The 53,528-nt window shown below is 56.5% G+C and carries 67 protein-coding genes and 2 tRNA genes (1 of these 69 running past the window's edge); 34 read left to right on the forward strand and 35 right to left on the reverse strand.

Annotation, left to right across the window (positions count from 1 at the left end; genetic code table 11):
• Window positions 1-681 precede the first annotated feature (681 nt).
• On the forward strand, window positions 682-855 hold the full coding sequence (locus NCN06_RS07760; RefSeq protein WP_226397814.1) for a hypothetical protein: 174 nt from the start codon (window positions 682-684) through the stop codon (window positions 853-855).
• 243 nt (window positions 856-1,098) lie between these two features.
• Here NCN06_RS07760 and NCN06_RS07765 read toward each other — a convergent pair whose 3' ends face one another.
• Entirely contained in the window at window positions 1,099-1,347 is a 249-nt protein-coding gene (locus NCN06_RS07765; protein WP_226397813.1) for a DUF1651 domain-containing protein, read from the reverse strand.
• A 57-nt stretch (window positions 1,348-1,404) separates the two neighbouring features.
• Window positions 1,405-1,620 (reverse strand): hypothetical protein, encoded by a 216-nt coding sequence (locus NCN06_RS07770; RefSeq protein WP_226397812.1) that lies wholly within the window; start codon window positions 1,618-1,620, stop codon window positions 1,405-1,407.
• Between the two features lie 671 nt (window positions 1,621-2,291).
• Between NCN06_RS07770 and NCN06_RS07775 the strand changes: the two genes are divergently transcribed.
• The 4 genes from NCN06_RS07775 to NCN06_RS07790 all read left to right on the forward strand — a co-directional run bounded on the left by NCN06_RS07775 (window position 2,292) and on the right by NCN06_RS07790 (window position 4,026).
• On the forward strand, window positions 2,292-2,720 hold the full coding sequence (locus NCN06_RS07775; protein WP_250398824.1) for a hypothetical protein: 429 nt from the start codon (window positions 2,292-2,294) through the stop codon (window positions 2,718-2,720).
• A 251-nt stretch (window positions 2,721-2,971) separates the two neighbouring features.
• Entirely contained in the window at window positions 2,972-3,268 is a 297-nt protein-coding gene (locus NCN06_RS07780; protein ID WP_250398825.1) for a Dabb family protein, read from the forward strand.
• A 272-nt stretch (window positions 3,269-3,540) separates the two neighbouring features.
• Window positions 3,541-3,774 (forward strand): hypothetical protein, encoded by a 234-nt coding sequence (locus NCN06_RS07785; protein ID WP_250398826.1) that lies wholly within the window; start codon window positions 3,541-3,543, stop codon window positions 3,772-3,774.
• Window positions 3,775-4,026 carry a hypothetical protein gene (locus NCN06_RS07790; RefSeq protein WP_250398827.1) on the forward strand — a complete coding sequence of 84 codons (252 nt, stop codon included), beginning with the start codon at window positions 3,775-3,777 and terminating at the stop codon, window positions 4,024-4,026.
• Window positions 4,027-5,466: 1,440 nt separating this feature from the next.
• Here NCN06_RS07790 and NCN06_RS07795 read toward each other — a convergent pair.
• Together NCN06_RS07795 and NCN06_RS07800 are read right to left on the reverse strand one after the other, a co-directional pair.
• Window positions 5,467-6,162: a potassium channel family protein gene (locus tag NCN06_RS07795; protein WP_370629801.1), complete on the reverse strand. Its 696-nt coding sequence runs from the start codon at window positions 6,160-6,162 to the stop codon at window positions 5,467-5,469.
• 82 nt (window positions 6,163-6,244) lie between these two features.
• A complete protein-coding gene (locus NCN06_RS07800; RefSeq protein ID WP_250398828.1) occupies window positions 6,245-6,901 on the reverse strand; it encodes an SOS response-associated peptidase in 657 nt (218 codons plus the stop codon).
• 84 nt (window positions 6,902-6,985) lie between these two features.
• On the opposite strand from NCN06_RS07800, the gene ftsH reads away from it, so the two are divergent.
• The 9 genes from ftsH to NCN06_RS07845 all read left to right on the forward strand — a co-directional run bounded on the left by ftsH (window position 6,986) and on the right by NCN06_RS07845 (window position 12,569).
• Window positions 6,986-8,860 carry an ATP-dependent zinc metalloprotease FtsH gene (gene ftsH / locus NCN06_RS07805; protein ID WP_250398829.1) on the forward strand — a complete coding sequence of 625 codons (1,875 nt, stop codon included), beginning with the start codon at window positions 6,986-6,988 and terminating at the stop codon, window positions 8,858-8,860.
• Window positions 8,861-8,905: 45 nt separating this feature from the next.
• The gene (gene argF, locus NCN06_RS07810; protein WP_226397806.1) at window positions 8,906-9,862 is read left to right on the forward strand and encodes an ornithine carbamoyltransferase; all 957 of its coding nucleotides are present in this window, start codon (window positions 8,906-8,908) and stop codon (window positions 9,860-9,862) included.
• A 2-nt stretch (window positions 9,863-9,864) separates the two neighbouring features.
• The gene (locus NCN06_RS07815; protein ID WP_250398830.1) at window positions 9,865-10,176 is read left to right on the forward strand and encodes a hypothetical protein; all 312 of its coding nucleotides are present in this window, start codon (window positions 9,865-9,867) and stop codon (window positions 10,174-10,176) included.
• 11 nt (window positions 10,177-10,187) lie between these two features.
• Window positions 10,188-10,412, forward strand: coding sequence for a hypothetical protein (locus NCN06_RS07820; protein WP_226397804.1), 225 nt, complete (start codon window positions 10,188-10,190; stop codon window positions 10,410-10,412).
• A 66-nt stretch (window positions 10,413-10,478) separates the two neighbouring features.
• Window positions 10,479-11,102: a transcriptional repressor LexA gene (gene lexA, locus NCN06_RS07825; protein ID WP_226397803.1), complete on the forward strand. Its 624-nt coding sequence runs from the start codon at window positions 10,479-10,481 to the stop codon at window positions 11,100-11,102.
• 59 nt (window positions 11,103-11,161) lie between these two features.
• Window positions 11,162-11,234, forward strand: a tRNA-Ala gene (locus NCN06_RS07830).
• A gap of 296 nt (window positions 11,235-11,530) precedes the next feature.
• Window positions 11,531-11,773, forward strand: a complete 243-nt coding sequence (locus tag NCN06_RS07835) for a hypothetical protein (RefSeq protein ID WP_226397802.1) — start codon at window positions 11,531-11,533, stop codon at window positions 11,771-11,773.
• A 172-nt stretch (window positions 11,774-11,945) separates the two neighbouring features.
• Window positions 11,946-12,104 carry a DUF1651 domain-containing protein gene (locus NCN06_RS07840; protein ID WP_250398855.1) on the forward strand — a complete coding sequence of 53 codons (159 nt, stop codon included), beginning with the start codon at window positions 11,946-11,948 and terminating at the stop codon, window positions 12,102-12,104.
• A gap of 6 nt (window positions 12,105-12,110) precedes the next feature.
• Window positions 12,111-12,569, forward strand: a complete 459-nt coding sequence (locus NCN06_RS07845) for an FUSC family protein (protein ID WP_226397800.1) — start codon at window positions 12,111-12,113, stop codon at window positions 12,567-12,569.
• An 838-nt stretch (window positions 12,570-13,407) separates the two neighbouring features.
• Here the strand turns inward: NCN06_RS07845 and NCN06_RS07850 are convergent.
• Window positions 13,408-13,776, reverse strand: a complete 369-nt coding sequence (locus NCN06_RS07850) for a DUF1622 domain-containing protein (protein WP_115093588.1) — start codon at window positions 13,774-13,776, stop codon at window positions 13,408-13,410.
• Window positions 13,777-14,015: 239 nt separating this feature from the next.
• Between NCN06_RS07850 and NCN06_RS07855 the strand changes: the two genes are divergently transcribed.
• The 3 genes from NCN06_RS07855 (at window position 14,016) to NCN06_RS07865 (ending at window position 15,255) form a co-directional block, all read left to right on the forward strand.
• Entirely contained in the window at window positions 14,016-14,192 is a 177-nt protein-coding gene (locus tag NCN06_RS07855) for a hypothetical protein (RefSeq protein ID WP_226397799.1), read from the forward strand.
• Window positions 14,193-14,239: 47 nt separating this feature from the next.
• Window positions 14,240-14,647 carry a hypothetical protein gene (locus tag NCN06_RS07860; protein ID WP_226397798.1) on the forward strand — a complete coding sequence of 136 codons (408 nt, stop codon included), beginning with the start codon at window positions 14,240-14,242 and terminating at the stop codon, window positions 14,645-14,647.
• A 263-nt stretch (window positions 14,648-14,910) separates the two neighbouring features.
• The gene (locus NCN06_RS07865) at window positions 14,911-15,255 is read left to right on the forward strand and encodes a hypothetical protein (RefSeq protein WP_250398831.1); all 345 of its coding nucleotides are present in this window, start codon (window positions 14,911-14,913) and stop codon (window positions 15,253-15,255) included.
• A gap of 205 nt (window positions 15,256-15,460) precedes the next feature.
• Here the strand turns inward: NCN06_RS07865 and NCN06_RS07870 are convergent, their stop codons facing one another.
• On the reverse strand, window positions 15,461-15,736 hold the full coding sequence (locus NCN06_RS07870) for a hypothetical protein (protein WP_226397796.1): 276 nt from the start codon (window positions 15,734-15,736) through the stop codon (window positions 15,461-15,463).
• Between the two features lie 311 nt (window positions 15,737-16,047).
• Between NCN06_RS07870 and NCN06_RS07875 the strand changes: the two genes are divergently transcribed.
• Window positions 16,048-17,178: an acyltransferase family protein gene (locus NCN06_RS07875; RefSeq protein WP_226397795.1), complete on the forward strand. Its 1,131-nt coding sequence runs from the start codon at window positions 16,048-16,050 to the stop codon at window positions 17,176-17,178.
• A gap of 110 nt (window positions 17,179-17,288) precedes the next feature.
• Here NCN06_RS07875 and NCN06_RS07880 read toward each other — a convergent pair whose 3' ends face one another.
• From NCN06_RS07880 to gloB, 6 genes are all read right to left on the reverse strand, one after another.
• Complete coding sequence (locus NCN06_RS07880) at window positions 17,289-18,167, reverse strand: LOG family protein (protein ID WP_226397794.1); 879 nt, start codon at window positions 18,165-18,167, stop codon at window positions 17,289-17,291.
• Between the two features lie 31 nt (window positions 18,168-18,198).
• On the reverse strand, window positions 18,199-19,587 hold the full coding sequence (locus tag NCN06_RS07885) for a PhoH family protein (RefSeq protein WP_226397793.1): 1,389 nt from the start codon (window positions 19,585-19,587) through the stop codon (window positions 18,199-18,201).
• Window positions 19,588-19,961: 374 nt separating this feature from the next.
• Window positions 19,962-20,216 carry a hypothetical protein gene (locus NCN06_RS07890; RefSeq protein WP_226422888.1) on the reverse strand — a complete coding sequence of 85 codons (255 nt, stop codon included), beginning with the start codon at window positions 20,214-20,216 and terminating at the stop codon, window positions 19,962-19,964.
• Between the two features lie 315 nt (window positions 20,217-20,531).
• A complete protein-coding gene (locus tag NCN06_RS07895) occupies window positions 20,532-20,759 on the reverse strand; it encodes a DUF3136 domain-containing protein (protein WP_115023604.1) in 228 nt (75 codons plus the stop codon).
• A 45-nt stretch (window positions 20,760-20,804) separates the two neighbouring features.
• Complete coding sequence (locus NCN06_RS07900; protein WP_226397792.1) at window positions 20,805-21,197, reverse strand: RidA family protein; 393 nt, start codon at window positions 21,195-21,197, stop codon at window positions 20,805-20,807.
• Between the two features lie 28 nt (window positions 21,198-21,225).
• Entirely contained in the window at window positions 21,226-22,011 is a 786-nt protein-coding gene (gloB, locus tag NCN06_RS07905) for a hydroxyacylglutathione hydrolase (RefSeq protein ID WP_250398832.1), read from the reverse strand.
• A 40-nt stretch (window positions 22,012-22,051) separates the two neighbouring features.
• On the opposite strand from gloB, the gene hisG reads away from it, so the two are divergent.
• From hisG to NCN06_RS07920, 3 genes are read left to right on the forward strand one after another with little or no spacing between them, the layout of a single operon-like run.
• Complete coding sequence (gene hisG / locus NCN06_RS07910; protein ID WP_226397790.1) at window positions 22,052-22,705, forward strand: ATP phosphoribosyltransferase; 654 nt, start codon at window positions 22,052-22,054, stop codon at window positions 22,703-22,705.
• Entirely contained in the window at window positions 22,705-24,483 is a 1,779-nt protein-coding gene (locus tag NCN06_RS07915; RefSeq protein WP_250398833.1) for an ABC transporter ATP-binding protein, read from the forward strand. The genes hisG and NCN06_RS07915 overlap by 1 nt, the downstream gene beginning before the upstream one ends.
• Window positions 24,483-24,986 carry a GNAT family N-acetyltransferase gene (locus tag NCN06_RS07920; protein ID WP_226397917.1) on the forward strand — a complete coding sequence of 168 codons (504 nt, stop codon included), beginning with the start codon at window positions 24,483-24,485 and terminating at the stop codon, window positions 24,984-24,986. The genes NCN06_RS07915 and NCN06_RS07920 overlap by 1 nt, the downstream gene beginning before the upstream one ends.
• A 19-nt stretch (window positions 24,987-25,005) precedes the next feature.
• Here NCN06_RS07920 and NCN06_RS07925 read toward each other — a convergent pair whose 3' ends face one another.
• Genes NCN06_RS07925 through NCN06_RS07935 form a run of 3 tightly spaced genes read right to left on the reverse strand, consistent with a single transcriptional unit; the run spans window position 25,006 to window position 27,453 of the window.
• Window positions 25,006-25,695 carry a TIGR04283 family arsenosugar biosynthesis glycosyltransferase gene (locus NCN06_RS07925; RefSeq protein WP_226397788.1) on the reverse strand — a complete coding sequence of 230 codons (690 nt, stop codon included), beginning with the start codon at window positions 25,693-25,695 and terminating at the stop codon, window positions 25,006-25,008.
• Window positions 25,683-26,324: a TIGR04282 family arsenosugar biosynthesis glycosyltransferase gene (locus NCN06_RS07930; RefSeq protein ID WP_226397787.1), complete on the reverse strand. Its 642-nt coding sequence runs from the start codon at window positions 26,322-26,324 to the stop codon at window positions 25,683-25,685. The genes NCN06_RS07925 and NCN06_RS07930 overlap by 13 nt, the downstream gene beginning before the upstream one ends.
• A 1-nt stretch (window position 26,325) precedes the next feature.
• Window positions 26,326-27,453, reverse strand: coding sequence for a trypsin-like peptidase domain-containing protein (locus NCN06_RS07935; protein ID WP_226397916.1), 1,128 nt, complete (start codon window positions 27,451-27,453; stop codon window positions 26,326-26,328).
• Window positions 27,454-27,540: 87 nt separating this feature from the next.
• Here NCN06_RS07935 and dnaA point away from each other — a divergent pair, with 87 nt between their 5' ends.
• Complete coding sequence (gene dnaA / locus NCN06_RS07940; protein WP_250398834.1) at window positions 27,541-28,935, forward strand: chromosomal replication initiator protein DnaA; 1,395 nt, start codon at window positions 27,541-27,543, stop codon at window positions 28,933-28,935.
• Here dnaA and NCN06_RS07945 read toward each other — a convergent pair whose 3' ends face one another.
• Genes NCN06_RS07945 through NCN06_RS07955 form a run of 3 tightly spaced genes read right to left on the reverse strand, consistent with a single transcriptional unit; the run spans window position 28,936 to window position 31,080 of the window.
• Window positions 28,936-29,604, reverse strand: a complete 669-nt coding sequence (locus tag NCN06_RS07945; RefSeq protein WP_226397785.1) for a ParB-like protein — start codon at window positions 29,602-29,604, stop codon at window positions 28,936-28,938.
• Window positions 29,605-29,627: 23 nt separating this feature from the next.
• Window positions 29,628-30,860, reverse strand: coding sequence for a glutathione S-transferase family protein (locus NCN06_RS07950; protein WP_250398835.1), 1,233 nt, complete (start codon window positions 30,858-30,860; stop codon window positions 29,628-29,630).
• A complete protein-coding gene (locus tag NCN06_RS07955) occupies window positions 30,835-31,080 on the reverse strand; it encodes a hypothetical protein (protein WP_250398836.1) in 246 nt (81 codons plus the stop codon). Before NCN06_RS07955 ends, NCN06_RS07950 begins: the two co-directional genes overlap by 26 nt.
• A gap of 145 nt (window positions 31,081-31,225) precedes the next feature.
• Here NCN06_RS07955 and gorA point away from each other — a divergent pair, with 145 nt between their 5' ends.
• The gene (gene gorA / locus NCN06_RS07960) at window positions 31,226-32,584 is read left to right on the forward strand and encodes a glutathione-disulfide reductase (RefSeq protein ID WP_250398837.1); all 1,359 of its coding nucleotides are present in this window, start codon (window positions 31,226-31,228) and stop codon (window positions 32,582-32,584) included.
• Between the two features lie 29 nt (window positions 32,585-32,613).
• Here gorA and NCN06_RS07965 read toward each other — a convergent pair whose 3' ends face one another.
• From NCN06_RS07965 to NCN06_RS08000, 8 genes are all read right to left on the reverse strand, one after another.
• Entirely contained in the window at window positions 32,614-34,119 is a 1,506-nt protein-coding gene (locus NCN06_RS07965; protein ID WP_250398838.1) for a GMC oxidoreductase, read from the reverse strand.
• Window positions 34,120-34,418: 299 nt separating this feature from the next.
• The gene (locus NCN06_RS07970) at window positions 34,419-36,380 is read right to left on the reverse strand and encodes a thiamine pyrophosphate-binding protein (protein WP_250398839.1); all 1,962 of its coding nucleotides are present in this window, start codon (window positions 36,378-36,380) and stop codon (window positions 34,419-34,421) included.
• 153 nt (window positions 36,381-36,533) lie between these two features.
• Window positions 36,534-37,130: a cytochrome c oxidase subunit 3 gene (locus NCN06_RS07975; protein WP_250398840.1), complete on the reverse strand. Its 597-nt coding sequence runs from the start codon at window positions 37,128-37,130 to the stop codon at window positions 36,534-36,536.
• A gap of 4 nt (window positions 37,131-37,134) precedes the next feature.
• On the reverse strand, window positions 37,135-38,823 hold the full coding sequence (locus tag NCN06_RS07980) for a cytochrome c oxidase subunit I (protein WP_226397915.1): 1,689 nt from the start codon (window positions 38,821-38,823) through the stop codon (window positions 37,135-37,137).
• 8 nt (window positions 38,824-38,831) lie between these two features.
• On the reverse strand, window positions 38,832-39,767 hold the full coding sequence (locus NCN06_RS07985) for a cytochrome c oxidase subunit II (RefSeq protein ID WP_250398841.1): 936 nt from the start codon (window positions 39,765-39,767) through the stop codon (window positions 38,832-38,834).
• Entirely contained in the window at window positions 39,764-40,384 is a 621-nt protein-coding gene (locus tag NCN06_RS07990) for a DUF2231 domain-containing protein (RefSeq protein WP_166016724.1), read from the reverse strand. Before NCN06_RS07990 ends, NCN06_RS07985 begins: the two co-directional genes overlap by 4 nt.
• Window positions 40,381-40,881, reverse strand: a complete 501-nt coding sequence (locus tag NCN06_RS07995) for a DUF2231 domain-containing protein (protein WP_115024278.1) — start codon at window positions 40,879-40,881, stop codon at window positions 40,381-40,383. Before NCN06_RS07995 ends, NCN06_RS07990 begins: the two co-directional genes overlap by 4 nt.
• A gap of 112 nt (window positions 40,882-40,993) precedes the next feature.
• The gene (locus NCN06_RS08000) at window positions 40,994-42,079 is read right to left on the reverse strand and encodes a calcium/sodium antiporter (protein ID WP_250398842.1); all 1,086 of its coding nucleotides are present in this window, start codon (window positions 42,077-42,079) and stop codon (window positions 40,994-40,996) included.
• Between the two features lie 83 nt (window positions 42,080-42,162).
• Between NCN06_RS08000 and NCN06_RS08005 the strand changes: the two genes are divergently transcribed.
• Genes NCN06_RS08005 through NCN06_RS08015 form a run of 3 tightly spaced genes read left to right on the forward strand, consistent with a single transcriptional unit; the run spans window position 42,163 to window position 45,128 of the window.
• Window positions 42,163-43,812 carry a SulP family inorganic anion transporter gene (locus tag NCN06_RS08005; protein ID WP_250398856.1) on the forward strand — a complete coding sequence of 550 codons (1,650 nt, stop codon included), beginning with the start codon at window positions 42,163-42,165 and terminating at the stop codon, window positions 43,810-43,812.
• Window positions 43,805-44,851: a dihydroorotase gene (gene pyrC / locus NCN06_RS08010; RefSeq protein ID WP_226398425.1), complete on the forward strand. Its 1,047-nt coding sequence runs from the start codon at window positions 43,805-43,807 to the stop codon at window positions 44,849-44,851. The genes NCN06_RS08005 and pyrC overlap by 8 nt, the downstream gene beginning before the upstream one ends.
• On the forward strand, window positions 44,826-45,128 hold the full coding sequence (locus NCN06_RS08015) for a thioredoxin family protein (protein ID WP_226398426.1): 303 nt from the start codon (window positions 44,826-44,828) through the stop codon (window positions 45,126-45,128). The genes pyrC and NCN06_RS08015 overlap by 26 nt, the downstream gene beginning before the upstream one ends.
• Before the next feature lie 7 nt (window positions 45,129-45,135).
• Here NCN06_RS08015 and NCN06_RS08020 read toward each other — a convergent pair.
• Window positions 45,136-45,224, reverse strand: a tRNA-Leu gene (locus tag NCN06_RS08020).
• A gap of 39 nt (window positions 45,225-45,263) precedes the next feature.
• On the opposite strand from NCN06_RS08020, the gene NCN06_RS08025 reads away from it, so the two are divergent.
• From NCN06_RS08025 to trpA, 3 genes are read left to right on the forward strand one after another with little or no spacing between them, the layout of a single operon-like run.
• A complete protein-coding gene (locus NCN06_RS08025; RefSeq protein ID WP_226398427.1) occupies window positions 45,264-45,515 on the forward strand; it encodes an NAD(P)H-quinone oxidoreductase subunit L in 252 nt (83 codons plus the stop codon).
• A gap of 1 nt (window position 45,516) precedes the next feature.
• On the forward strand, window positions 45,517-45,873 hold the full coding sequence (locus tag NCN06_RS08030) for a DUF3007 family protein (protein ID WP_115023559.1): 357 nt from the start codon (window positions 45,517-45,519) through the stop codon (window positions 45,871-45,873).
• Between the two features lie 34 nt (window positions 45,874-45,907).
• Complete coding sequence (gene trpA / locus NCN06_RS08035; protein ID WP_226398428.1) at window positions 45,908-46,723, forward strand: tryptophan synthase subunit alpha; 816 nt, start codon at window positions 45,908-45,910, stop codon at window positions 46,721-46,723.
• 105 nt (window positions 46,724-46,828) lie between these two features.
• Here trpA and NCN06_RS08040 read toward each other — a convergent pair whose 3' ends face one another.
• On the reverse strand, window positions 46,829-47,200 hold the full coding sequence (locus NCN06_RS08040) for an AbrB family transcriptional regulator (RefSeq protein ID WP_226398429.1): 372 nt from the start codon (window positions 47,198-47,200) through the stop codon (window positions 46,829-46,831).
• 97 nt (window positions 47,201-47,297) lie between these two features.
• On the opposite strand from NCN06_RS08040, the gene NCN06_RS08045 reads away from it, so the two are divergent.
• Window positions 47,298-47,567 carry a YciI family protein gene (locus tag NCN06_RS08045; protein ID WP_226398430.1) on the forward strand — a complete coding sequence of 90 codons (270 nt, stop codon included), beginning with the start codon at window positions 47,298-47,300 and terminating at the stop codon, window positions 47,565-47,567.
• On the opposite strand, the gene NCN06_RS08050 is transcribed toward NCN06_RS08045, so the two are convergent.
• Entirely contained in the window at window positions 47,543-47,899 is a 357-nt protein-coding gene (locus tag NCN06_RS08050; protein ID WP_502988831.1) for a c-type cytochrome, read from the reverse strand. The genes NCN06_RS08045 and NCN06_RS08050 overlap by 25 nt on opposite strands.
• A 19-nt stretch (window positions 47,900-47,918) precedes the next feature.
• Window positions 47,919-48,152, reverse strand: a complete 234-nt coding sequence (locus tag NCN06_RS08055; RefSeq protein ID WP_250398843.1) for a DUF3136 domain-containing protein — start codon at window positions 48,150-48,152, stop codon at window positions 47,919-47,921.
• An 89-nt stretch (window positions 48,153-48,241) separates the two neighbouring features.
• Here NCN06_RS08055 and NCN06_RS08060 point away from each other — a divergent pair, with 89 nt between their 5' ends.
• Window positions 48,242-48,763, forward strand: coding sequence for a Nif11 domain/cupin domain-containing protein (locus NCN06_RS08060; protein ID WP_250398844.1), 522 nt, complete (start codon window positions 48,242-48,244; stop codon window positions 48,761-48,763).
• Window positions 48,764-49,259: 496 nt separating this feature from the next.
• On the opposite strand, the gene NCN06_RS08065 is transcribed toward NCN06_RS08060, so the two are convergent.
• The 5 genes from NCN06_RS08065 to NCN06_RS08085 all read right to left on the reverse strand — a co-directional run bounded on the left by NCN06_RS08065 (window position 49,260) and on the right by NCN06_RS08085 (window position 51,761).
• Window positions 49,260-49,751: a phosphate-starvation-inducible PsiE family protein gene (locus NCN06_RS08065; RefSeq protein ID WP_115023551.1), complete on the reverse strand. Its 492-nt coding sequence runs from the start codon at window positions 49,749-49,751 to the stop codon at window positions 49,260-49,262.
• 5 nt (window positions 49,752-49,756) lie between these two features.
• Window positions 49,757-50,002, reverse strand: a complete 246-nt coding sequence (locus NCN06_RS08070; protein WP_226398433.1) for a hypothetical protein — start codon at window positions 50,000-50,002, stop codon at window positions 49,757-49,759.
• 40 nt (window positions 50,003-50,042) lie between these two features.
• Window positions 50,043-50,363: a hypothetical protein gene (locus NCN06_RS08075; RefSeq protein WP_250398845.1), complete on the reverse strand. Its 321-nt coding sequence runs from the start codon at window positions 50,361-50,363 to the stop codon at window positions 50,043-50,045.
• Between the two features lie 37 nt (window positions 50,364-50,400).
• Window positions 50,401-50,766, reverse strand: coding sequence for a YkvA family protein (locus NCN06_RS08080; RefSeq protein ID WP_115023545.1), 366 nt, complete (start codon window positions 50,764-50,766; stop codon window positions 50,401-50,403).
• A gap of 68 nt (window positions 50,767-50,834) precedes the next feature.
• Window positions 50,835-51,761, reverse strand: coding sequence for a sigma-70 family RNA polymerase sigma factor (locus NCN06_RS08085; RefSeq protein ID WP_226398435.1), 927 nt, complete (start codon window positions 51,759-51,761; stop codon window positions 50,835-50,837).
• 180 nt (window positions 51,762-51,941) lie between these two features.
• Between NCN06_RS08085 and NCN06_RS08090 the strand changes: the two genes are divergently transcribed.
• The 3 genes in view from NCN06_RS08090 to NCN06_RS08100 are tightly spaced (at most 46 nt apart) and all read left to right on the forward strand, a layout consistent with a single transcriptional unit that may run on beyond the window.
• On the forward strand, window positions 51,942-52,433 hold the full coding sequence (locus NCN06_RS08090) for a DUF2214 family protein (RefSeq protein ID WP_115093628.1): 492 nt from the start codon (window positions 51,942-51,944) through the stop codon (window positions 52,431-52,433).
• Window positions 52,433-53,098, forward strand: a complete 666-nt coding sequence (locus tag NCN06_RS08095) for a zinc metalloprotease (RefSeq protein WP_226398436.1) — start codon at window positions 52,433-52,435, stop codon at window positions 53,096-53,098. Before NCN06_RS08090 ends, NCN06_RS08095 begins: the two co-directional genes overlap by 1 nt.
• Window positions 53,099-53,144: 46 nt before the next feature.
• Window positions 53,145-53,528 carry the 5' portion of a L,D-transpeptidase gene (locus tag NCN06_RS08100; RefSeq protein ID WP_226398437.1) on the forward strand. It continues 273 nt past the right edge of the window, so only the first 384 of its 657 coding nucleotides appear in the window; it begins with the start codon at window positions 53,145-53,147; its stop codon lies off the right edge, out of view.

Consider the following 53,528-nt stretch of genomic DNA (forward strand, 5'->3'; position numbering starts at 1 on the left):
CCGCCTTCGTTGCAAGGAGTCAGGCCGTTGCTTGCTGTGTCGGCGACGGATTAAACGCTGACACTCAGCGCCCAATAGTCATGCAGGGACCATTGGATGGAGGGGAAACTCCGATAACACCATGGCGTTGATGCAAAGCCAGTGCAGTTGAAATTGAGTTGTTGGTGCCGACCAAATGAAATCAAGTGAGGTGACTGACTACAGGCTGGCCTGAGCGGTGGATATATAAAAACCCCGTCAGTAATGGCGGGGTTTTTTAGTGCTTGAGCAGTGAACGGCAACCACCTGGCAGAAGGAGATCGGGTGGGCTCCCGAAGCTGGCTAATCGCTATACGTGATTGTGCACCGCCAGCGTGTTTGGAACACGTAGTTGAGCTTCTTGCAGGAGGTGTCAGTCACCGTCGCTCCTTCAGGTAAACGGCTCATTGCCTTGGCAGTCGCGACCTCTTGTGACTTATCCGAGGCTCGTGCCTTGTGGGAGTCATGGGCATACACAACTCCTGGGCCCAACAACACCAGCCAAAGAAGCGCAGCAAGTCGCATCGGCATAAAGCCCAGTACGTCATTTGATAGCAGCTCCAACAGGGTGAGCACTTAAAGAAGCGGTGCAAGCTCTGGGCAACCACCTGGCAGAAGGAAGTGGGTTGGGCTCCTGAGGCTGGTTGAGGGCAAGATGGATATATGGGCAAGAAATCCAAGAAGGCGAAGCAGACCAGCTCGGTCCTGCTTTGGCACAAGACCTACATCAAGCGGATAAGGCAGCGGTTTGGTCTGAGCAAATACCAAATGCTCTGGATCACCTTTGGCAAAGGTCTGCTGATCGGCTACTTCCTGGCGTTCCTGGTTCACCGCTGAATCTCATTTGGTCGGCACTGATAACTCAATTTCAACTGCGCTGACCTCACGCCATCGCCATGGTGTTATCGGAGTTTCCCCTCCATCCAATGGACGGCCCCATTGGACGCTGAGCAACCCACTGACTCCCTTGCCAAAAGCTTCGCTGGGGAGTCAGTTCAGCGTGGCTCCACGGTCACATGCGTGATCAATCTGACCCGGGGCCAAGCGTTAGAAGTTGGCAGGGTTTATTCATGTCTGGAGTCAGGGCTCAACCTCAGCACCCCAAGCAGGGTCAGTGGTTGACCAACCCAGCCGCAGCAGCTCTTTCCAGCGTTGCTCTGCAGCATCGCGGCGCAGGTATTCCCGCCGCTTGAGCAGGGCAGGCTCACCGTTGGGCATCTCCCGGCCGTGATCAACGAACACCCGTGGATCGCGGATCCAAGCCTTCTCATCACGGTGAAACCGGCAGATCCAGAACCCGTCTCGGTCAATGAGCCAGCCCTCGCGCATGACTGCCTATGCAAGTACTTATGTACTAGCTAGGTGGTTGTGGGTCTGGCAACGGGGCTAGCGGTCCCAACGGCGCCGTAGTCGAGGGATCACTAGGAAATCCATCACCGCAAAGCTGATGAGGCAGGGCAAAAAACCCTTCTCCACGACACCGCACACCAGCCGCCGTGGATCCAGCACGCAGACCACCAACTGAGCAAGCCAGAAGATCGCCACCTTCACGGCGAACGAAGTCAGGGCGAAACGCTTTTCCGCTGCACTGAGACGAAACACAGCCAGCAGTCAGCACGCCGGTCCCACAATCGGCCGATTCGCGCCAGAAGGCAATGAGCACGACAGCTGATTGCAGGGCGCTCCACGGCTGCCGAGAGTGTGTGCATCGAGATCGGAGGAGCCCATGACGGCCGACACTCCACCTGAGCAAATCGCAGAAGCAGCCTGACTTTCTGGCCCCTGCTCCAACTTTTCAACCCAAACGTGAGCGCCTCGTCTGTGACGACACTGATGTGCGTCTGATCAGTCGACACTCCTCTGCACCGTCCGTCTAGGTGCCCTGTAGGAGTCCCGCTTCACACATGGTCCAAATGGCCCCAGGGTTGCCACAAGCCAGACGCTTCGACCTTCTTCTTTCAGTTCACTGTTCTTCGATAAAGCATTTCGCTGCACGGATACAGCTTCACTGATTAGGTCGACTGCAATGCATAAACGAGCGAGCTAGGCCGTCTTTCCATCGGGAAGGGCGGCCTTCCTCGATGAAGTGGCACAATGCTAATACTAACTCCCAAACTCCTTGCTACTGCTGACTTTACTACCGAGTAGAGACGGTTGGTATTGAGTTGGTATTCATGTCTTTGTCTCAACCAGCGAAGGGTCTACTGCCCTACACAATCGGCGAAAGCGGCTTTAGGGTCGTCTAATAAATTCTTTTTCTACTGGGCAGAAAGATGAATAATTGCTTGATAGCCGGGATTGCTTCTTCAGTACTTATTTGCGGGAATATCTCTTCTGCTATGTCATCACCTTCGCAAGCAGATCCCAAAGCCTTACTAGAGAGTGGAGAATTAACTCCGGATCACCCTGTGGTCCAGAAAGTCGCCCAAGACGCGTTTATTAAAATGATTAATACGCAAAAGTGGAATGATGGGGCCAAAAGAGAGTTCTGGGGTTTCAACAAATGTCAAGATCAAGACGTAACCGAGTATTACGGGATTGGAAACACAATAACCAAAAAAAGATTTATCTGTACAAATGGTTGGGTTAGGGCTACTGATCCGAGGGGTGTTTATGTTTGCAAAACAAATGCCGCATTATGGTATAAAACAACAACGTTTGAGTTTTATCCATCCAACTTGTCTTGCCGTTGGATGAATTGAGCAGCCCCTTACTCGGCGAAAGCGGGGCACAGAGAACAGCATTGGTAGAACACTGGCACAAGCCATAGCGGTTGAAGGAAACTGCTGAGAAGACGAACACCATCGATAGTGTCGACACAAAAATGAAACCGTCAACAGATCGCTGATGACACACGCAGAATTTCTGCGAGGGATGTGAGACATCAGGCAAAAGTGAGTCCTGACCATCCTTTCTCGAACTATAGTGAACTCATGACGTCATGCATTGATGAATGATTAGACATCTCTTGTTGCTACAGTTCAATCAAAATGCTGGCCAAGATCGAATCGATGCAATGTTCCATCAGTTTGTTGATCTGAAGTCAACAATTGATGGAATCGAGTCAATCGAGTATGGAGCCAACCAAAATCCTGAAAAGTTGAACAAGAATTTCACGCACGCCGTTGTGGTGACATTTTCTGATTTGTTGGCTCGTGATCGTTATTTGGTTCATCCAGACCATAAAAAGTTAGAGGCTGTTTTGTTGGCCCTTTTGGCTGATTTGATAGTTTTTGATCTCGAATCTTGATGAGAGGAATGTTGAGGTCTTTTTTGATTGTGCAAATAAGAACAAGTTCGTACTTCCCACTTCGTGTGGAACTACTACTGGACTGGCTTTATTCGTTCCTGACGGTGGAAGAGCAGGACAGGCTGACGGGTTGGCACCTGGGGGTGAGTCTTTAACCAGATGGGGGATGAACCCCGCTGAATAAATCCCTCGAATGGGGGAAGTGATTTTCAGCTGGAACGGAGATGGTGAAGAGGTCCAGGAGGGATGACCTCCACAACACCAAAACTCAAATGAAACTCTTCAACGCAATCACTTTCGCTTCTTCTGTTCTTATCGGTGGAGTATTTATGGTCAATACTCCTGCAGTGCACGCAGCTTCCTGCGACCGATTAGCAGATCTTGCCGAACAATCCACCGCTCAGTTTCAACGAGCATATGCAAGAGGCGATTTTGATCAGCAGTCGAAATATTATGTGCGCGCCCAGTCTTATGTAAAACAAGCCCAAAGACAGGGGTGTTTCTAAATGCATAAAGCATCTTCTTCGATAGCGTTGCTGGCAATTCTTTGTGGATTTGTGACGCCGCCTGCAGACTCCGCTGAGCTTTCGAAGGCGCAGCAACTGGCAATGTATCGCAATTGCAGGGCAGAGTTTTCCCATCGAAATCTTTATTTTGCAAAAAAAATGTGTGGATGCCTTGTGCAGGGATATATGCACGGCGTGCCTGTCCAAGCTGCAACTCCAAAATGCATTGCTTATGCAACAGTCAACGAATGAACGTGACTCATTGTCGGGAAGCCTGATGCCACCGCAGAGTGGCTGAGAGCTATACAAGACCCGCAAGGGAAAAGCAGGGGGCGTTGTGATTGTCGCTATCCATCTCCCGACAGAACATTCACCCCGTCAGCAATGGCGGGTTTTTTTATTTCTTTACTGGCTCCCTCGAATGGGGGATGGAAGCAGAGTTCAAGTTCACTCAATAGGGGGTTCAATTTTGGGGGCTATCAAAGTCAGTATCGATATAGATCAAAGCTTGTTGTACACCTATGAAAGCTCGTGAGCATCTGCTGAACTGTCTGAAAGAAGAAGGTGGTGTCTTGAGTAATGCAAGAGCACATACAGCTCTATGTAATGCTCTAGAAAAGGACGTTTCACGCGATGAATATGAAGAGATCAAAGAGCAGCTGATAGGGCTTGGACTAGCTACAAAGGGTCGCGGCAAAGGGGGATCGCTTCGAGTCGTCTCTTACTCCCCCGCCGAGCGCGATTCAGAAGAATCTCTTAAAGAAGATATCCTCCAGGATCTGCTTATAAGTATTCGCCGAACACCAGGCGCATTTGCAAAGCTGAATAAATCATCTATTACATGCCTCCTAAGTTCTAGCAAAGACAAGCTTTACGCAGGTTTTGATGCGGAAGCAAATCGATACCACATGACCTACAGAGTAGAAAAAGATTCATCCAATAAATCTCCCTTAGTTATTTCAATCTTTCGGGAAGCCTCTAAAGACATGTCTTGTGCTGAACTGACAACAGGTAATCACTACACACGGATCTATCTGGATGACAGCCTGGCTCGTATGAACCTCTTGATCAGACGCCTCTGCGACTTACTTGATGAAGAAGATCTGGATAATTCTCTAGATGACAATAGGTACTGGACGCATGAATTCGGAAACGACAGCAAGGACTCTTATTTCAATGATGTTGCTCAGATTATCTCGTACGCAGCGGAAAACGGATTGGAATGGCCGTTCGGAAGTTCTTTTAGAAAAGCATTTGGATTTGATTCTGTAGACCACTTGGTGACCATTGGAAGGTCATTTGAGGCGATGAAAGCACCTGCGCGTGATCATTACCGAGAACATGTTGTGCCTGCAGTACGCATTAAGGAAAAAGCATTAGAAATGGCATCACTGCACGCATCTGCCAGGGAGATAGCCGAGTTTCTGCGTCGCCATCTACTAGTGGTCATTCTGACGAAACATGAGGCGGAGATTCTCGACAAGCTCCTTACCGATGATGGGATCAGCTTGAGGACGTCAATGCCTGGTAATTGGATTTGGGGCGATGACCCGCTTGAAAGGCTTGAATGTGCCGGTATCAAGATCGAATTATTCAAGGAATATACCCATCAACTTTGGACGCCTTGGAAGCCAGGAAAGCGTCACGCTCAGTTCTTTAGAACTAGCTCTATGACTGCATTTTTGCTGGTGCTCACTGGTCTCTGGATTGACGCTCGAGGCTGCTGGCATAGCGGCCGATCAGCACGCCCATCACGGCAGCGAGGTAGAGCGGTCCGGCGACGCTCGTGGCCACACTCACCATTCGAGCGAGGGGCAGCACCGGACTGATGTCTCCGAAACCGACGGTGGTGAGGCAGACGAAGGCGAAGTAGTTGATCGCTGAAAAGATGCGGGCGCTGGCCAGAACGCTGGTATCGCTGAAATTGGTCAGGTCCAGGGGTTCGAAGCTGCCGGGTTGGATGGTCTCCAGGGCACTCATCACAAGCCCTGCGGTGAGGCCGATGTGCAGATACCCCGCGGTGGCCCCCATCAGCAGCGCTTCGGTAACGCGTTTTGTGCTGGCGAGGCGTGTCACCAGGCGGATCACGCTCCAGCCCACCAGCACGCTCCAGCTCAGGGCCAGCGGCATGCCGCTGTAGATCAGCTCCAGGGGTGTGAGGAGCCAGAGCCACATCGTGGCAACTGCGAACAGTCCCAGACCGCGATACAGAGCATCACTCCAATCCGGAGCGTTGCTGCTCCCCACCATGACCTGCGTAAGCAATAAGGCAATCAGGGTGTAGCCGATATAAGTCGCCCAGTCCAAGCGAGGAAAGGCGAAGCCAACGGTGGCGATCAGGGTGCAGAGCAGCAGCAGTTTCAGCTGTGTGCCATCGCGCAGCAGGATTCGCTGAACCAGTCCCACCAGCACGTTGGCAACTGCGGCTGCCCCCCAGGGTCGGCAACAAGCGACGGCTGTCAAGCGCTGTTCACTCCAGAAGGGACAGTTGCTGGTGGTTGTTCTTGCTGGATGCTGGCTTCAGCGTTCGGCATTCCCATGGGTCGGGTGGCGATGGCGTGAGCATCGGCTCGAGGGCGCGACGGTGGGCCCCATCTCCAGGTTCGAGCCAGATGCTTTCCAACCCGTCGGGAATGATCACCGGCATTCGATCGTGCAACGGCTTCACCATGCTGTTCGGTCGTGTCGTGATCACGCAGCAGGTCTCCACTTCACTGCCATCGGGCCCAATCCATCTATCCCAGATGCCGGCTAGCCAGAACAGCTGCCGGTCTTTGCGACGGATCAGATGTCCCTTCTCAAAAAAACCCGTGCTGGGAAGAAGGCAGCGGTGATGACGCCATGGACCGCGGAATGAGGCTTTTTCCGTAATGGTTTCCGCGCGGGCATTAATCGGTCGTGGAGCCTGAAGCGGGTCCTTGACCCAGCCCGGCAGCAGACCCCAAAGCATGTGGGAGAGGTGGTCTTCGCCATGCTCACGCCGCACGGCAAGCACCGGCTCCTGGGGTCGGATCAAGTCGCGGGGGGCGTAGTGGGCCAGCCATGCGCTGTCGTCCGGCCGAATCCAGCTGTTCAGCACCCGCTGCAGTTCAGCGCGAGGCGTTTCGAGGCAATAGCGGCCGCACATGGCCAGAACCTAGGTGCCGTTCGGTTCTCACACCCATTGATTGCAAGAGATCCCTCGTAGCGTGGCGGGAACTTCAGGCCATCCATGCCGATCCGCCAGGACGACAACCAGCCGAACCGTCGCTTCGGGATCATCAATCTGGTGCTGATTGGCTTCGGGGTGCTGCTGTTGGTCAGCAGCTTCATTCCCAGCAATGGCATGCAGCAGGTGCCTCGAGTGCCTTACTCGCTGTTTATTGACCAGGTCAATGACGGTGCGGTGAAGCGGGCGTTCATCACTCAGGACCAGATCCGTTACGAGCTGAGTGATCCCGAAGAGGGCACGCCTCCGGTGCTGGCCACCACGCCGATCTTCGACATGGATCTGCCCCAGCGCCTGGAGACCAAGGGCGTTGAATTCGCTGCAGCACCCCCGAAGAAGCCCAACATCTTCACCACCATTCTGAGCTGGGTGGTGCCCCCCTTGATCTTCATCCTGGTGCTTCAGTTCTTCGCCCGCCGTTCGATGGGTGGTGGAGCGCAGGGAGCTTTGAGCTTCACCAAGAGCAAAGCCAAGGTGTACGTGCCCGATGAGGAGTCGCGGATCACCTTCGCTGATGTGGCGGGTGTTGATGAGGCCAAGCAGGAACTCGCGGAGATTGTCGATTTCCTTAAGCGGCCCGAGCGCTATGCGGAGATCGGGGCACGTATTCCAAAAGGCGTGTTGCTCGTCGGCCCCCCTGGCACTGGCAAGACCCTCCTGTCCAAGGCCGTCGCTGGCGAAGCGGAGGTGCCGTTCTTCATCATCTCCGGTTCGGAGTTCGTGGAGCTCTTCGTTGGTGCCGGTGCCGCCCGCGTTCGCGACCTGTTTGAAGAAGCGAAGAAGAAGGCACCTTGCATCATCTTTATCGACGAACTCGATGCCATCGGCAAGAGCCGATCGGGCTCGATGGGTGTCGTCGGAGGCAATGACGAACGGGAGCAGACCCTCAACCAGCTGCTCACCGAGATGGATGGTTTCACCGCTCAGGACAAGCCAGTGATTGTTCTCGCGGCCACCAACCAACCTGAGGTGCTGGATGCTGCGCTGCTGCGCCCCGGTCGTTTCGACCGTCAGGTGTTGGTCGACCGTCCGGATCTCTCGGGCCGGAAAACCATCCTCGAGATCTATGCCAAGAAGGTGAAGTTGGCACCGGGGGTTGACCTCGACAGCGTTGCCCAGGCCACTAGTGGTTTTGCTGGAGCTGATCTCGCCAACCTGGTGAACGAAGCTGCCTTGCTGGCGGCTCGCGCGATGCGCACCAGCGTCGAGCAGCAAGACCTGGGAGAGGCGATCGAACGGGTGGTGGCTGGATTGGAGAAAAAGAGCCGGGTGTTGCAGGACGACGAGAAGAAGGTGGTCGCGTATCACGAAGTGGGCCACGCGATCGTGGGTCACCTCATGCCAGGCGGCAGCAAAGTTGCCAAGATCTCGATCGTTCCGCGCGGCATGAGTGCCCTCGGTTACACGTTGCAGCTGCCCACAGAGGAGCGTTTCCTCAATTCCAAGGAGGAACTGCAGGGTCAGATTGCAACGCTGCTGGGCGGTCGCTCCGCGGAGGAGATTGTGTTCGGCAAGATCACCACAGGGGCTGCGAATGACCTGCAGCGGGCCACCGATCTGGCGGAGCAGATGGTGGGCACCTACGGCATGAGCGACACCCTTGGGCCGCTTGCCTACGACAAGCAGGGTGGTGGTCGTTTCCTGGGGGGTGGCAACAACCCGAGGCGTTCCGTGAGCGACGCCACTGCTCAGGCCATCGATAAGGAGGTTCGCGGGCTCGTGGACCAGGCCCATGACGATGCCCTGGCGATCCTTCGGGAGAACATGGCGTTGCTCGAGACGATCGCCCAGAAGATCCTTGAAAAAGAGGTCATCGAGGGTGATGATCTCAAGCACATGCTCGAGGCGAGTGTGCTGCCTTCAGGCGTGACCGCTTGACGGCAGCGGGCCTCATCCCCGATAACTGTCCTTTGAACCGTTGCGATGGCTACCGCTCCTGCGGGTGTTGCTGCTGTCCTCTCTCCGCTTTGCGGCCGTGATTTCCTGTCATCGGCGGACTTCTCCGCCAATGAAACAGCGGCGTTGCTGGATTTGGCTGCACAACTGAAGAGCGGTGATCGTCGGATCGATCTCGGCAACCGTGTGCTGGGGCTGATCTTCAGCAAGGCGTCCACCCGAACCCGCGTCAGTTTTCAGGTGGCCATGGCCCGCCTCGGTGGTCAAACGGTTGACCTCAATCCTTCTGTGACGCAGCTCGGCCGCGGGGAGCCCCTCGAGGACACGGCCCGTGTTCTCAGCAGGTATTGCGACGTTCTGGCGATTCGAACCTTCGCGCAGCAGGAGCTGGTGGATTACGCCCATTGGGCGTCTGTTCCGGTGATCAATGCCTTGACCGATCTGGAACATCCCTGCCAAGCCTTGGCTGACTTCCTCACCATGCAGGAAGCCCATGGCGATCTTGCGGGGCAGACCCTGGCTTATGTAGGCGATGGCAACAATGTCGCCCATTCCCTGATGCTGTGCGGTGCCTTGCTGGGGGTGAATGTGCGGATTGGCTGTCCAGAGGGCTTCGAACCTCTGCCGGGCGTTCTCGAGCAGGCACGATCCCTGGCGCAGCATGGGGCATCGATTGATGTGGTGACCGATCCCCGGGAGGCTGTGGCCGGTGCTCAAGCCGTTTACACCGACGTCTGGGCCTCGATGGGCCAGGAAGCTGAGCAGATGCAGCGTGAGCAGGCCTTTGCCGGTTTCTGCGTGGATCAATCCCTGATGGATCTGGCGTCCTCAGAAGCGATCGTTCTGCACTGCTTGCCAGCCCACCGCGGCGAGGAGATCAGTGCCGAAGTGATGGAGGGAACGGCAAGCCGCATCTTCGATCAAGCGGAAAACCGCCTGCATGCACAACAGGCTCTGTTGGCGGTGTTGATGGGAGGTCTGTGAAGGTGGTCTGGTGTTTTTTGCTGCTGTTGATGGTTACGGCCAGTACGGGTTCAGCGGTACTAGCCACCAGCAAAAAACAGCAGAGCACCATTGCCCGATGGACAGGAGAGCAGATCTGCGCCATGGGCGTGGATGCGTTCTATGCGTTGCCGGACCCTGAGCTCAAAGCGTTGTTTGAGCGAGACACGTCGATGCGCTACGAGGACATCCCTACCGCACCGAATGATCAGGAGCGGGCCCGGATCACGGGGCAATTAATGGGTTATCTGATGGCTGCGTGCCCGCAACAGCTTGAGAACTACAAGAACCGCTGAAGAGCCTCGTGATGCGCAAGGAACGTTGTTGGGTCTGGTTCAAAGGTGGCCTGTCTGAGGAGGGGCACTGGATGTCGGGCTGGGTGGCGACCCAAACCGATGAACCGGGTTTGGTGATTGAACATCCCGGTTACGTCACCTGCCGTGTTCCTGAATGGCGCGTGGTCTTCAAGGAACCCCAAGATCTCAACGTGGCGCCGAGCATCCCAGAGCCTGCGGTGTGGAAGCTCGTCTGACCTGAGTCAGCGGTTGCGGAGCCGGGCGAGGAGCGGTACAAATGTATTGCCCGAACCTTTTCTGCGGTGACTCGTGCCCTTCAGGAGCCTCTCACCTCTGCTCAGCAAGAGCTTTACGACTGGCTGGCTGACTACATCGGCACGCATCGCCATAGTCCATCGATTCGCCAGATGATGCAGGCGATGGGGCTTCGTTCGCCCGCTCCAATCCAAAGCCGGTTGCGTCATCTCCAGCAGAAAGGATGGATCACCTGGCAGGAGGGCCAGGCACGCACCTTGCAGCTATTGGGTGACATGGTGGGGGCAGCGGGTATCCCGGTTCTTGGGGCCGTCGCTGCAGGTGGTCTGGTCACCGCCTTTGATGATGTTCAAGAGCACCTGGACTTGGCGCCTGTGCTGGAGACCCGTGGTCTGTTCGCACTGACGGTGAATGGAGATTCGATGGTCGACTCCCACATCGCTGATGGTGATGTGGTGCTGATGGAGCCTGTTCAGGATCCCCAGCGGCTGCGCAACGGCACGGTTGTTAGCGCTCTGGTGGCCGGCAGCGGCACCACGCTGAAGCACTTCTATCGTCAGGGCGCGACGGTGGTTCTCGAAGCAGCTAATCCTGCCTATCAACCGATTGAGCTCCCTGCCGAGCAGGTTGAGGTGCAAGGTCGCCTGGTTGCTGTTTGGCGTCAGGTCTGAGGCCTTCGCGGTGTAAGCTCTCACACGACGCCGGTCGCACGAAGCTTCCACGTCGCAATGGGGCCATAGCTCAGCTGGTAGAGCACCTGCATGGCATGCAGGGGGTCAGGAGTTCGAATCTCCTTGGCTCCACTAGGTTTTCACTGAGTGGATCAACCCAAATAGAGCAAAAGCTAGAGCAAACCAGCTCCAGCGTCTAATTGCTCTACCTCCACCCGTACGGATTCCAGGATTAGATCCCTCTGGAGTCAGTGGAGCCCCATGCCCATCGTTGAGATGGCAGCGCTCAGATCGTGCTCAGCCAGGCAGGTGCAGCATCTCGCGATCGTCAGGTGCTCTGCCCACATCAATGGTTTCATCGCACCAGATCATTGTGCCGAGGGTCTTAGACAGACTCCACCCCATGCCGAACAAGGACCGCACCACAGATGCATCCACTCGAACTGTTCGATCGCTTTCGTCGCTGGTTTGGCTGGGTTATGCCAGGCAGTCAGCTATGGGATCGCAATCCTGAGCAGGTGGCCCCGGATCGCTCTGATGACTGGCTATTGGAGCCCGCGAGCCTGGAAGAGGCTCGTTTGTTGTTCCCTCAGTTGGATGAGGAGCTGGCCTTGCTTCGCTACCAGCAACTCCGCCTGGAAATGAGGGAACGTGACGGGCGCGGTTTTTGATCGCCCAGCCAACTTGCTTCTCACATGAGTGTTCACTGCTGGCCAGACTTCAGCGGATGCCAAGTAAGGACCGCGCCACCAACCATCACCGCCCGGTTTTTCCGGCGGTAAGGGTTGGCTGGTGAGTCCTGAGCAACAGCTGCTTTGTCAGTTCAAGGCCGACTCAGCAACGGTGCATGCGCAGTGGCTTGCGGTGCGCCACGATCGCTGGGGTCCACCACGCCCACCAGTGCCGCAAACCCGCAGGCGAATGCTCAGGCACAACGCCATCGAGGCGTGGGACAAGATGCTCAAAACAGGCTTGCCATGGTGCACACCATCAATGCGCTAGGTATCCATGCAATCTTTTATCAGCAGCCCAATTCAAACGGCGGTCGCTGCAGTCGTCTCAATGGGCTTAGCTCAAGCTCTTCATTTGCCAGACCCTTATTGGGCGCCGATCTCCGCAATCGTTTGTTCTTTAGATGCTTTTGAAGGCGCTGCTGCTACAGCCCGTCGTCGTCTTGTAGGCACTCTCATTGGCGTTTTTCTGGCGGCGCTGCAAGTTAGTTTTACGGCATACAACCTTATCAATTACGGTCTGGCTATCGCTTTGCTTGGTTTGCTATGTCGTGCTGCAGGGCTGCACCCAAGCTCACTACGATTTGGCGCCATAGCCTTAACGGTGGTCGTCAGCGATCCAGACAAATCTGTGGTGTGGTTTACAGCTGCTGCAAGATTTGTCGATGTTGCGCTTGGGATAGCGGTTGCTCTTTTGGTGGTTAAAGCCTGGCCCAAAAGTAGCAAGCAAGATTAATGAACAACAAGCGTGTTGTCGCAAACATCATGTCTAGATGATCAAGTACCCACTAAGAACAGCAATTGGAGCAGTTTTGGGCTTGGTATTAGCCCAGACTTATTGTTCGTTCATGACCCCTTGGATTGCTCTCCTGTTTCTGCTTTGGGTGCTCGGAGGAAACAAACTCACCTGATGTTGAAAATAGGCTGGTGACAATGCGCAGCACTAGTCGAGTAATGCTGTGCTTGCTGTTCTGGATGAGAAGAGGAACCAGTTCTCGCAATAGCGCCTTATGGTTGTTGATAACCATTGGATCGAGCTTTTGGGAACTTCCAAATACAGGATGACTTCGACCAAGAACCAGCGCTGTTCGAATCAGGTACTGGTCAACTGACCAGTGCTTTGGGCACTAAAAAGCCCCCTCACCAATTTGGGGAGGAGAAGCCCTGAAACCAGTTAAAACAACTGCCCGAATGGGGGAGATGGATGCCAGCTGGATCTGTGAGGGTTGGTTCAGAGAGAACAAGACCAATGATCATGATTGACATCGTCATTGCGGGTGCCATCTGGACCACTGCCATCTGGACCAAGGTCATAGCTCTTACTTGCAAATGTATTGCTGATGTCTATTCAGCTTTGTTGGGAAGCCTTAAGCCTGCTGAGGGCGTCTATGAAGCAGGCTTAAGGCTATAGAAAACCCGCCATAGAAAAGTAGGAGGAGTTGTGATTGTCGCTATCCATCTCCCGACAAAACCTCTCACACTTCAGCCATTCAGCAATAGTGGGGTTTTTGGGTTATCCATTTGAGGGATATGGCTGTCTAAATTACCCCTTAGTTGGATGATATTTATTCCATTTATGTGGTTTGCTTTTTCTCTTGGAGTTCAAGGCTAAGAAAATAATTCAAAAACGTTCGCACTACTGCCACAGCACCCAGTGCAATCAAGTCGGATGCTTCCCGGCTGATTGTGGTTTGCACCACATCAGCTCCAAGTTGAAACTCAAGTGCCAAAGCAAGCCATCCACCAAACGTCAAGCGGGCTGCTGTCAATGGTCCACGCTGTAAAAGATGAGGAGGGAGGTGCCGCCGAAGGATGCTCCGAAGTGGTCCACGTGAACTGAATACTGCAATCAGGCCAACGCCAACACAGAGAACGGAGAGGTACTCAAGGATTAAGCGTAATACGTCAGCTGTATGGGTCAGCAGATGTTCAAACCATTCCATTTGCTGAAACTTTTTGTGTGTAGGATTTTCAATTCAATGGTAGTAATTGACTATGAAATTTCAATAGCTAATCCTGTAGTTGTAGTACGGCTTAAGAAGACTGGGCGCGACACTTGGTCTACATCTCCCTCAACTGGTGGGTGGTGGGTGGTGCTCCTGACATCAGGCAAAACAATGGCTCGAATGGGTAGGTGCTGCCATGCCATTTCGGCGACCTTGTCGTCAGATGAATTGAATTGATGAAAGGTCTACATCGCACTGTTGCTGCTGGTTTTGTCGGTGGTCTGGCAGGTGCCCTTATGGGCGCGACCACTTTTCTGGCGGTGAATGGGCTGATGCCTTCGACTGTTGAGGCTCAGCAGCGCAATCCCGCAGGACAGGGCTACTACCAACGCGCTAATCCAGCAGGGGAGTGACGCGCCTGGGCAATCCATCCTGATAACGCTGAATTGACTCCGCTCCATTGGGTGGCGGTTTCCTGCGGCGGGAACTTCCAAAGACACCATCCCCCCTGCTTTGGGTTCACTGCCGTCAGGCAGAACAATCAACCGGTGCGGGCTACCTTCTACGACAAGCAGCGATTCTCACCACAACACAGAGCCAGCAAATGGAATCGGTAATCAACGAAATCGAGTTCGACTTCGACCAGACCGTCAGCATCCGAACTGACGTGAAGCTGAGCAAGGACGATGTGAAGCAGATCGTCTCAGAAGCTCCTGAAGAGACGCTGGAGGAGATCGTTTATCAAAGTTTGGTGACCGACGAGTTGTACCTAAGAGCAAGAGCAAAGGAGATCGTCGCCAAGCTGAAGCAAGAAGACCTGGACGTGAACAGGATCGAGTATTGGGACGACGAAGGAAACAAGGTCTGAGCCTGCAAGCGCCTGAAGCCAACAAAACTCTCAGCGGAGCCTCAGAACAAATCTGAACAATCCTCTTTAACTGGCAGTGGACGAAAACCCCAACCCAGGAGACCTCTCTTCCCTCCTGGGTTTTTTTATTGCTTACCCACCTAGGGGAACCCTCAAGGCAGTCACGTTTGTTCCATGTCTAAAGACACCCCCATTGCCCTTTCGCTGCTGGGCGACCTGGTCGCCAGTGTCCATGCTGCGATTGATTGGAAGTACACCCACCCATGCGCTTGGACACGATGATTCGCACAACACTGGCCGCTGCAGCCATCGCCATCACCGCCCTGGTTGCACCAGCCCGTGCCGACACTGCTGATGTCTGGTGTTTTACCCAGGAGACAGGTTTCTCACCGACTGAACTGAAGGAATGCGGCTTCAGCCAACGACAAGGCAACGTCAGGGTCTATCGCGACAATGTCGCTTACTTCTTCGCTGCTGACCAGCAGGGCAAGAGCTACGAACGCATCGCCGAGGAAGGTGGACTGATCTTCAAGTCACCCAGGGGGCAACTGCGTGTGTTCTGGGAACGTCCCTGCAACAAATGGAACGGTTGCGCCGGTGGTGTTTAGATCCAAGCCCCAATCCCTCGAAGGCTGGTCCATGAGAATGATCTTTTCTGGGGGCGCGCAAAGACCTTGGGGAGCCAGTGGTGGAGAAGCTGTTGCTGGTCTGGCTTTACCCGTTCCTGACGCACGAAGAGCAGCCAGGTTGCTGGGTTGGCACCTGGGAATGAGTTTTTAACCGGTATGGAGATCTGGTTGCTTTCAACATTCCTCAACCGCATCCTTCTTGGTAACGGTTCCATTCATCGATCAGCAGCTCGGGTTTGCCCATAAATGGTGCTGTTACTGCTGTAGCACCAACAACAGCGATGACGGTAAGACACTTCTTATCGCTATTTCTCAACCTGTAGGCATATTGATCGGCTGACTCTGCCGCCATTTTGCAATTCATCTCACTTGGATTTGATATGCACTTCATAACAGCTTGCTCGAAGTGATCCTTTACGCGTGCGTGAGCAGCAGTACTCCCGACCAGCAGGATGGCCATGAGGTGTGGCAGATATTTCATTGATGGTTTGTTGATGCGGAAAGTTTGACCCGGGCCCCCGCAGGCCCGCATCCCTCAACTGGTGGATGGGACTGCTGAAATTGGGTAAAAAAACACCCCCGGATTTGGCTGTTGTTCGCAGGCCATAGCTGCGACGGAGGATTCGAGGGGCGTTGCACTGCCATGCAAAAGCGTTCAATGACACATATTGGCTTCATTACTCACTCACTTCTCAGGTAGGTATCACCCATATGGGGGAGCAATAACCTGGTATTCCTGCTGAAACTAGATCTATAACCGTTCCCCAATCAATGACTGTGAAGCGTTCGCTTTATCTGGATCAAATCAAGGCAGTGGTGGTTGCTCTCGTCATTGCACTCCATGTCCCAATAGCTTTTGGAGGGGGTATTGGCTGGCTTGGAGTTCGCATTCCGGTTGAGGAATCTGTTGGTCTATTCTTCAAAGGATTTTTCACCTGGTACATGTATGCGATAAATTCTTTCATCATGCCGATGATGTTTTTGATCTCTGGATATTTCGTTCCTCGCTCAGTGCATAAGAAGGGAGTGGTGCACTATTTGAAAGATCGCCTCGTTCGACTTGGTGTTCCCTTCTTGGTTGGCATGCTGTTGATTAACAACAGCTTACTTCTGCTCAGCAGGCTCTCGCCGGCCAGCCCTTTTGCGAAATTGCCATTGAGTGATCTTCCTTTTAATACCGTAATTGTGTTGTGGTTTTTAGTCGTTCTGTTTGCTTTTGATTTGCTCTATTGTGCCTGGGTGGCGCTGAGAGGAGATCAATATGCAGTCGATACATCTGTTTCCACGCCAAGGATGCGTTCATGGTTGATCAGCGCCGTGGTTCTAGGGTCTCTTGAAGTGGTGATGACAACGCAAACCGAACTCTGGTCTGCTTTAGTGAAGTCACCTTTGAATGGTCTGGGTGCACAAGGAATGCACATTTTTACATATGCATTCTTGTTTTTTGCGGGATGTAAGGCGTCGTTCCATCGCTGGTTTGAGAGGCTCGACACTCATCTTGTTGTGAAGTGGTTCCGCTTTTCCATGTTTTTAATCCTATGTTTCCTTGGCCTTACTCTCACTCTGTCATTCAATCCTGGCCTGGTGGATAAGCCGGCAAGATTAGTCTTTCTTCGTAAATTCTTCCATCCCTTCATCGCATGGGGAATTCTCTCCTATCTAATCTTGTGGTTCCAGCGCAATGAAAATCGCTTTGGCCAATGGTTGGCAACCGCTGGGGTTAATAGCTATGGAGCTTATGTTATTCATTCATTGATTCTTGTGGGGGTTTTGATGGCAATTGGTTTTATCGGAATCAACCCTTGGCTTATTGCAATATCTGCAACCGTTGTGACGACTATTGTTTCGTTCGGCCTTGCTGGACAGCTCAGACGTATTCCAGCTGTGGCGAGAGTGCTTTGAAGACCAAAGTTAGGCCTTGGCTTGAATTGATAAGAGCAAGGCACTGTTTGTCTCTATCCATCTCCCGATAAAGCCTCACCCGCTTCACCCCGTCTGCAATGGCGGGGCTTTTATTGTCTGGCTGATGCCGTGTGGCTTCGTATGTAGTCCCAGGCCTCTTCTGGAGTGTCAGAAAAATGAATTAATTTCAAGTCATCACCTGAAATCAAGCCTGTCTCAGCAAGGTATTCAAAATCAACAAGCCGCTTCCAGAAGTCTTTGCCAAAGAGGACAATTGGCATGCTTCCTTTTGTACCAACTTGTCTTAAGGTGAGTAGCTCAAACAGTTCATCCAGCGTGCCAAATCCACCTGGAAAGAGAATGGCTCCAATAGAGCGCATCACAAAATGGAATTTTCGAAGAGAGAAATAATTGAAATTAAAGCAAAGGTCTGGAGTGATGTAGGGGTTTGGGTGTTGTTCAAATGGTAGGGAGATGTTGAGTCCGATCGATCGGCATCCGGCTTCAAAGGCACCACGGTTTGCTGCTTCCATAATGCCTGGCCCACCGCCGGTCACGATCACGTGTGATGAGCATCCATGGTCGTTTTCTTTGTTGCCTTGGCCATGCTGAGATGCTAAGCGGGCGAATTCACGGGCTGAATCATAAAAACGAGATAGCTCCACTAACTGTTGATGATGAATCACCTGTCTTTTTAAGCTTGAAGATCCTGGATTCTTACTCAGGTGTTGTTCTGCTTCCTTGAGTCGCTGTGTTGCAGTTTCTCTATCGATAATTCTGGCTCCACCAAAAACAATGATGGTTGATTCAATGCCGGCTGTTTGCAGATGAAGATCTGGTTTGGTGATCTCAAGCAGCATTCTCACACCTCGCATGGCGCTGCTGTTCAGTAATTCTGGATCTTCATGGGCGATTTTGTAGGTTGTTGATTTCAGAATGGCATCCAGATTTGTTTGCTCGGGTTTTGAGTAATTAGCAAATTGAGTCATGGTGATGAGTTCTTGGTTATGTCGTTATGAATCAGAGGATGTTTGCGGCCAGCTCAGCAAGTTCACTGCGCTCTCCCTTCGTGAGGGTCATGTGTCCCACGAGGGGCTGACCTTTGAGCTTTTCGACCAGCCATGTGAGCCCGTTGCTTTCCGCATCGACATAGGGGTTGTCGATTTGATAGGGATCACCGGTGAAGACAACCTTTGTGCCCTCGCCCACCCTCGTGACGATGGTCTTCACTTCCAGGGGAGTTAGGTTTTGCGCCTCATCCACCACCAGGAACTGATTGGGAATCGATCGCCCTCGAATGGTGTTGATGGCTTCAACCTCCAGTAAGCCCATGCCTTGGAGGTCTGCCCAGGCGTTACGTGGCTCTCGCTGCTTTTGTCTTTTCGTCTGTTCAGCGTCATCGCCAGGTGAAGTGCCGGTGATGAAGTCAATGTTGTCGATGATCGGCTTCATCCATGGACCAAGTTTTTCTTCAAGTGTTCCCGGCAGGTAGCCAATGTCTTTCCCGAGTGAGATCGGCGGGCGCGTCACCAATAATCGTGCGTATTGATGGGTATCAGCGACCTGGTGTAAACCAGCTGCCAGGGCCAACAATGTTTTGCCTGTTCCTGCCTTGCCCACCAAGGTCACCAGTGCGATGGATGGATCGAGCAGCAAATCCAGCGCGAAGCTTTGCTCGCGGTTTCGCGCCTTGATCCGCCCCAAATGGGCACGATTCAGCCAGTGCAGAGGCTTGAGGGTGTTGCTGTTGCCTTGATGACGGGCAAGCAGGGTGTGGCTGTCGTTGTGCTGATCCACCATCACTACGCCTTCATTGGCTTGGAGATGTTGTTCTTCGCTATCTGTTACTGCTGCGAGAGAGAGTTGATCTTCGTCATGCAGTGTCTTCATCGTTTGAGCATCTGTGCTGAGCTCACGGAATCCCGTGTATAAATCGTCGATGGAGACGTTGTCGTTGATGTAGTCCTCGGCTTGTAGCCCCACCGCATCAGCCTTGATCCTCAGATTGATGTCTTTGCTGATCAGCACAACCTCAGGCGCCTCTTTCAGACCACTGCATCGCATCTGCTCCAAGGCCACCGCGAGGATGTTGTTGTCGCCGCCGCCACCCCCCAGCTCTGGAGGTAATTCTTTGAGGGCATTAGTTTGACAGAAAATCACTTGCAGCATTCCCTTGTTAGTGCCTTCAATCAGCACGCCATCGGCAAGGCTTCCGCGCTGTCGATAGGAATCCAAGAGTCTTGAAATCCTGCGGGCATTCCTTCCTTTTTCCGAGTGATCTTTCTTGAATCGATCAATTTCTTCGACCACCTGCATTGGAATAACGACTCTCAAGTTTCCAAAGCGGTGTGGAGCCTCGGGGTCATGGAGCAGCACATTGGTGTCGAGAACAACAACTTTTCCTTTCATTGATTTTCACCACGGAGCGTTTATTTGGTATTAGATTAAGTATTGGCAGGCTTGGTATTTCTGATTTATTTTCCGTATTTCTGCCAGTTCTAGGCAATGCCTTGCTTTGCGTGATGGGTCTTGAGCTTCTCTTTTCTGGCCCTTAGAGAAAGATTGACTCCGTCTGCTTTTGGATTGGTTCGTGACGCATAAGCCTCTTGAAAAGTGATTGTAGTTTTCCTCATCTTCCTTGTCCTCGGCTGTATCTTCTCTACTCCTTTCGCGTTTGAATGCAATAGGTACTTTACCTTTGCCGTTACAAACGCAAGCTGTCTTCCGTTTCGGCCAATTATTCGCCTGGCTTCTTTTTGATTCTTTCTGGTGCTACGGATGGTTTAGGTGTTGGCCTTTTTGTTCTGCTTTTGGTTGTCTGATCTTTGAGCGCTTGCATATCGATGATCTGTTGCATTGAAATCTGTATTCATGCCGATGAATCGAAGCGATGTCGAGTTCTGAGGCATCGAGCTTTCAGGATGTTGCTGTCTCGGATCTCGGCCATCTCGCCAAGGGGTGAACAACAGGAAATTGCCGGCCACCAGGCCAGCTGTCACGATCACCGCGGCAAGCTGCTCGAGCTTTTCAATGGTCATCCCTGCATTGTCATGCTCTCCTCTGCTGAGAGCAGTTTTCGATCAAGGATGGTGAAGCTGGCCCACTAAGGGTGACGTCTCACCTGTTTCCTGGTCGGTGCTCAGCCCTGCCTGCAGTTCCAGGCACAAGGCAGCCCCCAGCATCACCATTGTCACGGCAAGCCACTGACTGAACCTGAACTGCCGTTTTGGTTTGCGAAAAATACAGCGGGTCATTCCCAGGACCTTGCTTCTCACCCTGGTTTAACTGTGTTTTTCGCTTGTAAATGAAGTGTTCGCCTAGTGATGTATGGGAAACCCCTGAGTTGATCAGTTTCAGGTTTCCTGAGGCTTTTCCAGATCGCGGCGGATCAGGGCCAGCAGGTAGGAGGGTGATTTGTAACGGGTTGGAAGGCAGCGGTTCAGGGTTTCAAGATGTCCCCAGCAGACGGTGCGTTCAATGTCTTGAGCTGTTTTCCCTTGCTGGAGGAGGCGCCTCAGCGCCTTGCAATACATCGGATAGCCCGCCTCTAATTCACCGATGGTGAGTTTCGCCTGAGGCATAGGACCATTGAAGCCAGTTCCAACCTATGCCCCCGTGGGTCAGGGTCAGCTTCCAAGCCATGCGACACAGTCGATTTCCACCCTTGCTCCCTTGGGTAGTGCTGCCACTTGAACGCAGGCCCGTGCTGGGCTGACCCCGCTCCCAAACACTTCGGCATAGATGCCGTTGACGGTCTGAAAGTCGCTGAGGTCTGCCAGGAACACCGTTGTGCGAACCACTTGTTTCGGCGTGGCTCCGGCCTCTTTTAAGACAGCGACTAGGTTCTTCAGCACCTGATGCGTTTCCGCGGCGACATCACCGTTTCCCACCATCTCCCCAGTGGTTGGATCAAGCGGAATCTGCCCAGAGCAGTAGAGCCACTCGCCGGCAAGGACGGCTTGGTTGTAGGGCCCAACCGGTGCAGGCGCGTCTTGAGTGGTGATGGCCTTGGCGCTCATGGGGTGTTTCTTCACGCGATCACCATGATCATCGCCGTTGGTGATCCCGTTGTTCGCGTTGGGGCTTCCCCGGTCTCCACTGATCCTTCCGTGTGCGCAGCACCCCCAACTCGGTGGCTGTTTTGGCTTGCAGGAACAGGTTGGTGCGACGTTCTACACCGATGCTGCTCGGAAGACTGAGGGCGCCTTTTGAACGAAGGGTTCGCACCTCCTGCAAGCGGTCAGCCAGAACCATTTCCTCAGGGCGTTGCTCAACGGCCCATTGCAGGTTGGCCTCTGTGTATTCATGGGCGCAACAAACCTTGGTCTCGTCAGGGAGGCTGGCCAGCTTTTGCAGGGCTTCATGCATCTGTTCAGCGGTGCCTTCGAACAGGCGGCCGCAGCCTGCTCCGAACAAGGTGTCACCGCAGAACAAGACGGGGCCCATGGCCTCGTCTTGCAGGTTCGGGATGAAAAAAGCGATGTGGGCCCTGGTGTGGGCGGCGACATCCATGACGTCCACCTGCTCTCCCAGCACGGTGAGCTGGTCACCATCCCCCACCGGCATGGTTTGGAAAGGAATCCGCTCCCGGTCAGCTCTGGATGCAATGACCTCGGCTTTGGGCCAATGCTTCAGCAGATCCGGTGTTCCTCCGATGTGGTCGGAATGGTGATGGGTCTGCAGCACAGCGGCCAGTGTCAACTGTCGTTGCTCCAGCCAGTCACGCACTGGAGAGGCGATGGCGGGGTCGATCACAACGGCCTCCGCTCCCTTCACCCAGACCCAGATCACGTTGTCTTGCAGCACCGGCAGGGCATGAAGTGAGGAATGCATCGTTAAAGTCCTGCCTGGTTAACCGGTCAGCGCTGGACCCATGATCACCGTCGCGTTGGCCAAAGGAGCGCTACTTAAAGATTCGGTCGCCCGATTTGCGGCGGCAGGTCTTGATTTCTCAGCTGTTCTCGACAAGAACAATCGCCAGTTGATGGTGCCCACCCCCTGCGGACGTGCCAGGGCCCTGCTTGTTCGTAACGGTGATGTGCCCACTTACGTGGCCTATGGCCAGGCCCAACTGGGCGTGGTGGGATACGACGTGCTCAAGGAACATCAGCTTCCTGTAGCTCAACTGGTGGATCTTGGCTTTGGCGGTTGCCGAATGGCCGTGGCGGTACAGGAGAGCAGTGGTTACACCCGTGCCGCGGATCTCCCTCCCCATTGTCGGGTAGCCAGCAAATTTACGCACTGTGCCCGGGAATATTTCGATGCACTCGATCTTCCTGTCGAGTTGGTGCATCTCAATGGTTCGGTGGAGCTGGGGCCGATCACAGGGATGTCGGAAGCGATTGTTGATCTTGTTGCTACGGGTCGGACCCTGCGGGACAACGGCTTGATTGCCATCGAGGACTTGTTCCAGTCGACGGCTCGGCTGGTGGGGCATCCGCTGTCCATTCGCCTGGACCATGGTCCCCTTGCCTCCATCGTGGAGGCAATCCGCGCCGCAGGAACCACCTTCGGGAGCTCCAACTGATGGGAGCTGTTGCAGATTGGCGACGGGTTCGTCGTCTGGGCCGTTATCTCGTGCGGGATCGTCGGCGTCTTCTGGTCACCCTGGTGCTGCTGGTACCCGTGGCCTTTGCAGGTGCAGTTCAGCCACTTCTCGTCGGCCAGGCTGTCAGTGTCTTGCGCGGAGAACCCAGTCTTCCGTGGCTTTCGGGGCTGAGTCTATCCGGATCGATCCGCGTCATCATCGGGCTCTATTTCATCTCGGTGCTGCTGAGGCTCTGCTTGCAGGGGGTGCAGAGCTTCAACATTCAGGCCGTCGGTCAACGCCTTACCGCTCGCATCCGCGACGACCTCTTTGAGCACTCGCTGTCGCTGTCTTTGCGCTTTCACGACGGCATGCCGGTCGGCAAGTTGCTCACGCGGCTCACCAGTGACGTGGATGCTCTTGCCGAGGTGTTCGGCAGTGGTGCTGTGGGGGTGCTTGGTGATCTGGTGAGCCTTCTGGTCATTGCTTCGACGATGCTCTTCATCGAGTGGAGGCTCGGGCTGCTTTTGCTGTGCACGCAGGTGCCCGTGACGCTTGCTGTGCTCTGGCTGCAGCGTCGCTACCGCAAGGCCAACTACCGCGTTCGAGAAGAGCTCTCCCAGCTCAACGCCGACTTTCAAGAGAACCTCCAGGGCCTTGAGGTGGTTCAGATGTATCGCCGCGAAGCGGTCAACAGTGCCCGCTTCCTGCGCACGGGCACGGCGTACCGCAACGCAGTCAACGGCACCATTTTTTACGACAGCAGCATTTCCGCTTTTCTTGAATGGGTTGCGCTTGGAGCCATTGCGTTGGTTTTGGCTCTGGGGGGCTGGATGGTGACCACTGGTGTGATGGGGTTGGGCACCCTCACCACCTTCATCCTTTATTCACAGCGTCTGTTTGACCCTTTGCGTCAGCTGGCCGAGCGCTTCACGCAGATTCAGGGCGGACTGACTGCCGTGGAACGAATCGGTGAGTTGATGGAGCAACCCCTCGAAATCGCCGAGGCCAAGGGGGTTGATCCTCACGTTGCTGGCGGTGGCGGCGAAGTGATCTTCGACAACGTGAGCTTCTCTTACCGGCCGGATGAGCCCATCCTTCGCAATCTTTCCTTCCGCATCGCTCCTGGCGAGCATGTGGCGCTGGTGGGCCCCACGGGTTCCGGCAAGAGCACCATCATTCGTCTGCTCTGCCGCCTCTATGACCCCCAGCAGGGGCGCATCCTTCTGGATGGACGTGACATCCGCAGCATCCCGATGGCAGATCTACGGCGTGAGCTGGGGGTCGTGCTGCAAGACACATTCCTGTTCAGCGGCAATGTGGCCGACAATCTTCGGTTGAATGCTCCCGTCAGTGATCAGGAGCTTGATCAGGTCTGTGCTGAGCTCGGTCTCAACGACCTGTTGTCTCGACTCCCCAACGGATTGGAGACGCAACTGCGCGAGCGTGGTGGCAATCTTTCCTCAGGAGAGCGTCAATTGCTGGCGGTGGCCCGGGTGGCAATCCGCAATCCAACGGTGTTGGTGATGGATGAAGCCACTGCCTTCATGGATCCTTCAACGGAGGCGACGCTTCAGGCCGATCTGGACCGTCTTCTGCAAAAACGGACCGCCATCGTCATTGCCCACCGTCTCGCCACGGTGGAAGCCTCCGATCGCATCCTTGTGTTGCGCCGAGGTGAACTGATCGAACAGGGCACCCATCACGAGCTCAGGGCCCGAGGTGGCCTCTATGCCCAGCTCGCAGAGCTGCAGGAGCGGGGGTTGGCGCGTTTGTGATCGGTTCCTCCCTGCCTATACCTGCTGAGCCTCTGCTGCAGCAGTACGGCCAGGGGTCCCGTCTCTGCCCCTGTGCCAACGACCAGCTCACGTTGGTCTTTAGCCAGGAGTACCCCTTTGATTTGGTGGAGCTTGAGCAACTTCTGGAAGCTGTGGGCTGGAGCCGCCGTCCGATTCGACGGGTCCGCAAAGCACTGACTCACAGCCTGCTCAAGGTCGGGCTGTGGCGTCACGACGCTCGGGTTCCTCGTTTGATTGGTTTTGCGCGCTGCACCGGGGATGGTGTTTTCGAAGCCACCGTCTGGGACGTCGCGGTGCACCCCCTGTATCAGGGCAATGGACTTGGCAAGCAGATGATGGCGTACATCCTCAACGCCTTGGCTCAGATGGGAACAGAGCGCGTCAGCCTGTTCGCGGACCCCGGCGTCGTGAGCTTTTATCAAGGCCAAGGTTGGGATCTGGAGCCCCAGGGCCATCGCTGTGCCTTCTGGTACGCCAACTGAACTGAACTGATCGGATCGTTCAGCGCTGGTACATCCGCAACAGTTGATCTGCTGATCGTCCCTGACGCCATAGCCATCGCAGACGGGCGTTGCGCCAGGCCTGCATCAGCACGCTTCGCTCCTGCCAGCGCTGAGCGCTGGTCAGCAGGGCACAGTTCAACGAGCGGATGGTCGCGATCTTGCTGAGGCGTTCCACCAGGTCCAGGTCTTCCATCAGTGCCAGCGGGCGGTAGCCACCGATGCGCTGATACAGCTGGCGATGAATGAGCAGTCCCTGATCGCCGTAGGGACGCTGCAGCCAACGGCTGCGCAAGTTCACCATTCGCTCCAGAAGCCACAGCATGGGCCGCGCCTCTGTATCCACTTTGAACTCGAAGCTCCAGGCGCTGAAGCGCGCTTGCGGTGTGTTCAGAATCTGCTTCACCCTGTGGTGCCAGTAGCCAGGCAGTCGGCTATCGGCATGCAGCACCAGCACCCAGGAATGACAGCTGTGATCGACGCCCCAGCGCAGCTGCGGACCTCGTCCTGCAGTCGGGCTGTCGAGCACGGTGGCGCCGCCGAGGTGAGCCACTTGTCGGGTCTGATCCCTGCTTCCACCGTCACAGATAACAATCTCCAACTCCCCTTGCCAACGCTGCAGATCCGCCAGCAGCAGCGGAAGCCTGTTGGCTTCCTCCAGGGTCGGAATCACGACGCTCAGCCCTGCCATGGCTTCAGATCACTCCAGTGATCCAGATCATTCCTCCTGGGCAACAGTGCGGTGGAGATTGCATGCGCCCTCGCAGCCTTCAGGGTTGATTCCAGCACTGTCGGACCGCCCCAGGGAATGCCGATCAGCGGCCAGTGCTTGGGGGTATGGATCAGGTTCGCTCCGATCCCCAGCAGCCAGTAGCCACCATCCGAGGCTGGACCCAGCACCAAATCGTGGGTTTGCAGTTGTTCGATGGCCCGCTTCAAGTCATCGGGATTGAGTTCGGGCAGATCCGTGCCGATCACGAGGGATGGCATGCCGCGGTGATGGCCTTGCATCAACTGCCGTCGCAATCGGGTGCCGAGTTGCCCCTGCCCCTGCAGGCGCACCAGCGGCAACCCCAGCTGTTGTCCCCAGCGTCCGGCGGCGTTGGGCCCAAGCCCGCTCACCGCCAGCACCGGCTCAATCACCATCGCGTCGGCGAGCCCGCGCACCACAGCGGTGGTGTGCTCGGTAAGACGCGTCTGGATCCGGGCAGCGCGCTCGCTGCTGTTGGACAAGCCCAGCCTGTTGTAGAGATCACGGTACAGGCGGCGTTTGCATCGGCCCGGTGATGGCCATCGGGCCATCACGATGATCTGCAGCATCTCAGTTGTTCCGAGGCAGTTCCCGCGGGCGCACCTGCACCATCAGCTCCTCTCCATTGCGTTGGAGGGTGAGCTCCATCGGTTCTCCCACTTGGCCGCGATCCACGGCGAGTTGCACTTCGGTGGGGGTCTGAACAGCTTTGTTCTCCACCTTGAGAATCAGATCACACTGCCGGATGCCAGCGGCAGCAGCCGGAGTGCCGCTGACCACATCCTTGATCAGGACGCCATTCACTTCAGGAACCGTACAGGCGCTGTTGGTGGCATTGATCTCCCGTGCCAGCTGCGGAGTGAGGTTCATGAGCTGCACCCCGATGAAGGGATGGGAGGCCTGGCCGGTGCTCACAATCTGCTGCGCGATGCGCTTCGCCAGGTTGATTGGAACGGCAAAACTCAAACCGCCTCCAGGCGCGGTCCGAATCGCTGTGTTGATGCCAATCACCTGACCGGCGGCATTGATCAGGGGGCCTCCGCTGTTGCCGGGATTCACGGCTGCATCGGTCTGGATGTAAGGAATCCGCTGGCCTTCACTGATCGCATTCAGTCGGCCTACCGCGCTGATGATGCCGGCGGTCACGGTGTTGTTGAGACCAAATGGGTTGCCGATGGCAATCGCCCATTCCCCCGGCCTGAGCTGGTCGGAGTTGCCCAGGGCCGCCACCGGAAGGTTGTCAGCCACCACCTTGACCACCGCAACGTCGGTGAGTGGGTCTGTCCCGAGCACCTTACCCTTGAAGTTGCGTCCGTCTGGAAGGGTCACCGCCACCTGATCCGCTCCGCGCACGACGTGTTCGTTGGTGAAGATCAGGCCGCTGGCCCTGGTGATGAATCCGGATCCCTGGCCTTGCTGACGCTGGCTGGACGGTCCCATGCCAAAGATCCCCCCGAAGGGGTTGTTCACCTCTTTGACTACATCGATCCGCACCACGGCAGGACCGACGCGGTCCACAGCCTTCACGATCACGTTGTCTCCCGGCTGGAGTGGAGCGCTGCGGGGCTGATCGTGCACCACCGGAGGTAGTGCTACCGGTGCTTTGGGGGTCAGGCCCAGCTGGTCCCTCACCAGGCTGCAACCGGAGAGAGCGCTCCCGGCCAGGACGATGGCGAACCAATGCTGGGCGTTGGGCATCACGACGAGATGTGTGCTGATGCATTTAAGACGGCCTGAGCGGATCGGCATGCGTAGATTCAGCGCTCGGGTGCATGGCGGTTTTAGGTGCAGACGGGCGAAGAGCTCTGGATCAAGGTGCGAGATGGGTTGCAGGCAAAGCTGAGCAAGCCCACCTTCGAGACCTTCATTCGCCCGACGGGTTGCAGTGGCTTTGCCAATGGAGAGCTGAAGCTTCTGGCCCCCAATCCGTTCGCCAGCGTCCGATTGCGGGAGCAGCTCCTGCCCACGATCGCGGAGCTGGCCAGCAGCATCAGCGGTCAGCCCGTTCAGGTGACCGTCCTGGCGGAAACCGCCCTGCCGCTGCAGGAAACCAGTGATGATTCCGCAGCTGCGAGTGATGCAGCGCCGCCTGCGGCCGCCCAGGAATCAGTGTCGGCTCCGGCCCGGAGCGGCTCACCGCGGCGCTACCTGCCCGGGCTCAACCCCCGATATGTGTTCGGCCGTTTCGTGGTCGGCCCCAACAGCCGAATGGCTCATGCGGCGGCTCTTGCCGTGGCCGAAGCGCCAGGCAGGGAGTTCAATCCCCTGTTCATCTGCGGCGGTGTGGGCCTGGGGAAAACCCACTTAATGCAAGCCATTGGCCATTACCGGCTTGAGATCGATCCCGGGGCTCGCGTGGCCTACGTCTCCACCGAAACCTTCACCAATGACCTGATCCAGGCCATCCGCAAGGACGGCATGCAGGCCTTTCGCGATCGCTATCGCGCCGCCGATCTGATCCTGGTGGATGACATTCAATTCATCGAAGGCAAGGAGTACACCCAAGAAGAGTTCTTCCATACCTTTAATGCCCTGCACGAGGCTGGGCGTCAGGTGGTGATCGCCAGTGATCGTCCCCCCAGTCAGATTCCACGCCTGCAGCAGCGCCTGATCTCCCGTTTCCAGATGGGGCTGATCGCTGACATTCAGTCACCTGATCTGGAAACACGTATGGCGATCCTCCAGAAGAAAGCGGAGCAGGAGCGCATGTCGCTGCCCCGGGATCTGATCCAGTACATCGCTGGGCGCTTCACCTCGAACATCCGCGAGTTGGAAGGGGCACTGACCCGGGCTGTCGCCTTCGCCTCAATCACGGGGTTGCCGATGACCGTGGAATCGGTGGCGCCAATGCTGGACCCCACCGGTCAGGGGGTGGAGGTCACGCCGCAACAGGTGATCGACAAGGTGTCTGAAGTGTTTGATGTCACGGCCGAGGAAATGTGCAGCAGCACCCGTCGCCGTGCCGTCAGCCAGGCCCGTCAGGTGGGGATGTACCTCATGCGCCAGGGCACCGACCTCAGCCTGCCGAGAATCGGCGACAACTTCGGCGGAAAGGACCACACCACGGTGATGTACGCGATTGAGCAAGTCGAGAAAAAACTGGCGTCCGATCCCCAGCTCGCGGGTCAGGTGCAGAAAGTGAAGGATCTGCTGCAGATCGATTCCCGAAAGAAGCGCTGATCAGCGGCAGGCTTTCTTGTCGCCTTTCCAGCCCGGCATGTCTTGAGCTGCCGCAGAGCAGACCAGCTGGCGTGCTGCCGCGAGTGCCGGATCCAGTCGCTTGGAGCTGAAGGGTGGCAGGGGACGGGTGCGCAGCCAGGCTGCCCAACGAAATTCGTGATATGGGATCAGCGGCTGGGGTTTAATCCAGCCTTCCTGCTTGAGCTTCCAGACCAGGCTTCGGTAGGGATCGTCTTCGAGCCCCATCAGGCTGGTGGGCAACTGCTCGGTTGGGCGGGGACCGATGCCCCGACCGTCGTAGAGATAAAGCCACCCTTGGCTTTGCAGAAACGACAGCACGGCACTTTTATCAGTTGTCGCTAGCTCCTGCACCACATAAGCCCAGGTGGTGGCGCCCGGGTCAATGCCGATCAGGCCCCGCAGCCGGTGGTGACGATCCAGCATCCACATGGCGCCATCGGCAGAGCGGATCAGGGGGACGGGTTTGCCGCGCAGGTAGGCAAGACGCTGCTGGCGTGTGTCTTGGGCGAAATCACTCTCGCGTGACCAGATCTCAGCCAGCCCCACACACCATTGGGTCGGCTGCAACTGTGCCGCTGACACCTCGATCAGTTCGTTTTCCTGCTCGGGGGCCGGAATCGGTTGGTAGGCAGGCAGCCGCAGGGGCACGACTCAGTTTTGACGCCTCCGCACTATGACCCAATTAAGAAGGGACGGGGATCCTGATCAAAGCGATCCCGCACCGGGAGAGGCTTGGCTTGCTTAGGCCCGTCCAGTTGCGCGGTGGATTCGAGCGCCCGACGCAGCAAACGAGCTGCCGGTAAGGGCATATCTCTCGGAACTGAAATTCGATCGCGCAGGTAGCGGAGCCCCGCCGCACTTCCAGATGGAGGAGGGCATGGAGTGTTGTGGATCAACTGGGTCAGTGCACAGCGCAGGGGCCGGTCAAAGGCATTAGCACCCATTGGATTGACCTCCCGTAGCCGCTGCTGGTGTCGGAGGACCCTGCCGAGAGCGATGCTGGCCTGATCGGCTTGATTGACCCCAACCCAGCAGGCTTCGTCTTCGCCGAGGCCATCGCCTCGGTCGATCCGTTCGGCCAGGCGTTGCGCTTCCGTTGCGTCGTCCGACCAGCAGCCGCCCATTTGGGGAGGAAGGTCATGGGCATGGGTGTGAAAGTCGCTTTGGGTGCCGCGGTAGGTGTCCAGTTGCTCCAAGGCGCGGAACCAGCGGTCAATCGCGGGATGCTCAAACCTCAGGCGATATCCCTTGTAGTAAGCCAGAGATGCATTCATGCGTTCCACGTAGGGAACAAAGATCAGATCAACGGTTTGTGGCTCCTGCCCCCGCAGAAATGGACCTTCAACCTGATTCAGCTCACTTTCGAAGCGTCGGGCGATCCCCTGAAACTGGTCCCGGGCCAGGATCTGTTGCTTGGGGCTCAATCGTGGCGAACACAGCCAGATGCACCAGGCCTGAAACAGCAGCCGTTCGAGACGGCGCAGCTCGAGGGCTTCCGACGACGTCATTGCCATGCCGAGGGGGCCGAACTGCTGTTCGAGTGCCAGCAGGATCTCATCACTTTCCGTGATCAGCTGCCCGTTCAGCTCGAGGGCGGGCAACATTCCTGAGGGCACTTTTTCGAGGAACCATGGCTCTTTGGGGCCATAGCAACGCATGGTGACTTTGCGGATCCGGTAGGGGATGCGCTTGAACTCCAACCACAGCCAAATTTTTTGGCAGTAGGGACACCAGGCGTGATGGTCGCGGTAAAGCGTGACCATCAGGCTTGATTCAGGCTGACCGAACAAGCGCAAGTTGGCCTGGGCACTGGTCGGCCCTTCAATTCGATCCGGTTCAGCCTTCGCCAGCCCGGCCAGTTCCAACCAACTCAGTGGTTCAGCTGATTCCGATGTAGGGGGCATGCAGGATCGGCGAAAGCGTGGTCCGTCCATAGGACTGCCAGTCGCCAAGTTCATGCATCAGAGCCAGACAGTCTTGCTGGCGGCCCTGCTCAGCGAGCTGCTTGAGCCGCAGCTTCATGTCGTCGCTGGTGATTATCATCGCGATTTCGCGACGCTGCAATCGCTTTTGCTGCAGCTCAGGGTCAGGCGAATGCCTGCGACGTTTGGAAGGATTTTTCATGGTTTAAGGACGCGGTTGAAATACGACCGGTTCGTCTTGGGCTTCTACGGCCCTCTTCCCCGGACCATAACTCCATCTTTACGAATATGCCCGTCGTCTCCGTCACCCCCGTGGGAAGAAGAATGGAGGGAAGCAAACGGCTGTCATGGGCGCTGATCTGGATCTGATTGTTCTTGGGGCGGGTTCCGGTGGGCTTGCTGCCGCAAAACGTGCTGCTAGCCATGGTGCCCGCGTGGCCATCGTGGAGGGGGATCGCGTTGGGGGCACCTGCGTGATCCGCGGCTGTGTTCCCAAGAAGCTTTTGGTCTACGGCGCCCAGGCCCGGCATCAACTGGCGGATGCATCGGCCTATGGGCTGCACATCCAATCCGTGCGTTCTGATGTGCCTGAACTGTTGCGGCGCGTGCGCGCCGAGGTGGATCGGCTCAATGCGCTCCACCTTGGATTTCTGGAGAAGGCCGGCGTTCAGCTGATCTCCGGTTGGGGTCGCTTCACGGCTGTGGATCGCATGGGCATCTCCGATCAACGCGGTGGGCCCGTTCAGACGGAGCTTTCAGCACCCCGTTTTCTGGTGGCAGTGGGTGGCCGTCCGGCACGGCCGGAGATCCCAGGGATTGAAAAAACTTGGGTGAGTGATGACATGTTCCAGCTTGAGGATGTCCCTCCGGCGGTGGTGGTGGTCGGCGCAGGATTTATCGCCTGTGAGTTCGCCTGCATCCTTCGAGGCCTCGGTGTTGCGGTCACCCAGGTGGTGCGCGGCCCTCGGCTGCTGCGCGGGTTTGATGGGGAGTTGGCGGATGCAGTCCTCAGCGGGATGCGTGACCAGGGCATTGACGTGCTCTTGGGTCAGACGGTCGCGGCTGTGGAGGGGGATCCCGGTGCGCTGACTGTGCGACTGGGGGATGGTCAGTGCCTCGACTGTGGGGGTGTGCTGATGGCCACCGGGCGTCGCCCATGGCTTGCAGATCTGGGTCTGGAGGCTGCTGGTGTTGCCGTGGACAACGGGCGAATCAGGGTTGACGCGAACTCCTGCACCTCAGTTCCTCACATTCATGCCGTTGGCGATGTCACTGACCGGGTCAACCTCACGCCTGTCGCCATTGATGAAGGTCGTGCTTTTGCCGACAGCGTGTTCGGTTCGCGTCAGCGGCAGGTGAACCACGATCTGGTGGCCAGTGCCGTGTTTAGTGATCCAGAGCTGTCGACCGTTGGCTTATCGGAAGAGGAGGCGACTGAACGCCATGGCGAGGACGGCGTCGTCGTGCATCGGGCCCGCTTCCGTTCGATGGCGCGGGCACTGCCAGCCTCCGGCCCCCGCTGCCTACTGAAGTTGGTGGTGGAGAAGCAAACCGATCGGGTGCTTGGCTGCCACATGGTGGGCGAGCATGCGGCGGAGATCATTCAGATGGCCGCCATTGCCGTTGGGATGGGCGCCACCAAAGCTGATTTCGATCGCACCATGGCGTTGCATCCCTCCGTCTCAGAGGAGTTCGTGACGATGTAGGCAACAGTGCCTTAATAACGGTGCCCCAATCAGGCCAGGTGATTGGCGAGCCGCAGGGCCAGCGCGAGCACCGTGAGCCCGGGACCAATGCTTGGGCAACTAGGAAAAATGCTGCTGTCGGCGATGTAGAGGTTCTCCAGTTCATGGCATTTGCCGTTGGGATCCACCACTGAGTTGGATGGGTCCTCGCCCATGCGACACGTGCCGCAGCTGTAGCCCACGACACTCAAGGGGGCTTCTCCTCGCGCATGGGTGGGTGCCTTTAAAACGACTTTGGTCACCGGATCGTTCTCTACGGCTTTCAGCGTGTCGATCCAGCGGTACACGAGGCGATCATGGGCTTCCCGGTTGTTGGGGATGTAGTTGATCCGGATCTGTTCGTTGTTGAGCCACACCTTGTTGTGGGGATCTGGACGCACCTCCGTCATGGCCCACCAGGCCACAGAGCGGGAGGCCAGCCGCTCGAGCCCGAAGTCGGGGATCAGTTTGGTCACCAGGGACAGCACCGGTGGTGACTCGGCGAACAACGCGTCCTGCAGAACGCCACCGGCGGCCTGGATGTGCCCTAGCGGAAAACTGACGTTCTTGTCTCCCCAGTAGTAGTCGTTGATCCCCAGCGAGCGCCCGTAGCGGCCGCTGTTGCGTTCTGTGGCCAGCTGCAGGATCGAGGTGAGCTGCAGATTCATCAGATTCCGCCCCACCTGATCCGATCCGTTGCTGATGCCCTTGGGATGGTGAGCATTGTCCGAGCGCATCAGGATGGCCGGCGTGTTGATGGCACCGGCGGCAATGACCACGACATCGGCACTGAACAGCCATGAATCGCCGTTTACCTCAGCTTCCACGCCTCGGATGGCTCTGCCACCTGGATTCACATGCAGGCGCAGTACCCGGGCGTTGTCACGCACGGTGAGCCGTTCGGGATCACCCACCTGCAGACCAAACAACTGAGAATCGCCGCTGGGATCGTCCCGGTCGTCTGACCAGCTGATCGGCATGTCGTAGGGCTGACAGCCTTGGCGTTGGAGAGCGGAACGAAGGGGTTCCAGAAAGGGTTCCACCGGCTTCGGCGCACGTTCATAGTCTGTGCTTCGCTGGGGCTCGCAGGGGTCAATGCCTGCTTTGCCGTGAACCCTGTACAGGGTCTCGGCCTGCTCGTAGTACGGCTCCAGTTCGGAGTAATCCAGGGGCCACGCCGGCGATACTCCGTCCTGGAGCGCCACCTCGCCGAAATCCTGTTCGCGCATGCGTTCCAGCACCGCGCCCCAGATCTTGGTGTTGCCGCCGCGGGCGTAGGTGGTTTGCGGTGCAAAGGGATCGCCGTCAGGGCCGAACCAGCGTTCACTCTTGGGGTGGTAGCGATCCTTGCGGAACAGATCCACGTCGGCGACGTTTTGGTCTTCAAGGGCCATTGCTCCGCCGCGTTCCAGCACCAGCACGGTCTTGCCCTTGCGGCTCAGGGCTCCCGCCAGGGTTCCCCCTCCGGCGCCGCTGCCGATCACGATCACGTCGTAGCGGTTGTCATCGATGATCATGGAATTACTGCCACACGTAGATCAGTAGGAAACGCCTGCTCTGGAAGGCGTTCAAGAGGGGCAAAACATGGATGTGTCACGTCTGTGTCATGCCCTGATCAGACGTAGATCACCTTCCTGAACGGTAGGTAGATCTTCCGGATTTGAACGCCTCCCTCACGACAGGCCATCAGTCCCACGGTGACGTCTGACCCATGACACCCGCATTGCTTTTCGGATGGTGGCTTGGCAAACATGCACCGCACTTCAAAGCAAAAATTGGGAGGTTTCTAATCAATACAGTCAAAGTTTGTTTTGCTTCAAGTTGAAGCCTTCCATGCGACGTTGCTGGGTAGTTGATCTGGAACAACCTGAACTGCGACAAGCACAAAGGTTTGCTTGTCTTTGGCAGATGCATTCCTATTTGTAATAGGTATTCCATTTTCCCAACGCACAGCATTGCTCTCGTCTGCGCTGCCTTTCTGGCTAAGGTTTAGGGGATCAATATTATTCCCGGCAAGGCGGCTCAGAATCTGCTCAAGATCGTTGTTGGTGTGTGCTACGTAGCCAACCCCGCCGAATGCAGCCGCTAATTTTGAGTAGTTCCATATATGTCCTTGAGGAACTTGACACATGGGCAGGAATTTTTCAGAAACAGTTCTGCTATCAGACGATTTATAGATTTCAGCATTGACGAGCCACTGCTCGATGCCATAGACACGATTGTCTGCAACAAATATAATTGAATCTAAGCCAAGTTCTGCGATTGTTCCGATCGCGTTGACGCTCTGAGCAAATGCGGCATCACCGGAAATACTGATCGTACGCCTCGTTTCTGTTTCGAAGGTCTGCCGGGCAAGTTTGACTCCATAATTCGCCGCAGGTGAATATCCAATCGCTCCCCATGCAATCTGCGCGATGTATCCATTCTGGGGGGACTTGATGTTGTTGAATGCGTAAAAACTTAGGCCAGTGTCTGCAAGGATAATTGGCGCGCTTTCCTCGCTGTGTTGAGCCAAGTAGTTATGGTGTAAGAGTGATTTAAAGCTGTCCCATGTTAGCTGATCATTGTCTCTAAATTCACTTGTTGTTGGGATATTCCATGGTGAACCTTCAAGTTTTCGATAGTTATTTCGGCCAGTTATGCCGCTAGCGAGGCATTTCTCGGTCAGGCCACGGATTAGTAGCTTCAAGTTAACATCGCCCCAGTAGGCGCTCCGAGACATTCCGACCTGGACGGCCCCTTCTTTGCATTCGATTAGCTTTTCAATATTGATTGCATCTTTTACTGAATCGGGGTCATCAGTATTTTGCATCCCAGCAAAGTTAAAGTCGCTTGATATGATCCCCAAGCTCAACACGCAGTCTGACTCATTCACAAGAGTGAAGACATTTGGCTGAGAATTTTTCCCGTTGTAAACCCCGGAAAAGTTGAGATCGGCTCTGTATTCACTCAGAACACTTTTACCAAATAAGCTGGTTACATATGGAGCGTCTAAAGCTTTCAGAAGTTCAGCTAGTTCCTTCTGTGCTCTAAAGCGACATATTTCTGAGCCGGCAGCTACAACTAAATTTTTAGATTTGCAGATTCGATTAAAAATAGCATCTATGGCTTCGTCTAATAGTTTCTTGGATTGCAGAGGATGAGAGAAGTCAAGCTGATCTGTTGGTCTAGAGCCGCATGGTTGTTTGTCAATATCAATTGCTAATTCAATAAAGACAGGCTTGCTTTTTGTTATACACGTTTTTAAGGTGGCATCTATCAGCTCAGGTGCTGTTTTTGGGTTGTCAATTCGTACCGAAGCTGCAGTTATATTTTGAAAAATGTGGCGGTCAACTCCTGTCCCGTCAATCATGTGATGCCAAAGCATCCCCTGATCGCGATGCGAATTAAGCTGTGCTTGAGAGGGGCCACCATCAATGATAACTAGTGGCACATTCTCAACAAAAGCGCCTGCGACAGGCTGTACTGCATTTAGTGATCCAACGCCATAGGTAAATGCTACACATCCAACACTTTTTTCAGTTGAGCGGCCATACCCATCGGCAGCATATGCTCCACACATTTCATTGTTCGGATGTATTCGTTGGAGGCCAAAGGATGTCTGTGGATCATCAAGTGATTCCACCCAGCTGGCTATGTAGTCGCCAGGTATTGCAAAGACATGGCGCACTCCAATTTGATGTAAACGAGTGCTGAGATAAGCACCCACAGTAAAATCTGACTGGGCATAAGGTAAACAAGTGGTCGGATCTATCCATTGAACATCTCTTTCAGTCATTTTAATGCGTGAAAATCCATAATTCTTTTTTAGCTATATTTCTCTGTGAGGCAAGTCAAGGCCTGTAAGTCTTCTTTTTCTGACTTGCTGAGTTGCTGAATGCTCTGAGTTGAGTGCTTAAGACAGGGATGTTCTGTTCAGAAGCGGACCCCTTTACTGCCACACGTAGATCAGAAGGAACAGAAGGATCCAGATCACATCAACGAAGTGCCAGAACAGGCTCACCGCGGCAACGCCCATCTCGCCTTTGTCGTAGTTCCCTGGGACGAAAGAACGCGCCAACATCAGTCCCATCAGCAGGATGCCGGTGATCACGTGCAGACCGTGAAAGCCCGTGAGTAGATAAAACAAGCCACCAAAGACACCGCTGCTGAGGCTGAAGCTGAGTCCCGACCATTCGACGTATTGGCCGTAAACGAAGTAGGAGCCCATGGCGATGGTGAGCAGCCAGATCGCGCGGAAGCCCCAGAGGTTGCCCTTGTGCAGATATCGCTCGGCGACATAGGCCACGAAACTTGAGCTCACCAAGACCACGCTGTTGATCAGGGGCATGCGCACTTCCAGCCCGTCGACGCCGTCCGGCAGCCACTGGGGAGCTGTGAGCTTCAGCACCGCGTAGCCTGCGAAGAAGGCGAGGAAGATGACGCTCTCAGAGCAGAGGAAAATCACAAAGCCGGTCATGTTGTGGCCGTCGTGCTTCACATGCCCGGGTCTGTGATTGAGCTGCAGGTCGGGATTGACGCTGGTCATCGGTTCAGGCCTCCTGGGAACGGCGCACGTAGAACTCCTCGTCTTCGACGAGGGGGTGGCCGAGGCCATAGCCGTAGGGCTCGCTGATCACGGTGGGGATGTCGTCCTCGAAGTTTTCGGCCGGTGGTGGTGAGGGCAGCAGCCATTCCAGGCCGATGGCTCTCCAGGGGTTGGGGGGAGCCTGCGGCCCCCGGGCCCAGGAGCTCACCATGTTGAGAATGAAGGGGATCGAGGCGACGCCGAGCATGAAGGCACCGATGCTGGCGATCACATTCCAGATGGCGAATTCAGGGTCATAGGAGGCGACCCGGCGCGGCATCCCCAGCAACCCAGCCCAGTGCAGGGGCAGCCAGTTGAGCGTGGCACCGATGAAGGTGAGTACGAAGTGAACCTTGCCGAGCCCCTCGTAATACATCCGGCCCGTGAATTTGGGGAACCAGTGGTAAATCCCGGCGAACACACCGAAGCCGATCGTGTTGAAGATCACATAATGGAAGTGGGCCACCACGAAGTAGGTGTTGCCCACGTGAATGTCGATCGGCACGGTGGCCAGCATCACGCCGGTGATCCCGGCGAAGATGAAATTAAACAAGCCACCCAGGCAGAACAGCATCGGTGTGTTCAGGCGCAGATTGCCTTGCCAGAGCGTTCCCAGCCAGGCGAACACCTTTACCCCTGTGGGAACGGCGATCAGCATCGTGGTGAACATGAAGATATGGCGCATCCAGTTCGGCGTGCCGGTATAGAACATGTGGTGAGCCCACACGATCAGGCTGAGGAAGGTGATGCCGAAGGAGGCGATCGCCACGAATCGATAGCCGAACAGTGGCTTGCGGGCATACACCGGGAAGAGTTCGGAGAAGATGCCGAACACCGGCAACACCAGCACGTACACAGCTGGGTGGGAATAGAACCAGAAGAAGTGTTGAAACAACACCGGATCACCCCCGCCTTCAGGTCGGAAAAAGCTGGTGCCGAAGCTGAGGTCGAACAGCAGCATCACCGCACCACCGGTGAGTGCCGGCAGCCCCACGAGTTGGATGGTCTGGGCGGCCCAAGCGGTCCAGACAAACACCGGCATCTTGAAAAAGCCCATGCCGGGCGCACGCATCCGGATGATTGTCGTCACGAAATTGACGGCACCCATGATCGAGGAGATGCCCGATAGAGCTACCGCGAGGATCCAGAGGAATTCACCATTGATGAAGTGCCCCAGAGGGTTCTGCAGACTCATCGGTGGGTAAGACCACCATCCAGATGACGCCGGCCCACCGGGTGCGAAGAAGCTGCCCATCAACACCGCGGCAAACACGGGCACCAGCCAGAAAGCGGCCGCATTGAGCTTCGGGAATGCCATGTCTGGCGCGCCGATCATCGTGGGGATCAACAGGTTGTTGAAGCCATTGAGGATTGGAAAAAGGAACAGGAACAGCATCACTGTTCCGTGCATGGTGTACAGGCCGTTGTAGACGCTCGGATCCACCAGATCGGCTGGAGGCGTGATCAGTTCACCACGCACAATCATCGCCAGCAGGCCTCCCACCAAAAGGAAAAACAAAGACGTGGCGATGTATTGGATGCCGATCACCTTGGCGTCGGTGTTGAAGCTGAAGAAGCGCTTCCAGTTATCCGGGGCCCCCGGGACGGGGTGGGGAGCCTTGAGGATGCGCGGGTCGTAGTTCGTGGATGTCATGGCGCGTCTCAGGCGTCGTGGGGGATGGAGGGATCGCCGGGGTCGTTCACCATCGGGGCGGGAGCGGGGGGAACCGTTGCCCAGCCCTTGTCTCCTCGACTGAGACGTCGGTCGTACAGCGGTCGCCCTGGATCGAGGCCGGGCTGTAGTGGCTTTTGGGCTGTGGCTTTCAGCCAGCCTTCGTAGGCCTGCTCGGATTCGACGATGACGTCTGTCTGGTTTTGGGAGAAGTAGGCGCCGCTGAACATGGCGTCCCTCAACCGGAACCTCCCCTCCTTGGTAGGCGTGAGGCTGTAGGAAATGATGCTGCCGGGGATGATGTCTTGCTTCAGTCGAAAGGCCGGCACAAAGAAACTGTGCAGCACGTCTTCTGAGATCAGCCGGAGATTCACCCGTTGATCCACTGGGATGTGCAGTTCCGAACTGCGCACGCCGCTGGGGTAGACGAACTCCCAGCTCCACTGGCGGGCAATCACATCGATTGGTCCGATGTCCGCGGTGGGATCGACTGCAATGAGGGCGGTGGGATCGGTGCCGATGGCGTACTTCTGCTTCGGACCAAGGGTCTGAAGCTTCATGTTCACGTTCATCGTGTAGGTGGCGATCACGAAGACCGTCACCAGCGGAATGATCGTCCAGATGATCTCGAGTTTGGTGTTGCCCTCAATCGGCGCCCCGTCGCTCTCGTCGTATTTGCCGGCTCTGTTGAACAACAGAACCCAGCCCATGACACCGGTGCAGCCAAAGAAAATGAAGGAGCCGATGCCGGTCTCCAGGGCGAATAGATCGTCGACGTAGGACGCTGCGCTGGAGGCCTGCGGTGGGAACCAGCTGTAGGACCATGTCGCCATCAGTTTGGCGATCACAAGATTGATCGCAACAGCGATGCTGATGATCACGATGGCGCCGATGTTCGGGCCGTTTTTGGGGGCGGTGGTGGTCATGGCAATGCCTCCTGCAGATCGGCACCGGAGGCCAGTAACTGGTCTGCGGTGATGTGCACCCCGAAGTCACTGGCCAACCAGGCGCCAAGGCTTCCGTGCAGGCCCATGACCAGCAGCATGGCGGTGCCGCAAAGCAGATACAGCCAGGTCACCTGACGGCCCAAGTCCTTGCGCCAAACAAAACGTTGGTAACCCCGCCAGATGGTCATGGCCACGATCACCAGCAGAATCGCGACGCCACCGATGGCATGCCAGAGCATCGTGTCGATGGCGGTCTGGCCGAGGATGCTGCGAATGCCCGGTAATGGAACCGCCAACAGCATTTCGTAGAACCCTGCTGCCACGGTGAAGAAGCTGATGCCGCTGCAGGCCACGAGGTTGTACCAGCCCACGTCGTGGAAGCCGCTGCGGGTGACTGGTAGAGCCAGAAAGCGGAACACCCGTTTTTCCAACGGGTAGAACGCACCGGCGAAGTCGAAGGCGATGGCGATCGCAAACAACCCGATGGTCAGATGCACCAGGTTGGGGTGCAGCGGAATCGCGTAGGGAAGGTTGTTGGCGCCGAGGGAGTCGGCAATGTCGTTGATCGGCGATGCGATCGCGGCGAAGAGCGTCACGAGACCACTCCCTGACGGATGGCTTCAACCACGGGGACCGTATGCAGCCCGTAAACCCAGACCAGCTTGTCTCCGAGGTACACCTGCGTGATCACGAGACCCGCCAGCACGACGTCAAAGATGAGAAAGCCCCTGGGCAAGATCGCTGGGTCTTTTTGCCGGGCGACGTAGCGCCAGCTTGTAAGCAGGGCGAGCACACCCGCGAGGGACCAGCCGATGGTGCTGTGGATGTTGAGGATGTCCCGTGACGCGCCATAGGGATTGGCGAGACCGGCTTCCACCTGGCCGAAGATGATGGCCACGAAGATCGCAACAGTGGCGACGATCAGGTTCCAGAAGCTCACCTCAAACAGGTTCTTCTTGCCGCTGATCACACCAATGACGTCGAACACGACCGTGATCAATGCCATCGCGATCACGAAGTGAACAACGATGGGATGGATGACGTCGATCCAGGGAAGATTCTTGTCGTTGAGCGGGGGAAGCAGCTCAAGCATCGGCAAGCCGAGCATCATCTGCCTCAAGGATGAACACGGCTAATCAGGCGGTCATCCCTGGATGAGGAAATACAACTCCATCCGTCTCATCACGGGGAGCGCTCGGATGCCGCTAGGTCCTCGTTCTCCAGAACACCAAGGCCTGGGTCATGATCACGATCATCACAACCGGCAGTACAAGACAGAGCATCAACAGCCGAAATTCATCCGACCAACTGGCCAGAGTTGTTCTCGGTAGAACGTTGTCAACGATGTAGAGAATGTACAAACCCAGCAAAAGCCCCCCTTCCAGTCGGCTGATCCGTCCGCGCGTCCAGAAGATCGGCATGCAGGCCAGGCTCGTTAGCAGCATCACTGGCAGGTCTTCCTGAATTAATTCGGGGCTGACCTCCAGCCCACGGCCAGCGGCGGCCAAGGCTCCTCCTCCAAGCACCAGCAGCAGGTTCAGCAAGCAGCTGCCCACCACATTGCCGATCGCTAGATCGGTGCGCCCCCGCAGGGCGGCAACGAGGGAGGTGATCAATTCCGGCATCGAGGTTCCGGCTGAAACGATCGTCAGACCGATCACCGCCTCACTGACTCCCAGGTAGGTGGCGGCTGACGTGGCTCCGCTCACCAGCACCCTTGATCCGATGGTGAGGATGCCAATGCCTCCGATCAGGCGCAGGACGGCCAGGGTCCAACCGCCGCTCGCCGCGTCCTCTTCGATGTCGGGTTCAGCGCTACCGCTGTCGTCCGGTTGTTCACGGGCGGTGCGGATCTCCCAGATGGTGTTGATCAAGAGTCCCAACAGCAACGCCAGGCCCGCTTGCCAGGTGACCCGTCCTGCGGAGGCCATGCCCCAAACCGCCGCTGAGATCGCAATCATCAGGGGGACGTCCCGCCGCACCAGTCGGCTTTCGACACGCAACGGCAGAACAAGGGCGCTGCTGCCCAGCACCACCATCACGTTGAAGATGTTGCTGCCCACCACATTGCTAACGGCGAGGGCGTCAGCCCCCTGCAGCACTGAACTGAGGCTGACGAACAGTTCTGGCGCGCTGGTGCCCAGTGAAACCACTGTGAGGCCGATCACGAGCTGGGGAATGCCGAAGATCACCGCCATGGCGACGGCCCCCTGAACGAACAGCTCTCCGCCACCGAACAGCAGCCCGATCCCCAGGAGCACTTGGATTGTGGCCTGTACAAATTCAGGCATGGGGAGGGATCAGTTGTGTGTGGGGATTCTGCTTTGTCGTGACTCCACTTAATGTCAGGCGCTGCGGTTCAGTGCCAGAACTTTTGTTGAATCGGATTTCCACAAGCAATCTGCGCGGTGACGCCTTCGGTGGCGTCACCGCCGCGGTGATTGCCCTTCCGATGGCCCTGGCCTTCGGGGTCGCCGCAACGGGCGACCCAGCACCGGGACTTTGGGGAGCCGTGATCATCGGCTTGGTGGCCGCCGTCTTCGGTGGCACACCCACCTTGATCTCTGAACCCACTGGTCCGATGACCGTGGTGTTTACCTCTGTAATCCTGAGCTTCACCGCCACGGCTCCGGACAAGGAAACCGCCATGGCCATGGCCTTCACGGTGGTCATCCTGGCGGGCCTGTTTCAGATCCTCTTCGGCGTGTTCCGTCTGGGTCGATATGTCACCCAGATGCCCTACACGGTGATCTCCGGCTTCATGTCGGGGATCGGAGCCATCCTGGTAATTCTCCAGCTGCCGGCCTTCCTCGGTCAGACCGCATCGGGCGGTGTCATGGGGACCTTGTCCAATTTGCCCGGGTTGATCGCTGGCGTGCAGCCGATGGAGCTGGCTCTGGCCTTGATCACCGTCGCGATCCTCTGGTTCACCCCAGCGAACGTCAAGCGTTTCTGTCCGCCGCAGCTCCTGGCTCTGGTCTTGGGAACGGTTCTGTCGATGACCTTGTTTCAAGACGCTGGCCTCAAGACCATTCCGCCCTTCAATGCCGAGCTCCCCAGCCTGCATGTGCCCACCTTCTCTGGAGGGCAGCTGCGCTTGATGTTCGTTGATGCGGCTGTGTTGGGCATGCTCGGGTGCATCGATGCGCTGCTCACCTCCGTGGTGGCCGACAGCCTCACCCGCACCGAGCACAACTCGAACAAGGAACTGGTGGGCCAGGGACTGGCGAACATCGCCTCGGGTGTCTTCGGAGGTCTCCCTGGGGCGGGAGCCACCATGGGCACCGTGGTCAACATTCAGGCTGGCGGACGTTCGGCCCTCTCTGGAATTGTCCGAGCGGGGATTTTGGTGGTGGTTGTTCTGGCCGCCGCTCCCCTCGCCTCCACGATCCCCCTTGCTGTTCTGGCGGGGATCGCCCTGAAGGTGGGTATCGACATCATCGACTGGGATTTCCTTCAACGGGCCCATCACCTTTCGGTTAAAGCTGCGGTGATCACCTACGGCGTCATTGCGCTCACGGTGTTGGTGGATCTGATTACTGCGGTCGGGATTGGCGTCTTCGTGGCCAACGTCCTCACCATCGATCGGATGAGCGCTTTGCAGTCCAGAAAAGTGAAAACGATCAGCACAGCAGATGACGATGTGGAGCTGACTGAAGAGGAGCAGGTGTTGCTGGATCAGGCCTCCGGCAAGGTCCTGTTGTTTCAGCTCGCCGGCCCAATGATCTTCGGTGTGGCTAAAGCGATCGCTCGCGAGCACAACGCCATCGGCAATTGTCAGGCGGTCGTCTTCGACCTCTCAGAGGTATCCCACCTCGGGGTCACCGCTGCGATCGCTCTCGAGAATGCGGTCAAGGAAGCGATTGAAGAAGGGCGCAGGGTTTACCTGGTCGTTGCAACGGGAAGTACAGAAAATCGGCTTCAGAGGCTCAAGCTGCTTGATCGTGTTCCCAAGAGCCACATCAGCGCCGATCGCCTCGTGGCCTTGCGTCTTGCCGTCAATGGTTTGGCGCTGAATGACTGATCAGATTTCGATCATCGCTCCGGATGATTGGCATGTGCATCTCCGTGACGGCGAGATGCTCACGCATGTTGTGGCCCATACAGCCCGTCGTTTTCGTCGGGCGATCGTGATGCCCAATCTGCGCCCTCCGGTGACCACCGTTGCTTCGGCGCGGGCATACCGCGCGCGTATTCAGGCCGCGTGTCCCGCTGATCTGGAGTTCACGCCGTTGATGACGGCCTACCTCACCGACTCGATCGATCCCTCCGAGCTCGAGACTGGCTTTAGAGAGGGAGTGTTTGCCGCGGCCAAGCTTTATCCCGCCAACGCCACCACCAATTCAGCCGCTGGAGTGACGGATCTGCTGCAGATCGATCCAGTGCTGGAGACGATGGCCCGGATCGGCATGCCGTTGCTGATCCATGGAGAGGTCACGGATGCCGATATCGATATTTTCGACCGTGAGGCGGTCTTCATTGAACGCCATTTGGCACCCCTGAGGGTTCGTCATCCCGAGCTGAAGGTTGTGTTCGAGCACATCACCACCGAGCAGGCTGTGCAGTACGTCAGCTCCGCGGATCACCATCTCGCGGCGACGATCACCCCCCACCATCTGCATATCAACCGCAACGCGATGTTTGCAGGAGGGTTGCGCAGTGATTTCTACTGCCTTCCCGTCGCCAAGCGGGAATGTCACCGTCAGGCCCTACGCCGGGCTGCGACCAGCGGTGACCCCCGCTTCTTTCTTGGCACTGATACGGCACCTCACGAGCGGGCCTCAAAAGAGAGTTCCTGCGGTTGCGCCGGCATTTTCAATGCGCCCTTCGCTTTGGAGAGCTACGCCCAAGTCTTCAATGAAGAGGGTGCCCTTGCCCATTTAGAAGCATTCGCCAGCCTGAACGGGCCAGCTTTCTACAACCTGCCAGCCAACAGCAGCCGCATCACGTTGCAACGGCGTGATCATCTTGTGCCGGAACTTGTGAATGGACTGGTTCCTTTCCATGCTGGAGAGATCCTCTCCTGGGCCGTCGCCGATGCACCTGATCAAGTTCAGCTCTGAAGACTGCGGAACCTGTCACCGCATGAGTCATTACGACGGAAAGGTGGCGGAGGAACTCGGCTGCAGCTTCATTTCCGTGATGCTGCAGGACACCGAGATGTACCGCAAATACCGCAAGATCCTGCTCAAGCAGTACCCCAACAAGGAAGGGATGGGTTGGCCGACCTACCTGTTGGTGACCGATCCCGATGGCGATTTCTCGATCAAAGGGGAACTCAAGGGCGGTATGCCCAAGGGAGATTTCCGCACCAAGCTCGCCGAGTTACTGCCGTCTTAAAAGCGGGTGGTGGGGGCAGGGGGACTTGAACCCCCACAGGCCTTTCGGCCCAAGCGATTTTAAGTCGCGTGCGTCTACCGATTCCGCCATGCCCCCGCCCGGACATCTTAGATTTCCCTCAGCTGTCCTTAGGCCTTGGACCTCTCGTCCCTGCTCCATCAAGTCCCACAGGACACACTGTTGGTTCTTTTGGCCTACGTCGTGCTGGGCGGTCTGTACCTCGTGGTCATTCCGTTAGCCCTTTTCGCCTGGATGAACCAGCGCTGGCATCGGATGGGCAAGCTGGAGCGCCTGGGGATATATGGGATGGTCTTCTTCTTTTTCCCGGGGATGATTCTGTTCGCTCCGTTCCTCAATTTCCGTCTCAGCGGGCAGGGAGACGTCTGAATTGACGCGTGGAAAGGTTCTTCTGATTGGACTCGCCGTCCTCCTGCTGGGAGGGGTTGGGCAAGTGGGCTTTCAAGCTGCGGGCTTTGAAGGTTTCTCGGCAGGGATTGCTGCCCAGACATTGTTGGTGGTGATCGTTGTGGTCTGGACGAGTTCCTACCTGTTTCGGGTTGTGACCGGCCAAATGACCTACATGAATCAGCGGCGTCGCTACCGCGAGGTGTACGACAAGCAGGAGGCTGACGCGCTTCAGGCTCGTTTTGATGCTCTCCCAGAGGAGGAGCAGCAGGCGCTGTTGCGCAAGATCGGAGCGGATGCCTCGGTTGCTTCGGACGGTGACGCCCCCGCCGACTCATAGGCTTTCGAGGTTTGTTCCTGGTCGGTTGACCGAGATGCCCAATCAGCAGTCCTCTTCCATCGCCCAGCGCTTTGAGCAGCTGAAGCAGGACGGTCGCCTCGCTCTGATGCCGTTCCTGATGGCTGGCGACCCTGATCTCTCTGTGACCGCTGAAGTGCTCCTCAGCCTGCAAAGTGCCGGGGCCGACATGGTGGAACTGGGGATGCCCTACAGCGACCCTCTCGCTGATGGACCGGTCATTCAGGCCGCCGCTTCTCGGGCCCTTGCCGCTGGAACCACGCCCAAGGCGGTTCTGAACATGCTGCGGTCCTTGAAAGGGAAATTGCAGATTCCCGTCATTCTGTTTACTTACTCCAATCCGCTGCTGAATGTGGGAATGGAGGCGTTCTGCCAGTCCGCAGCGGAGGCCGGTGCGGCCGGGCTTGTGGTGCCTGATTTACCTCTCGAAGAGGCGGAGCGGTTGTCGACAATTGCAGAGCGATACGGATTGGATCTCGTGCTTCTTGTTGCACCCACCACACCCAAAGATCGAATGGGTCGGATTGCGACATGCAGCCGAGGTTTCACTTATCTGGTGAGTGTCACCGGTGTCACCGGTGAGCGGGCCCAAATGGAAAGCAGAGTTGAAGGGTTGGTCCAGCAGCTGAAACAAACCTCACCCGTTCCTGTCGCCGTTGGTTTTGGAATTTCAGGCTCTGAGCAGGTGCGCCAGGTTCGTGGCTGGGGTGCCGATGGAGCGATTGTGGGAAGTGCGCTTGTGAAAAGGATGGCTGCAGCATCTCCTGGCGAAATCGCTCAGGAGGCTGGTCGTTTTTGCGCTGAATTGCGCGTCGCTGCTGATCAGCCTTAGTGGCCTCCATCACGCTGATGGCATGAAAAAACCCCGACGATGGTCGGGGTTGAAAAGGTCTCGACCAGAGAGAGAACACTTGTGCTCTCAGCACCTGTGGCTGCATCACTCTTCGTCTTCATCACTCCCACCAACAGGCGTCAAACGAATTTGCTTGCGGCCTAGTTTGATTTCAAATTCATCTCCAGGCGTGAGGTCAAGAAGAGCCGTATACGCCTTGCCGATCAGCAAGTTGCCGTTGCCTTGCACTGTGGCCACATAGCTGAGCTTGCGGCCACCTTTGCCGACACCGCCAACACCGCCGCTACCAAGACTGACGCCTTTGGCATCCAAGAGGGCTTCATAGAAAGCGGTGAAATTCAGACGTTCGCTGCCATCCTTTTTGTGGGAAACATAGCCACAGACACGAACCAGATCAGACTTGCTGACATCACCCAGGTCTTTGACTTTATTGAGAAGGTCGCTCCCAGTGAGCATCGCTTTCGTGAGAAATCAACCTTCACAACATAGCGTTTTCTCAATCCGTTATGCCATCCTTTCTACTGAAAAGTTCTTCGGTATTTCATCTTTTGCTATGGCACGTTTCGTCTTGTGGGGCACTTACTGCACGGATGCTCTTTTGAAGCGTGCTCCCTATCGAGATGAACACCTCGCTCGCCTTCAGGGTCTTAAAGAGCAGGGGACGCTTGTCACTCTTGGGCCCACTGAAGGAAGCACCCACGTTTTCGGAATCTTCGAGGCAGACGACATCTCCGTCGTGCGCAAGCTCGTTGAGGACGACATTTATTGGAAGCAGGGAATCTGGACGGCTCTCGAGGTTTATCCCTGGGTCCAGGCGTTCTGAGCCTGCATCAGGATCCATTCCGCCACAAGCTGATCACCATCCGTCCCGAGAACGTCTGCGTATCCGCTCATCTGGCCTCGCCCTTCACGGGCGATGGCTGCGATGGCGTCCACCGTTGCGATGTCATCACGCTCGAGGGTCTTCAGCTTCAGGTTTTTTCCACGGCGAATGATGTTGCCGCCGTTGATGTGGCATCCCGCGCAGTGCTGTTCGAACAACACCGCTCCTTGCTGGGCATCTGGAACGGCAGCGGCAGTGGCTTCAGCTGTTCCGAGGCTCAGCAGCAGTAGCAAACATGCACCAATGCAGTAGCGCAGGACATGGCTCAGCACAGGGATGTTGTGGCTTCGATCAGTCTGCTTGAGCAGGTGATGCCTCCCTTTGGTACCGCTGAATCAGTTCGTCTGGAGAGCGGTAATCCTGAGGAAGGGAGCTGTGCAGTCTTTGCAGGTAATCCCAGCAGACAGTCCGGCGAATGGCGTCTAGGTCGCGTCCATCCGCGACAAGGCGTCTAAGGGCCAAGCAGTAGTTGGAGAAGCCTGCTTCCAGATCGCAGATGGTGAGAGCCTTGGTTGCAGAAGGCATGAAATAGAACGTCAGGATCTTCTGACTTTTGCGCCCATCCCTGAATTGGTCTGTTGTCAGGATCACTATTGAAGCTGTGTGGTCCCCCCATGGCGGAACAGGATCTGATCCGTTTCCTCAGCAAGATCTCCCAACTTCAGTCCCTTGCGGAGCGTGTGCAGCACGACTCCAGCAGTCGTCAAAAGCTGGCGGACTGTGCTGACCACAATCAGGTTGTGCAGCTGGCCCAATCCTGGGGATTCGACATTGGTCGGCGCTGGGGAGAGCGTGACCATGGGCAGGGGGGGGACGCCAATCTGCTGGCGACCCCTTGCCCACCTCCCGGGGAGGAATCAATGCGGGTGCTGGCGTCGGCCGAGACTTGGAGATTGATGCTGATCGCATCGAATGACTACCGATCCCCCAGCGACGAATGGATGGATCAGTCCGAACACGAATGGGTGCTTGTCCTGCGGGGTAGCGCCTGTGTTGCGCTGGAGAACCCCGATCGGATTGTGGATCTCAGCCCTGGAGATCATCTTTCACTTCCGCCCCATCAACGCCACCGGGTCGAGCGCACGGACCCTGATCCTGGAACGCTCTGGCTGGCCCTGCACTGGGATGCCCCTTAAGTCTGTTCAGGCACGCCATTCCAAGGATGGGGTGTTCCGGCCCCAAAAGGCAATGAGCACGACAGCTGATTGCCGTTGCCGTCATCGCTGACGAGAGTGTGTGTATCGAGATCGGAGGTGCCCATGACGGCCGACACTCCACCTGAGCAAATCGCAGAAGCAGACTGACTTTCTGGCCCCTGCTCCAACAGTTTCCACCCATTCGTAAGCAATTCGTCTGGCGCGACAATGAAGAGCGTCAAGCCAGTCGACTCTCCTCTGCATCGTTCGGAGGTGCCCCGCAGGAGAGTTGCTTCACACCTGGACCCCATGGCCCCAGGGTGCCTTGAGCCAGACGCTTCGACCTTTCCTGTCTCAGTTCCATTGCTGGAGGAGTTTTCCCAAGGCATCAGACACTGAATATGAGGTCGATTGCAATGCGCAAACGAGCGAGATAGGCCGTCTTTCCAGCGGGAAGGGCGGCCTTCCTCTTTGGCCCATATCCATCCCTCAGTTGTCAGTCTTGGTGCTCAAGTTTGCTGGCAGACCCACGCCCAAGCCGTGTCTTGGTGGGAGTTGCATTGGCACGTTTGACCAACCAGTAAGCGGCGGAGAGAGAGACGACAGCGATCCCTAGACCAACCAAAAGTTGGGGTTTATTTTCAGCACCTGAAGGCAGCACGATCACTTTCCTGGCCACTGCGGTGAGAGCAGTCACCAGGACCAGTTCGATCTGCACCACATGGCGGCGTAGGTAACTGGTGATGTTTTGCAGCACCTCCAGGGCGATCAAAACGGTGAGCAGATCGCCGAGGATCTTGATGAGATCGTCGCCTAACCACGTCGCCGCTGATCCAGTCAGCAGTTTGGAGCCCAGAGAAATCATCAGTTGGATGATCGCTGCAGCGATCACAACAGAAGTGATCAGGGTCAGAAGTCGGGCGACCTCGCGCTCACCAGCATCAACAAAACCAAGAAATGTTCTCTTCGATCGGGTGGGTCCGCTCACGGGTCTCAGTCGTTGAAGGGGTTGTAGTAAGGCCGTGCTTTGGTGTTGCTGGCCGGGTTAACGACTTTGGTGTCACAGGTCATCGAGCCGTCTTCTGCCGTCACGCAATTCGTGGCCTCGATCTTGCTGTCTTTGTCTGTTGCGCTGCCAGGTCCCCTCAGCCAACCTTCTGTCTGGGCCAGGGCAGACGAAGCGCCGCACACCGACATGGTCAAACAGAAGGTGGCACTAAGGAGTTGTGTAGGCGTCATCGAAGCGATGTCTGAGCCACCACTTTGCCCGTGATGTCCCTTAATCGGAGCAGTCGTCTCGAATTTCCTGCAAAAGCAGATCAAGTTGACCGAAAGGATCCTCCTCTGCTGCTGCGACGCCGTTGCTGTCGGCTGCTGGCTGGCCATGCCATTCGGCTTCGACGCTGCAGAGCCGATCAGCCAGTCCGGACAGTCCGCGCAGCTTGTGTTCTCGTTCCAGCACCTCCAGCAGTGCGGGCATTCGGGTCGACACGGCGCGAAGGTTTCGCCGCAGGTCGGCCTGCGAGCGCCCCTGGTGTTTCAACCAGTCCTTCAGCAGCAGGGTGAGATCTGCTTCAAATTCAGGGGTCCAGCCAGACATCAATCAGCAACTCAGTTCAGCGATTCAGTTCAGCGATTCAGTGCGCAAGGGGAAACCATCGATCCAGTTTGCGGCGAGCTCGCATCCGGATCGACGGGGTGACGTGATTGCTCCAAAGACCCACCATTGCTGAGAGCGCGACCAAATCATCACTGAAACCTGCCACAGGCAGCAGGTCGGGAATGAGATCAGCTGGCATCAACAGATAACTCAGGGCTGCGAGCATCGTCAGTCGCGCTGCTGAGGGAGTCTCTGGGTCAAGCATCAACTCCAGGGCTTCTAGGGCAGGGGCGGCAAGACCCCTGCCAGCCCGCTGCAATAGCCGGCGCAGCAGGCTCTCGTCGATGACTTCCCGTTCAAGCACGTCGGCTTCAACGGTGGTTCGAGCTGCATGGTTGGTCATGCGGAGGGAGCCAGATTGCTTCACTCTCACCACATCAGCTGCAAAGCGCTAGCTGTGTGAGCCGATGTTCAGAGTGTGGATTCCACGAGTCCGTTTTGAATTCCGGTCTTGCGCAGTTTGCGCAGGGCCCGCTGCACCACCTGACGGCAATATTCCCGTGAACAGTTCATGTGGCGAGCCACTTCTGCAAGGGTGCGCCATTCGTTGGTGCCATCCAGCCCGAAGCGCAAGGTCACGACGGTGTGCTCTTTCGGGGTGAGATTGGCTTTGGCCAGCAACGACCAAACCGAGGCTGTGCGCTCAGCGATTTCGGCCCGTTCCATCGGAGGCATCTCCTCGCTGGGCAGCACGTCCACCAGCTCTGAGGGATCGGATTTCGATTTCACAACCCCCTGCAGGCTGACGGTGACGCTGCGAAGTTCACAGGCCAAGAGGTCTTCCACTTCAGCGATGGGGATCTCCATGAACTCCGCCAATTGTTCCCCGGTAGGGCTCAGGCCATTCCTCTGCATCAAGCGCGCCTTGGCCGCCCGCAGCTTGGTGAGCTTTTCGTTCACATTCACGGGAATGCGAATGGTGCGGCTTTGGGTGGAGAGCGCCCTGTTCAGGCCCTGACGGATCCACCAATAGGCATAGGTCGAAAAACGATGGCCGCGGGTGGGGTCGTATTTCTCCACAGCACGGGTCAGCCCGAGTGTTCCCTCCTGAATGAGATCAAGAAGATCCAAGCCCTTGCCCTGATAGCGCTTCGCCAGATTGACGACCAGGCGAAGGTTTGAGGTGATCATCTGATTCTTGGCCCGTTCTCCACGGCGAATCACTCCTTTTTCTTTATCGCTGTACTCACATGCTGGGCCACTCCCGCCAGCAAGATGACAGCGTTCGGTGATGGCAACCATCGCTTGAACCTTCCTCCCCATCATCAGTTCTTGCTCTGGGGTGAGCAGCTGATGGCGACCAATTTCGCCGAGAAAAGCACTCAGAGAACTCGTCATCATGACGATACGGCTGAATTGAACCTAGAACCAAAGTGTTTTTTTCTGGCGGTCATAATAAAGACTCCCGAATTAACACTTTTTGCGTTATTACACTCTTTCTTCCTGTTGATGAAGTGAATCTTTCATTGTTAATTCAATTGGGTGGCTAAGGTCGCCGCACCTTCTGTTGATACGCCAATGCCCCTGGCCGTCGCTCTGACATCCGACATCGCCAAAAACGCTGGCGTTGCCTACGTTCACTACCTCAGCTTCATGCTCTGTTTCGGCGCACTCGTGCTGGAGCGGAAGCTGATCAAAGCCGATCCGAATCGCCAGGAAGCAACGGCGATGGTGATCACCGACATCGTCTACGGCATCGCTGCCCTGGCTTTGCTGGTGAGTGGAATTCTGCGGGTGATTCACTTCGGCCAGGGTGCCGAGTTCTATACCCAGAACCCCTTGTTCTGGTGGAAGGTTGGCCTTTACCTCTCCGTGGGGGGGCTGTCGCTGTATCCCACGATCACCTACATCCTCTGGGCGATTCCACTGCGCAAGGGCGAGCTGCCGAAAGTGAGCGAAGCTCTCGCAGGACGTCTGGCCTGGATCATCAACATTGAATTGGTCGGCTTCGCCAGCATTCCTCTGATGGCGACACTCATGGCCCGCGGCGTTGGTCTCCCCGCCGCCTGATGCAACCCGACCTCTGTCCTCCGCAAGAGCAGATTCGAACGCTGAAGGTTTCCTTGGAACGCCAGGCTCCTGGTCAGCGTCCGGGGTATGCCTCCTCCCTCGCCACCACACCTCTGGGCCCGCCCGTGCTGAAGCACTGGTGCGTCTGGATTCAGCCTGCTCACGCAACCCCTGCCAACCGTTGGGACCAACGCTGGCTAAAGGCGGTGTCATCGGCGTTGACCACCTGGAAGGCACTGGTTCCAATCACGAGGGTGGACAGCCCAGACCAGGCCAATGTGCTGATTCGACGTGAGCGTCCGGCGCGGCGTCAGGTCGCTGGGGTATGGCGGGCAAGCAACGGACGAACGCAGCTGCAGATCGTTGACGTGCAGCGTCTTGGCAGCCGGCGATTGGAGCCCCAGGTGAAGGTGATGGTCTCCCCGGAGCTTCGGGCCGAAACCCTGCAAGCCACAGCTCTGCACGAACTTGGCCACGCCTTCGGGCTCTGGGGTCACAGTTCTGTTCCTACCGATGCCCTGGCGATAAATCAGGGGGAGAGCCCTGTATTGGTGCCATCGGAACGGGATCGCCTCACCCTTGCGTGGGTGATGCAGCAGACGACCCGCTTCGGTTCAACGATTCAACAGCCGATTGAACCGTCCGAATCTGCTTTGCCTGAGTGACGTCGACATCCGGGCGCGGCATGCTGCTCGCATTCGAGGTCAATGCATGGATCTGATCCGTTCTTTGGTGATGGCTGGCGTGCTCGTCAGCCTTGTGGGTTGCCGTTCTGACACCAGTTCGTTTCTGCAGGACCCACAGATTCGTGAACCGATTCGGATCCAGCTGAATGGCAGCAATCCCATCGCCAGTGAAGGTGTGTTGGATCGTGCTGAGGGCCCTTTGCGTTTCACCGTCGGCCATGGGCGCCATGGCATTGGCTGTGAAGGCACCACCTTTGAAGAGGGTGTCACTCCGCTCGGAACGTTTCAGGTCAACGCCATCCTCAGCAACGACCGCTTCGAGATGGACCCCTCACTGGTGGAGCAATCAGGAAAAACGGAGGAGGAGCTGCGCGAGACCCTCTTCACCAACATGAATTCCATCGACTTC

It is taken from the genome of Synechococcus sp. MU1648 (assembly GCF_023630615.1).
Classification (GTDB): domain Bacteria; phylum Cyanobacteriota; class Cyanobacteriia; order PCC-6307; family Cyanobiaceae; genus Parasynechococcus.

Bases quoted from the DNA above. Each gene is read 5' to 3' on its own strand.
- NCN06_RS07760 (WP_226397814.1), top strand. From the start codon at position 682: ATGGGCAAGAAATCCAAGAAGGCGAAGCAGACCAGCTCGGTCCTGCTT.
- NCN06_RS07765 (WP_226397813.1), bottom strand. From the start codon at position 1,347: ATGCGCGAGGGCTGGCTCATTGACCGAGACGGGTTCTGGATCTGCCGG.
- NCN06_RS07775 (WP_250398824.1), top strand. From the start codon at position 2,292: ATGAATAATTGCTTGATAGCCGGGATTGCTTCTTCAGTACTTATTTGC.
- NCN06_RS07780 (WP_250398825.1), top strand. From the start codon at position 2,972: ATGATTAGACATCTCTTGTTGCTACAGTTCAATCAAAATGCTGGCCAA.
- NCN06_RS07785 (WP_250398826.1), top strand. From the start codon at position 3,541: ATGAAACTCTTCAACGCAATCACTTTCGCTTCTTCTGTTCTTATCGGT.
- NCN06_RS07790 (WP_250398827.1), top strand. From the start codon at position 3,775: ATGCATAAAGCATCTTCTTCGATAGCGTTGCTGGCAATTCTTTGTGGA.
- NCN06_RS07800 (WP_250398828.1), bottom strand. From the start codon at position 6,901: ATGTGCGGCCGCTATTGCCTCGAAACGCCTCGCGCTGAACTGCAGCGG.
- ftsH (WP_250398829.1), top strand. From the start codon at position 6,986: ATGCCGATCCGCCAGGACGACAACCAGCCGAACCGTCGCTTCGGGATC.
- argF (WP_226397806.1), top strand. From the start codon at position 8,906: ATGGCTACCGCTCCTGCGGGTGTTGCTGCTGTCCTCTCTCCGCTTTGC.
- NCN06_RS07820 (WP_226397804.1), top strand. From the start codon at position 10,188: ATGCGCAAGGAACGTTGTTGGGTCTGGTTCAAAGGTGGCCTGTCTGAG.
- NCN06_RS07835 (WP_226397802.1), top strand. From the start codon at position 11,531: ATGCATCCACTCGAACTGTTCGATCGCTTTCGTCGCTGGTTTGGCTGG.
- NCN06_RS07845 (WP_226397800.1), top strand. From the start codon at position 12,111: ATGCAATCTTTTATCAGCAGCCCAATTCAAACGGCGGTCGCTGCAGTC.
- NCN06_RS07850 (WP_115093588.1), bottom strand. From the start codon at position 13,776: ATGGAATGGTTTGAACATCTGCTGACCCATACAGCTGACGTATTACGC.
- NCN06_RS07855 (WP_226397799.1), top strand. From the start codon at position 14,016: ATGAAAGGTCTACATCGCACTGTTGCTGCTGGTTTTGTCGGTGGTCTG.
- NCN06_RS07865 (WP_250398831.1), top strand. From the start codon at position 14,911: ATGCGCTTGGACACGATGATTCGCACAACACTGGCCGCTGCAGCCATC.
- NCN06_RS07870 (WP_226397796.1), bottom strand. From the start codon at position 15,736: ATGGCCATCCTGCTGGTCGGGAGTACTGCTGCTCACGCACGCGTAAAG.
- NCN06_RS07875 (WP_226397795.1), top strand. From the start codon at position 16,048: ATGACTGTGAAGCGTTCGCTTTATCTGGATCAAATCAAGGCAGTGGTG.
- NCN06_RS07880 (WP_226397794.1), bottom strand. From the start codon at position 18,167: ATGACTCAATTTGCTAATTACTCAAAACCCGAGCAAACAAATCTGGAT.
- NCN06_RS07885 (WP_226397793.1), bottom strand. From the start codon at position 19,587: ATGAAAGGAAAAGTTGTTGTTCTCGACACCAATGTGCTGCTCCATGAC.
- NCN06_RS07890 (WP_226422888.1), bottom strand. From the start codon at position 20,216: ATGACCATTGAAAAGCTCGAGCAGCTTGCCGCGGTGATCGTGACAGCT.
- NCN06_RS07895 (WP_115023604.1), bottom strand. From the start codon at position 20,759: ATGCCTCAGGCGAAACTCACCATCGGTGAATTAGAGGCGGGCTATCCG.
- NCN06_RS07900 (WP_226397792.1), bottom strand. From the start codon at position 21,197: ATGAGCGCCAAGGCCATCACCACTCAAGACGCGCCTGCACCGGTTGGG.
- gloB (WP_250398832.1), bottom strand. From the start codon at position 22,011: ATGCATTCCTCACTTCATGCCCTGCCGGTGCTGCAAGACAACGTGATC.
- hisG (WP_226397790.1), top strand. From the start codon at position 22,052: ATGATCACCGTCGCGTTGGCCAAAGGAGCGCTACTTAAAGATTCGGTC.
- NCN06_RS07915 (WP_250398833.1), top strand. From the start codon at position 22,705: ATGGGAGCTGTTGCAGATTGGCGACGGGTTCGTCGTCTGGGCCGTTAT.
- NCN06_RS07925 (WP_226397788.1), bottom strand. From the start codon at position 25,695: ATGGCAGGGCTGAGCGTCGTGATTCCGACCCTGGAGGAAGCCAACAGG.
- NCN06_RS07930 (WP_226397787.1), bottom strand. From the start codon at position 26,324: ATGCTGCAGATCATCGTGATGGCCCGATGGCCATCACCGGGCCGATGC.
- NCN06_RS07935 (WP_226397916.1), bottom strand. From the start codon at position 27,453: ATGCCCAACGCCCAGCATTGGTTCGCCATCGTCCTGGCCGGGAGCGCT.
- NCN06_RS07950 (WP_250398835.1), bottom strand. From the start codon at position 30,860: ATGCCCCCTACATCGGAATCAGCTGAACCACTGAGTTGGTTGGAACTG.
- NCN06_RS07955 (WP_250398836.1), bottom strand. From the start codon at position 31,080: ATGAAAAATCCTTCCAAACGTCGCAGGCATTCGCCTGACCCTGAGCTG.
- gorA (WP_250398837.1), top strand. From the start codon at position 31,226: ATGGGCGCTGATCTGGATCTGATTGTTCTTGGGGCGGGTTCCGGTGGG.
- NCN06_RS07965 (WP_250398838.1), bottom strand. From the start codon at position 34,119: ATGATCATCGATGACAACCGCTACGACGTGATCGTGATCGGCAGCGGC.
- NCN06_RS07970 (WP_250398839.1), bottom strand. From the start codon at position 36,380: ATGACTGAAAGAGATGTTCAATGGATAGATCCGACCACTTGTTTACCT.
- NCN06_RS07975 (WP_250398840.1), bottom strand. From the start codon at position 37,130: ATGACCAGCGTCAATCCCGACCTGCAGCTCAATCACAGACCCGGGCAT.
- NCN06_RS07980 (WP_226397915.1), bottom strand. From the start codon at position 38,823: ATGACATCCACGAACTACGACCCGCGCATCCTCAAGGCTCCCCACCCC.
- NCN06_RS07985 (WP_250398841.1), bottom strand. From the start codon at position 39,767: ATGACCACCACCGCCCCCAAAAACGGCCCGAACATCGGCGCCATCGTG.
- NCN06_RS07995 (WP_115024278.1), bottom strand. From the start codon at position 40,881: ATGCTTGAGCTGCTTCCCCCGCTCAACGACAAGAATCTTCCCTGGATC.
- NCN06_RS08000 (WP_250398842.1), bottom strand. From the start codon at position 42,079: ATGCCTGAATTTGTACAGGCCACAATCCAAGTGCTCCTGGGGATCGGG.
- pyrC (WP_226398425.1), top strand. From the start codon at position 43,805: ATGACTGATCAGATTTCGATCATCGCTCCGGATGATTGGCATGTGCAT.
- NCN06_RS08015 (WP_226398426.1), top strand. From the start codon at position 44,826: ATGCACCTGATCAAGTTCAGCTCTGAAGACTGCGGAACCTGTCACCGC.
- trpA (WP_226398428.1), top strand. From the start codon at position 45,908: ATGCCCAATCAGCAGTCCTCTTCCATCGCCCAGCGCTTTGAGCAGCTG.
- NCN06_RS08040 (WP_226398429.1), bottom strand. From the start codon at position 47,200: ATGCTCACTGGGAGCGACCTTCTCAATAAAGTCAAAGACCTGGGTGAT.
- NCN06_RS08045 (WP_226398430.1), top strand. From the start codon at position 47,298: ATGGCACGTTTCGTCTTGTGGGGCACTTACTGCACGGATGCTCTTTTG.
- NCN06_RS08055 (WP_250398843.1), bottom strand. From the start codon at position 48,152: ATGCCTTCTGCAACCAAGGCTCTCACCATCTGCGATCTGGAAGCAGGC.
- NCN06_RS08060 (WP_250398844.1), top strand. From the start codon at position 48,242: ATGGCGGAACAGGATCTGATCCGTTTCCTCAGCAAGATCTCCCAACTT.
- NCN06_RS08070 (WP_226398433.1), bottom strand. From the start codon at position 50,002: ATGACGCCTACACAACTCCTTAGTGCCACCTTCTGTTTGACCATGTCG.
- NCN06_RS08075 (WP_250398845.1), bottom strand. From the start codon at position 50,363: ATGTCTGGCTGGACCCCTGAATTTGAAGCAGATCTCACCCTGCTGCTG.
- NCN06_RS08080 (WP_115023545.1), bottom strand. From the start codon at position 50,766: ATGACCAACCATGCAGCTCGAACCACCGTTGAAGCCGACGTGCTTGAA.
- NCN06_RS08085 (WP_226398435.1), bottom strand. From the start codon at position 51,761: ATGACGAGTTCTCTGAGTGCTTTTCTCGGCGAAATTGGTCGCCATCAG.
- NCN06_RS08090 (WP_115093628.1), top strand. From the start codon at position 51,942: ATGCCCCTGGCCGTCGCTCTGACATCCGACATCGCCAAAAACGCTGGC.
- NCN06_RS08095 (WP_226398436.1), top strand. From the start codon at position 52,433: ATGCAACCCGACCTCTGTCCTCCGCAAGAGCAGATTCGAACGCTGAAG.